47 protein-coding genes and 1 pseudogene are annotated in these 54,506 nt (G+C 74.6%); 10 read left to right on the top strand and 38 right to left on the bottom strand.

Features of this window, described 5'->3' with window-relative positions; translation table 11 throughout:
• Positions 1–110 precede the first annotated feature (110 nt).
• From cobT to ABTZ17_RS15110, 7 genes are all read right to left on the bottom strand, one after another.
• Positions 111–3,905: a nicotinate-nucleotide--dimethylbenzimidazole phosphoribosyltransferase gene (gene cobT / locus ABTZ17_RS15140; RefSeq protein WP_352196044.1), complete on the bottom strand. Its 3,795-nt coding sequence runs from the start codon at positions 3,903–3,905 to the stop codon at positions 111–113.
• A 331-nt stretch (positions 3,906–4,236) separates the two neighbouring features.
• Positions 4,237–5,469 carry a precorrin-6y C5,15-methyltransferase (decarboxylating) subunit CbiE gene (cbiE, locus tag ABTZ17_RS15135; protein ID WP_352196043.1) on the bottom strand — a complete coding sequence of 411 codons (1,233 nt, stop codon included), beginning with the start codon at positions 5,467–5,469 and terminating at the stop codon, positions 4,237–4,239.
• Positions 5,470–5,801: 332 nt separating this feature from the next.
• On the bottom strand, positions 5,802–6,446 hold the full coding sequence (locus ABTZ17_RS15130) for a GNAT family N-acetyltransferase (protein ID WP_352196042.1): 645 nt from the start codon (positions 6,444–6,446) through the stop codon (positions 5,802–5,804).
• Between the two features lie 191 nt (positions 6,447–6,637).
• Positions 6,638–7,498, bottom strand: a complete 861-nt coding sequence (locus ABTZ17_RS15125) for a MetQ/NlpA family ABC transporter substrate-binding protein (protein WP_352196041.1) — start codon at positions 7,496–7,498, stop codon at positions 6,638–6,640.
• Positions 7,499–7,578: 80 nt separating this feature from the next.
• A complete protein-coding gene (locus tag ABTZ17_RS15120; protein WP_352196040.1) occupies positions 7,579–8,265 on the bottom strand; it encodes a methionine ABC transporter permease in 687 nt (228 codons plus the stop codon).
• The gene (locus ABTZ17_RS15115) at positions 8,262–9,320 is read right to left on the bottom strand and encodes a methionine ABC transporter ATP-binding protein (protein WP_352196039.1); all 1,059 of its coding nucleotides are present in this window, start codon (positions 9,318–9,320) and stop codon (positions 8,262–8,264) included. The genes ABTZ17_RS15120 and ABTZ17_RS15115 overlap by 4 nt, the downstream gene beginning before the upstream one ends.
• 361 nt (positions 9,321–9,681) lie before the next feature.
• Positions 9,682–10,389, bottom strand: coding sequence for an HAD family hydrolase (locus ABTZ17_RS15110; protein ID WP_352196038.1), 708 nt, complete (start codon positions 10,387–10,389; stop codon positions 9,682–9,684).
• Between the two features lie 68 nt (positions 10,390–10,457).
• Here ABTZ17_RS15110 and ABTZ17_RS15105 point away from each other — a divergent pair, with 68 nt between their 5' ends.
• Both ABTZ17_RS15105 and ABTZ17_RS15100 read left to right on the top strand, forming a co-directional pair.
• Positions 10,458–10,826 (top strand): hypothetical protein, encoded by a 369-nt coding sequence (locus ABTZ17_RS15105; RefSeq protein ID WP_352196037.1) that lies wholly within the window; start codon positions 10,458–10,460, stop codon positions 10,824–10,826.
• A complete protein-coding gene (locus ABTZ17_RS15100; RefSeq protein ID WP_352196036.1) occupies positions 10,819–11,247 on the top strand; it encodes a hypothetical protein in 429 nt (142 codons plus the stop codon). The genes ABTZ17_RS15105 and ABTZ17_RS15100 overlap by 8 nt, the downstream gene beginning before the upstream one ends.
• A gap of 94 nt (positions 11,248–11,341) precedes the next feature.
• On the opposite strand, the gene ABTZ17_RS15095 is transcribed toward ABTZ17_RS15100, so the two are convergent.
• The 3 genes from ABTZ17_RS15095 to ABTZ17_RS15085 form a co-directional block, all read right to left on the bottom strand.
• Positions 11,342–11,839: a GNAT family N-acetyltransferase gene (locus ABTZ17_RS15095; RefSeq protein WP_352196035.1), complete on the bottom strand. Its 498-nt coding sequence runs from the start codon at positions 11,837–11,839 to the stop codon at positions 11,342–11,344.
• Positions 11,840–11,876: 37 nt separating this feature from the next.
• Positions 11,877–12,401 carry an RNA polymerase sigma factor gene (locus ABTZ17_RS15090; RefSeq protein ID WP_352196034.1) on the bottom strand — a complete coding sequence of 175 codons (525 nt, stop codon included), beginning with the start codon at positions 12,399–12,401 and terminating at the stop codon, positions 11,877–11,879.
• A gap of 101 nt (positions 12,402–12,502) precedes the next feature.
• Positions 12,503–13,666 carry a glycerophosphodiester phosphodiesterase gene (locus ABTZ17_RS15085; RefSeq protein WP_352196033.1) on the bottom strand — a complete coding sequence of 388 codons (1,164 nt, stop codon included), beginning with the start codon at positions 13,664–13,666 and terminating at the stop codon, positions 12,503–12,505.
• Positions 13,667–13,990: 324 nt separating this feature from the next.
• Here ABTZ17_RS15085 and ABTZ17_RS15080 point away from each other — a divergent pair, with 324 nt between their 5' ends.
• Positions 13,991–14,620 carry a lysophospholipid acyltransferase family protein gene (locus ABTZ17_RS15080; protein ID WP_352196048.1) on the top strand — a complete coding sequence of 210 codons (630 nt, stop codon included), beginning with the start codon at positions 13,991–13,993 and terminating at the stop codon, positions 14,618–14,620.
• Between the two features lie 115 nt (positions 14,621–14,735).
• On the opposite strand, the gene ABTZ17_RS15075 is transcribed toward ABTZ17_RS15080, so the two are convergent.
• The 6 genes from ABTZ17_RS15075 to ABTZ17_RS15050 all read right to left on the bottom strand — a co-directional run bounded on the left by ABTZ17_RS15075 (position 14,736) and on the right by ABTZ17_RS15050 (position 22,741).
• A complete protein-coding gene (locus ABTZ17_RS15075; protein ID WP_352196032.1) occupies positions 14,736–16,220 on the bottom strand; it encodes a membrane-associated oxidoreductase in 1,485 nt (494 codons plus the stop codon).
• Positions 16,221–16,380: 160 nt separating this feature from the next.
• The gene (locus tag ABTZ17_RS15070; protein WP_352196031.1) at positions 16,381–17,925 is read right to left on the bottom strand and encodes an MFS transporter; all 1,545 of its coding nucleotides are present in this window, start codon (positions 17,923–17,925) and stop codon (positions 16,381–16,383) included.
• Positions 17,922–18,473 carry a TetR/AcrR family transcriptional regulator gene (locus ABTZ17_RS15065; RefSeq protein ID WP_352196030.1) on the bottom strand — a complete coding sequence of 184 codons (552 nt, stop codon included), beginning with the start codon at positions 18,471–18,473 and terminating at the stop codon, positions 17,922–17,924. Before ABTZ17_RS15065 ends, ABTZ17_RS15070 begins: the two co-directional genes overlap by 4 nt.
• A gap of 205 nt (positions 18,474–18,678) precedes the next feature.
• Positions 18,679–19,749 (bottom strand): class A beta-lactamase, encoded by a 1,071-nt coding sequence (gene bla, locus ABTZ17_RS15060; protein ID WP_352196029.1) that lies wholly within the window; start codon positions 19,747–19,749, stop codon positions 18,679–18,681.
• Between the two features lie 164 nt (positions 19,750–19,913).
• A complete protein-coding gene (argH, locus tag ABTZ17_RS15055; RefSeq protein WP_352196028.1) occupies positions 19,914–21,341 on the bottom strand; it encodes an argininosuccinate lyase in 1,428 nt (475 codons plus the stop codon).
• A gap of 203 nt (positions 21,342–21,544) precedes the next feature.
• The gene (locus tag ABTZ17_RS15050) at positions 21,545–22,741 is read right to left on the bottom strand and encodes an argininosuccinate synthase (protein ID WP_352196027.1); all 1,197 of its coding nucleotides are present in this window, start codon (positions 22,739–22,741) and stop codon (positions 21,545–21,547) included.
• 393 nt (positions 22,742–23,134) lie between these two features.
• Here ABTZ17_RS15050 and ABTZ17_RS15045 point away from each other — a divergent pair, with 393 nt between their 5' ends.
• Positions 23,135–23,833, top strand: a complete 699-nt coding sequence (locus tag ABTZ17_RS15045) for a L,D-transpeptidase family protein (RefSeq protein WP_352196047.1) — start codon at positions 23,135–23,137, stop codon at positions 23,831–23,833.
• On the opposite strand, the gene ABTZ17_RS15040 is transcribed toward ABTZ17_RS15045, so the two are convergent.
• The 6 genes from ABTZ17_RS15040 to argC all read right to left on the bottom strand — a co-directional run bounded on the left by ABTZ17_RS15040 (position 23,820) and on the right by argC (position 29,866).
• On the bottom strand, positions 23,820–24,656 hold the full coding sequence (locus ABTZ17_RS15040; RefSeq protein WP_352196026.1) for a hypothetical protein: 837 nt from the start codon (positions 24,654–24,656) through the stop codon (positions 23,820–23,822). The genes ABTZ17_RS15045 and ABTZ17_RS15040 overlap by 14 nt on opposite strands.
• 93 nt (positions 24,657–24,749) lie before the next feature.
• The gene (locus ABTZ17_RS15035) at positions 24,750–25,316 is read right to left on the bottom strand and encodes an arginine repressor (RefSeq protein WP_352196025.1); all 567 of its coding nucleotides are present in this window, start codon (positions 25,314–25,316) and stop codon (positions 24,750–24,752) included.
• A 7-nt stretch (positions 25,317–25,323) separates the two neighbouring features.
• Positions 25,324–26,571, bottom strand: a complete 1,248-nt coding sequence (locus ABTZ17_RS15030; protein WP_352196024.1) for an acetylornithine transaminase — start codon at positions 26,569–26,571, stop codon at positions 25,324–25,326.
• Positions 26,568–27,566, bottom strand: coding sequence for an acetylglutamate kinase (gene argB, locus ABTZ17_RS15025; RefSeq protein ID WP_352196023.1), 999 nt, complete (start codon positions 27,564–27,566; stop codon positions 26,568–26,570). The genes ABTZ17_RS15030 and argB overlap by 4 nt, the downstream gene beginning before the upstream one ends.
• Entirely contained in the window at positions 27,563–28,732 is a 1,170-nt protein-coding gene (gene argJ, locus ABTZ17_RS15020) for a bifunctional glutamate N-acetyltransferase/amino-acid acetyltransferase ArgJ (protein ID WP_352196022.1), read from the bottom strand. The genes argB and argJ overlap by 4 nt, the downstream gene beginning before the upstream one ends.
• Positions 28,733–28,837: 105 nt before the next feature.
• Positions 28,838–29,866: an N-acetyl-gamma-glutamyl-phosphate reductase gene (argC, locus tag ABTZ17_RS15015; protein WP_352196021.1), complete on the bottom strand. Its 1,029-nt coding sequence runs from the start codon at positions 29,864–29,866 to the stop codon at positions 28,838–28,840.
• 392 nt (positions 29,867–30,258) lie between these two features.
• Here argC and ABTZ17_RS15010 point away from each other — a divergent pair, with 392 nt between their 5' ends.
• A complete protein-coding gene (locus tag ABTZ17_RS15010; protein ID WP_352196046.1) occupies positions 30,259–30,942 on the top strand; it encodes an N-acetyltransferase in 684 nt (227 codons plus the stop codon).
• A 51-nt stretch (positions 30,943–30,993) separates the two neighbouring features.
• Here ABTZ17_RS15010 and ABTZ17_RS15005 read toward each other — a convergent pair whose 3' ends face one another.
• On the bottom strand, positions 30,994–32,436 hold the full coding sequence (locus ABTZ17_RS15005; RefSeq protein ID WP_352196020.1) for an aminotransferase-like domain-containing protein: 1,443 nt from the start codon (positions 32,434–32,436) through the stop codon (positions 30,994–30,996).
• On the opposite strand from ABTZ17_RS15005, the gene ABTZ17_RS15000 reads away from it, so the two are divergent.
• A complete protein-coding gene (locus ABTZ17_RS15000) occupies positions 32,435–33,448 on the top strand; it encodes a DMT family transporter (RefSeq protein WP_352196019.1) in 1,014 nt (337 codons plus the stop codon). The genes ABTZ17_RS15005 and ABTZ17_RS15000 overlap by 2 nt on opposite strands.
• Positions 33,449–33,561: 113 nt before the next feature.
• Positions 33,562–33,759 (top strand): DUF1918 domain-containing protein, encoded by a 198-nt coding sequence (locus ABTZ17_RS14995; RefSeq protein ID WP_352196018.1) that lies wholly within the window; start codon positions 33,562–33,564, stop codon positions 33,757–33,759.
• Positions 33,760–33,810: 51 nt separating this feature from the next.
• Here the strand turns inward: ABTZ17_RS14995 and ABTZ17_RS14990 are convergent, their stop codons facing one another.
• Positions 33,811–35,139 (bottom strand): glycoside hydrolase family 10-like protein, encoded by a 1,329-nt coding sequence (locus ABTZ17_RS14990; RefSeq protein ID WP_352196017.1) that lies wholly within the window; start codon positions 35,137–35,139, stop codon positions 33,811–33,813.
• A 172-nt stretch (positions 35,140–35,311) separates the two neighbouring features.
• On the opposite strand from ABTZ17_RS14990, the gene ABTZ17_RS14985 reads away from it, so the two are divergent.
• Complete coding sequence (locus tag ABTZ17_RS14985) at positions 35,312–36,184, top strand: 3-hydroxybutyryl-CoA dehydrogenase (RefSeq protein ID WP_352196016.1); 873 nt, start codon at positions 35,312–35,314, stop codon at positions 36,182–36,184.
• Between the two features lie 95 nt (positions 36,185–36,279).
• Here ABTZ17_RS14985 and ABTZ17_RS14980 read toward each other — a convergent pair whose 3' ends face one another.
• The 9 genes from ABTZ17_RS14980 to infC form a co-directional block, all read right to left on the bottom strand.
• Complete coding sequence (locus ABTZ17_RS14980) at positions 36,280–37,623, bottom strand: NsdA family TPR-like regulatory protein (protein ID WP_352196015.1); 1,344 nt, start codon at positions 37,621–37,623, stop codon at positions 36,280–36,282.
• 279 nt (positions 37,624–37,902) lie between these two features.
• A complete protein-coding gene (locus ABTZ17_RS14975) occupies positions 37,903–39,042 on the bottom strand; it encodes a PP2C family protein-serine/threonine phosphatase (RefSeq protein WP_502994687.1) in 1,140 nt (379 codons plus the stop codon).
• Between the two features lie 192 nt (positions 39,043–39,234).
• The gene (pheT, locus tag ABTZ17_RS14970; RefSeq protein WP_352196013.1) at positions 39,235–41,763 is read right to left on the bottom strand and encodes a phenylalanine--tRNA ligase subunit beta; all 2,529 of its coding nucleotides are present in this window, start codon (positions 41,761–41,763) and stop codon (positions 39,235–39,237) included.
• Positions 41,763–42,893, bottom strand: a complete 1,131-nt coding sequence (gene pheS / locus ABTZ17_RS14965) for a phenylalanine--tRNA ligase subunit alpha (protein ID WP_352196012.1) — start codon at positions 42,891–42,893, stop codon at positions 41,763–41,765. Before pheS ends, pheT begins: the two co-directional genes overlap by 1 nt.
• Positions 42,894–43,040: 147 nt before the next feature.
• Positions 43,041–44,228, bottom strand: a complete 1,188-nt coding sequence (locus tag ABTZ17_RS14960) for a sensor histidine kinase (protein WP_352196011.1) — start codon at positions 44,226–44,228, stop codon at positions 43,041–43,043.
• A 56-nt stretch (positions 44,229–44,284) separates the two neighbouring features.
• A complete protein-coding gene (locus tag ABTZ17_RS14955; protein WP_352196010.1) occupies positions 44,285–45,139 on the bottom strand; it encodes a TrmH family RNA methyltransferase in 855 nt (284 codons plus the stop codon).
• Positions 45,140–45,265: 126 nt separating this feature from the next.
• Complete coding sequence (rplT, locus tag ABTZ17_RS14950; RefSeq protein ID WP_352196009.1) at positions 45,266–45,652, bottom strand: 50S ribosomal protein L20; 387 nt, start codon at positions 45,650–45,652, stop codon at positions 45,266–45,268.
• 102 nt (positions 45,653–45,754) lie between these two features.
• Positions 45,755–45,949 carry a 50S ribosomal protein L35 gene (rpmI, locus tag ABTZ17_RS14945; protein WP_328971220.1) on the bottom strand — a complete coding sequence of 65 codons (195 nt, stop codon included), beginning with the start codon at positions 45,947–45,949 and terminating at the stop codon, positions 45,755–45,757.
• A 100-nt stretch (positions 45,950–46,049) separates the two neighbouring features.
• Positions 46,050–46,724, bottom strand: a complete 675-nt coding sequence (infC, locus tag ABTZ17_RS14940) for a translation initiation factor IF-3 (protein WP_352196008.1) — start codon at positions 46,722–46,724, stop codon at positions 46,050–46,052.
• Positions 46,725–47,074: 350 nt separating this feature from the next.
• Here infC and ABTZ17_RS14935 point away from each other — a divergent pair, with 350 nt between their 5' ends.
• On the top strand, positions 47,075–47,452 hold the full coding sequence (locus tag ABTZ17_RS14935) for a DUF1844 domain-containing protein (protein ID WP_352196007.1): 378 nt from the start codon (positions 47,075–47,077) through the stop codon (positions 47,450–47,452).
• 127 nt (positions 47,453–47,579) lie between these two features.
• Here ABTZ17_RS14935 and ABTZ17_RS14930 read toward each other — a convergent pair whose 3' ends face one another.
• The 3 genes from ABTZ17_RS14930 to ABTZ17_RS14920 form a co-directional block, all read right to left on the bottom strand.
• Positions 47,580–48,320 (bottom strand): SseB family protein, encoded by a 741-nt coding sequence (locus tag ABTZ17_RS14930; protein ID WP_352196006.1) that lies wholly within the window; start codon positions 48,318–48,320, stop codon positions 47,580–47,582.
• A gap of 9 nt (positions 48,321–48,329) precedes the next feature.
• Positions 48,330–49,604, bottom strand: a complete 1,275-nt coding sequence (gene mycP / locus ABTZ17_RS14925; protein WP_502994690.1) for a type VII secretion-associated serine protease mycosin — start codon at positions 49,602–49,604, stop codon at positions 48,330–48,332.
• Between the two features lie 158 nt (positions 49,605–49,762).
• Positions 49,763–50,908, bottom strand: coding sequence for a hypothetical protein (locus ABTZ17_RS14920; RefSeq protein WP_352196005.1), 1,146 nt, complete (start codon positions 50,906–50,908; stop codon positions 49,763–49,765).
• A 137-nt stretch (positions 50,909–51,045) separates the two neighbouring features.
• Here ABTZ17_RS14920 and ABTZ17_RS14915 point away from each other — a divergent pair, with 137 nt between their 5' ends.
• Positions 51,046–52,248 (top strand): amino acid deaminase/aldolase, encoded by a 1,203-nt coding sequence (locus ABTZ17_RS14915; protein ID WP_352196004.1) that lies wholly within the window; start codon positions 51,046–51,048, stop codon positions 52,246–52,248.
• Positions 52,249–52,391: 143 nt separating this feature from the next.
• On the opposite strand, the gene ABTZ17_RS14910 is transcribed toward ABTZ17_RS14915, so the two are convergent.
• Together ABTZ17_RS14910 and ABTZ17_RS14905 are read right to left on the bottom strand one after the other, a co-directional pair.
• Entirely contained in the window at positions 52,392–53,177 is a 786-nt protein-coding gene (locus tag ABTZ17_RS14910) for a 3-oxoacyl-ACP reductase (protein WP_352196003.1), read from the bottom strand.
• Positions 53,178–53,182: 5 nt separating this feature from the next.
• Positions 53,183–54,415 (bottom strand): annotated as a pseudogene (locus ABTZ17_RS14905) (aldehyde dehydrogenase family protein); the annotation flags it as partial.
• Between the last annotated feature and the right edge of the window lie 91 nt (positions 54,416–54,506).

Raw genomic sequence — 54,506 nt, 5'->3', positions numbered from 1 at the left:
TTCAGGAACACGGCGGCGTCGCGCAGGTTCGCCGCCAGCTTTCCGGGGGCCCCGGGCGTGCCCAGGTAGTCGGGTCCGGCCTGGTCCCGACCCCGACCGACGTCCCGGTACTACTTCTCGGTGACGCCGGCCGAGTCGAAGGTGGCGACCTCGTGCATGGCGCGGGCGGCGCTCTGGACCAGCGGGAGGGCCAGCAGGGCGCCGGTGCCCTCGCCGAGACGGAGGTCCAGGTCGACCAGGGGGCGCAGGCCCAGCTTGGTCAGGGCGGCCACGTGGCCCGGTTCGGCGCTGCGGTGGCCGGCGATGCAGGCGGACAGCGATTCGGGGGCGATGGCCCGGGCCACCAGGGCTGCGGCCCCGGCGCTCACGCCGTCGAGGACGACGGGGGTGCGCAGGGAGGCGCCGCCGAGGACCAGGCCGACCATCGCGGCGTGCTCCAGGCCGCCGACGGCCGCGAGGACGCCGATCGGGTCGGCCGGGTCCGGACGGTGCAACTCCAGGGCCCGCCGGACGACCTCGACCTTGTGGGCGTGGGTCTCGTCGTTGATGCCGGTGCCGCGACCGGTGACCTCGGCCGGGTCGGTGTCGGTGAACACCGAGATCAGGGCGGCGGACACGGTGGTGTTCGCGATGCCCATCTCGCCGGTGAGGAGGGCCTTGTTGCCGGCCGCGACCAGGTCGCGGGCGGTCTCGATGCCCACCTCGATGGCGGCGACGGCCTCGTCCCGGGTCATGGCCGGGCCGGTGGTCATGTCGGCGGTGCCGGGGCGCACCTTGCGGGGCAGCAGGCCGGTGCTCGCGGGCAGCTCGCCGGCGACGCCCACGTCGATCACGCAGACCTCGGCGCCGACCTGGTTGGCGAAGGCGTTGCAGACCGCGCCGCCGCCCAGGAAGTTGGCCACCATCTGCGAGGTGACCTCCTGGGGCCAGGGGGTGACGCCCTGGGCGTGCACCCCGTGGTCCCCGGCGAAGATCGCGACGGCGGCGGGCTCCGGGATCGGCGGCGGGCAGACCCGGGAGAGGCCGGACAGCTGCGCGGAGATGATCTCCAGCATGCCGAGGGCGCCCGCGGGCTTGGTCATGCGCTTCTGCCGCTCCCACGCCTCGCCGAGCGCCTTGGCGTCGAGCGGGCGGATCCCGGCGACGGTCTCCGCGAGCAGGTCGTGGGGCTCCTCGCCGGGCAGGGCGCGGCGGCCGTACGTCTCCTCGTGGACCACCCAGGACAGCGGGCGCCGCTTGGACCAGCCCGCCTGCATCAGCTCGGGCTCCTCCGGGAACTCGTCGACGTAGCCGACGCAGAGGTAGGCGACGACCTCCAGGTGCTCGGGCAGGCCGAGGGCACGGACCATCTCGCGCTCGTCGAAGAAGCTGACCCAGCCCACGCCCAGGCCCTCGGCGCGGGCGGCGAGCCACAGGTTCTCGACCGCGAGGGCGGAGGAGTACGGGGCCATCTGCGGCTGGGTGTGCCGGCCCAGGGTGTGCCGGCCGCCGCGGGTGGGGTCGGCGGTGACGACGATGTTGACCGGGGTGTCGAGGATGGCCTCGATCTTCAGTTCCTTGAACTGCTTGGCCCGGCCCTTGGGGAGGGACTTCGCGTACGCCTCGCGCTGGCGGGTGGCCAGTTCGTGCATGGTGCGGCGGGTCTCGGCGGAGCGGATGACCACGAAGTCCCAGGGCTGGGAGTGGCCGACGCTCGGGGCGGTGTGGGCCGCCTCAAGGACCCGCAGCAGCACCTCGTGCGGGATCGGGTCGGTGCGGAAGCCGTTGCGGATGTCGCGGCGCTCGCGCATCACGCGGAGCACGGCCTCGCGCTCGGCGTCGTCGTAGCCGGGGGCGGCGGGGCGTTGCTCCACGGGGGCGACGGGCGCGGTCTCCTCCGGGGCTTCCGGAACCTGCGCGGCCTCCGCGGCGGGGCCGTCGGCCCGTGGGTCCTCGACCGGCGGCGCCTCGGCGGCGGTCTCCGGTCCGGACGGCTCGACAGGGAGCTCGGTGGCGGCCGCGACGGGCTCGGCGGCCGGCTCGGACGGGGCGACGGGCTCGCCGTCCACGGCGGCCGGGGCGGCCTCCTGCTCGGCGGCCGGGGCGGCGGGCGCGGGCCCCTCGTCGGGGACCGGCTGCTGCTCGGGCGCGGCGACGGGCTCCACGGACTCGGCGGACTCGGCGACGACCGGTACGGCCACGGGCTCCGGGGCGGCGGGGGCGGCGGTGTCCTGCTCGGGCAGGTCGGCGGCGGGCTCGGCGACCGGCGCGGACACCGCGTCCACGGCGATCGGCTCGGCGGCGGCCGGAACCGGCTCGGTCACGGCGGCCGGCTCGGTCCCGGTCAGGGGCTCGACGACGGGCTCGGCCTGCGCCACGGGGGCGGCCTGCGCCACGGGCGCGGTCGGGGCCCCTTCGACCGGGGCGGCCGGAGCGGTCGGCGGCTGCGGGGGGACCGTGTCGGCGGCGGGGGCCAGCGGTTCGGCGACCATCACGGGACCGGCGACCGGTCCGTCGAAGGGTTCGGCGGGCACCATCGGCTCGGCGATCCGGACGGGCTCGGCCACCTGCAGCGGCTCGGCGGCCGGCTCGACCTCGGCGGGGGCCTCGGGGGCCTCGACGACGGGCGCGGGCTCGACGGCGGGCTCGACGGCGGCCGGGGCGGTGGGCGCGGTCTCCTCGGGCGTCGGATCGGCGTCTTCCACGTCTTCCACCACGGCGACGGCGACGACGGGGGCCGCCTCGGGCTCCGGGGCCGGGACGGCTTCCCGGGCCGGTTCGTCCGCCACCGGTCCGGGCGTCTCGACGACCACCGGCTCGGCGACCACGACGGCCTCGGGGGCCGCAGCGGCTTCGGGGGAGCCGGGCGTGAGGCGCTCGGCCGGGGCGGCCTCGGCGAGGGGGGCCTCGGGGGCTTCGACCGGCGGGCCGGGGACCGCTTCGGGTGCCTCGACGGACGGGGCCTCGGCCACAGGCTCGGAAGCCACGACGGTCGCGGCGACCGGCTCCTGTTCGGGGGCGGCGGCCGGCACGGTGTCGGTGGGCTGCGCGGCGACGTCCACCGGAGCCGCCGGCCCGGACGGGGCCTCGGGCAGGACGGCGGGCTCGTCCGCGAGCGCTTCGGGGGCGCCGGCCTCCGTCACGACCGCGTCCGCGACCGCTTCCGCCGGGACGGCTTCCGCGACGACCGCTTCCGTCACGACCGCTTCGGGGGCGACCGTTTCTGCGGGCGCCTCGGCGGGCGCCGGGACCGTCGGCGCCTCGACCACGACCGGGGCCGGTGCGGCCACCGCCTCCGCGGGCGCCTCCGCGACCGGGGGCTGCGGGGCGGCCGGGACCGGCTCCGCGCCCCAGGGGGCGCCGGCCTGCGGCGGGATCTCGCCCAGCTGCGGACCGGGCAGGACGCCCTCGGCTCCGGGGGCGTCCAGGTATTCGGGGCCGGTGGGGACGGCCTGGTGGAGCGGTACGGGACCGGCGGGGGCCACGGCGGGGCCGCGGTCGGCCAGGGAGCGGACCAGTCCGCCGGTCTCCGGCGTGGGCGGGCCCATGTGCAGGGGGCGGCGGGCCGGGGTGACGGGGGCGCCGGGGACGGCCCCCGGCAGGCGCACGCCACCGAAGTCCACGGCTCCGGAGTCGCGGCCGCCGGCCTCGTGGGCGCCGGAGTCCTGGGTGAACTCCTGGTAGGCCGCGTACTCCTGGGCGGCGAGGTCCTGCGGGAAGGGCGTGGGCGGCACCAGCTGCGGATCGCTCCAGGAGCCCTGCGCACTCGGCATGAGCAGCAGGTCCTCGTCCTCGTGGACGTCCACGGTGCCGGCGGGGTCCGCCGGATCGAGGTAGGTGTAGGCCGGCGGCACGGGGATGCCCGGCTGATCCACCAAGCCCGCGTTCTCCGGGAGACCCTCCGGAACCTGGCCGGTGTCAGTCATGCGTACCCCTCGCCCATCGGTCGTGCGTCTTCTAACAGCTCGCCGGGCGACCGCAAGCGGCACACCCAGCGCCCCTCATCCAGAACGAGCGTGTGCGCCGCGCGGCACGAACGCCCGCCGACAACAAGCATTGTCGCGCCCGTTCGCGGCCGGGACGGCCAGAACCGTCACGGCCCACTGTGGACTGCGCCACGTCGCGCGTCCTCCGGTCCCGCCGCACCGCGGAAGGTGCCCGGTCGGCGGGCGCTTCCGGTCCGGACGCCCCTGGACTCGTCACCACGGGATCACGGAAAGTACGACAATCCGCCAGCCTACCTCCCGGGGCGGACGGTCAGGTCCGGGGGGCGCGTTCGAGACGCTCGGCGGACAGCAGGAAGACCACGGAGCGTTCGCGCTCCCGCCAGCCCTCCGGATCGAGGTCCACGGACTGGAGCAGGGCGCATTCGAGGGCGTACCCGCCGTCGGTGAGGGCCCGTCCGAGGGCTTCGGCCTCGTCGCGGGTGGAGGCGTGGGCGACGATCCGTTCGGGGCGGCGGTCGGCGCAGGCCGTGGCGACCTCGGCCCCTCCCCCGCCGATCCGCACGACGTCCGGTTCGGGAAGGCTCTCCAGGACGTGCGGGGCGCGGCCGTGGACGGTCTGGAGCGGGAGGCCGCGCTGCCGGGCGAGGGCGGTGACCCGGGTGCACGCCTCCGGGTCGGCGTCGATGGCGATGACGGCCGCGCCGAAGGCGGCGGCGTCCACGGCGAAGGCGCCGCCGCCGGTGCCGATGTCCCAGACGAGGTCGCCGGGGCGGGGGCCGAGCCGGGCCAGTTGGGCGGCGCGCAGCGGGGCGCCCTCCCCTTCGGTGGCGGGCCGCGGTGCGGTGGGGTCGGGGCGGGCCCACCCGCGGGGGGCGGGGGCGGCGGGGCTGCCCGCGAGCCAGCCGCCGTCGGCGCCGTCGGGGGCGGGGCCGACGTTGCCCGCGCCGCCGATGACGATGACGACGTTGGGGTCGCGCCAGGTGTGGTCGGCGGCCTTGTCGGAGGTGAGGACGGTGACCTGTTCGCGGGCGGTGCCCAGTTCCTCGCAGATGACGAAGGTGCGGTGGACCCCGTCGAGGAGCAGGGCGAGTTCGGCGGGTCCGGCGCCCGGGGAGGTGAGGACGGCGACCTTGGGGTGGGCGCGGCAGACGTTGACGGCGCGGCGCAGGGTGCGGCGGTGGGCGACGACCACGCGGGCGTCGTCCCAGGGCATGCCGGCGCGGGCGAAGGCGGCGGCGACGGCGGAGACGGCGGGGACCACCTCGACTTCCAGGCCGTGTTCGGGGGCGCGGAGGGTGCGGACCACGCCGAAGAAGCCGGGGTCGCCGTCGGCGAGGACCACGGCGGTGCCCCGGTGGGCGGCGATGCGTCCGGCGGCCAGGCCGAGGCTGCCCAGGCGGACGCGTTCGGCGGCGTCGGGGATCTCGGCGAGTTCGAGGTGGTGGGCGGCTCCGGCGACCAGGGTGGCGGCGGAGAGCGCGGAGCGGGCGGCCGAGGTCAGGGGCGAGCCGTCCCAGCCGATCACCGTGACCCGGTCGGCCATCTCGTCGGTCTCCTGGGGGTCGGGGCCGGCAGTACGGGGGTGCCCGTGGATGCGCGGACACGGGTGAGCGTACCGGGTGCGGCGGGGTGTGGTCCGGACCTGCGGGTTCCGGCGGGGTCCGGGGACGGGCCGCGGGGGCGTCGATGGTCGGGGCCGGTGGTCGGCACCGGTGGGGCCCACCGATCCGCCCACCGATCGGGTGCCGCCCGTGACGACCCGGATCCTGCCCGCGGAGGATCCGGGAGCGGGGTGCGGGGCGGGACCGGCGAAGCGTTCCCCGGCGGGACCGGCGAAGCGTTTCCGCGGCGGCCGGGGAGGTCCGTGGCGGTGCGTCAGTTCCAGTCGGCGTAGCCGCCGTAGCCGATCTCGGCGAGCTGTCCGTCCAGCCCGTCCAGGCCGTCGAGGTCCTCGGGGAGCAGGCTCCACACGATCAGGTCGGTGCGGGTCTCGGTCCAGCCGCCGTCGGGGGTCTGCGTCCGCGCTATCCAGGCGTTGCGCAGGACCCCTTCGCTGATGCAGCCGATCTTCTGCGCGACCTGCTGGGAGGCGGTGTTGTCGGCGGCGGTGCGCAGTTCGATGCGTTCGAAGCCCTGGTCGCGGAAGAGCCATTGGGCGACGGCGAGGAGGGATTCGCCGGCGTAGCCCTCGCCGCGGGCCCAGGGGGCGGTGACGTAGCCGGCTTCGGCGGTGCGGCAGCGCCAGTCGGTGTTGCGCAGGTGGACCACGCCGACCAGACGCTGCGTCAGGAACTCGGTGACGGCGAACACGATGCCGCGGCCCTCGGCGCGTTCGGCGGGGGCCTGGTGGAGGGCCCAGGCGCGGGCGTCGGCGAGGGTGTACGGGTGGGGTACGGAGGTCCAGGCGGTGACGAGTTCGTCGTTCATCATCTCGGCGAGGGCGATGACGTCGGGCTCTTCGAAGGGGCGCAGCACCAGCCGGTCCGTGCTGATGGAGACGTCCGGGAAGGTGGTAGTCATGCGCAGCTCCATGCCTGAAGGCCGTTGGGGGCGGACCGATGCCCCTGGACGGACAGCATGCAGCATCGGCGGGGACCCGCGCATGGCCGGGTGCGGGGGCTCCGGACGGGCGGAGGCCCCGGTCCCTGACGGGACGCGGGGCCTCCGGGTTCCGGTCCGGCGGGTGGCCGGGCCGGACGGGGTGCCGTGGATCAGGCGGCGGGCTTGCCGAAGGCCGGGATGACCGAGCCGTCGTACTTGTCCTCGATGAACTTCTTGACCTCGGGGCTGTTCAGGAGCTCGGCGAGCTTCTTCACGCGCGGGTCGTTCTCGTTGCCGCGCTTGACGGCCAGGAAGTTGGCGTAGGGGTTGCCCTCGGCCTTCTCCTGGGCGAGCGCGTCCTCGGCCGGCTTGAGGTCGGCCTCCAGGGCGTAGTTGCCGTTGATGACGGCGGCGTCGACCTCGCCGAGGGCGCGGGGCAGGGTGGCGGCCTCCAGCTCCTTGAACTTCAGGCCCTTGGCGTCGGTGATGTCGGACAGCTTGGCGGTGGTGCCCACGCCGTCCTTCAGCTTGATGAGGCCGTTCTCGGCGAGGAGCTGGAGGGCGCGGCCCTCGTTGGTGTTGTCGTTGGGGACCGCGATGGTCTGGCCGGACGTGATGTCGGTGAGCTTCTTGGCCTTGCTGGAGTACAGGCCGAGGGGCTCCAGGTGCACGTTGACGACCGGGACGATGTCGGTGCCGTTCTTGGCGTTGAAGTCGTCCAGGTAGGGCTTGTGCTGGAAGTAGTTGGCGCCGACCGCGCCGTCCTGGGTGGCCTTGTTGGGCAGGACGTAGTCGGTGAACTCCTTGACCTGGAGGTTCAGACCGGCCTTGGCCGCCAGGTTGTCCTTGACGAACTTCAGGATGTCGGCGTGCGGGGTCGGGGAGGCCGCGACGATCAGCGGGGCGTCGGCGGCGGCGGTGCCGTCGGCCTTCTTCGCGCCGGGGTCCGAGGAGCTGCCGCAGGCGGTGAGGCCGAGGGCGAGGGCCGCGGAGGCGGCGACGACGGCGGTCAGCTTGATGTTCTTGCGCACGAAGAGTGCCTCTTTCTTGGTGGTGCGGATGTCGCCCGAGCACAACAAGTGCGGGCTGTGGGGGAGGGAAGTCGGTGGGGTCAGGCTGCCCGGCCGCGGCGGCCCAGCAGGCGCACCGCGCCGTCGCCGATCAGCTGGACGGCGGTGACGATCACGATGAGGATCACCACGGTGGCGAGCATGAAGCCGCCCTCGAAGCGCTGGTAGCCGTAGGTGATGGCGAGGCTTCCGAGGCCGTCGCCGCCGACGGCGCCGGCCAGGGCCGAGTAGCCGATGAGGGCGATGACGGTGGTGGTCAGGCCCGCGACCAGGGAGGGCAGGGCCTGCGGGAGCAGGACCTTGCCGACGATCGTGGGGATGCCGCCGCCCATGGACTCGGCCGCTTCGACCAGGCCGCCGTCCACTTCGCGGACCGAGGTCTCGACCAGGCGGGCGAAGAAGGGGATGGCGCCGATGGAGAGCGGGACGATCATGGCCGTGGGGCCGATGTAGGTGGCGGTGCCGGTCACCACTCCGATGACCCATTTGGTCACGGGGACCACCCAGATCAGCAGGATGATGAAGGGGAGGGAGCGGCCAGTGTTGACGACCACGCCCAGCACCTTGTTGAAGGGACGATTCTGCAGCAGGCCGCCCTTGTCGGTGAGGACCAGCAGGACGCCCAGCGGGATGCCGCCGATCACCGTGATGAGGCCGGCCCACAGGACCATGTAGAGGGTGTCGTACGTGCCCTGGGTGAGCAGGGGCTGCATCTCGGACCAGGTCACTTGGCACCTTCCTTGGTCAGCTCGGCGAGTTCGGCGTCGGGGTCGGCCGGATCGGCGTCCACGACGTCCACCTGGAGGCCCTGCTCGCGCAGGAAGCCGACCGGGACCACGTTCTCCTCGTAGCGGCCGGGGAGCTCGATCCGCATCCGGCCGACCTGGCGGCCGCCGACGGTGTCCATGGCGGCGCCGAGGATCGAGATGTCGATGTTGTACGTGCGGGACAGCTGGGAGATCACCGGCTGGGTGGCGGCGTCGCCGTGGAAGGTGACGTCGACCACGGTGCGGTCCGGGCCGCCCGCGCTGCCGCTGAGCGGGAAGAGCTCGGCGGCCAGGGCGGAGCCGGGGGTGGCCAGCAGTTCCTCGACGGTTCCGGTCTCCGTGATCCGACCCTTCTGCATCAGGGCGGCGGAGTCGCAGATGCTCTTGACCACGTCCATCTCGTGCGTGATGAGCAGGACCGTGAGGCCGAGCCGGCGGTTGAGGTCGCGCAGCAGCTGGAGGACGGAGCGGGTGGTCTCGGGGTCCAGGGCGCTGGTGGCCTCGTCGGAGAGCAGCACCTTGGGGTCGCCGGCCAGGGCGCGGGCGATGCCGACGCGCTGCTTCTGGCCGCCGGAGAGCTGGGCGGGGTAGGCCTTGGCCTTGTCGACGAGGCCGACCAGGTCGAGGAGTTCCAGGGCCTTGCGGGAGCGCTCGCGGCCGGAGATCCCGAGGATCTCCAGGGGCAGCTCCACGTTGCCCTGCACGGTGCGCGAGGACAGCAGGTTGAAGTGCTGGAAGACCATGCCGATGTGGCTGCGGGCCTGTCGGAGCCCCTTGGAGGCGCGGCGGCCGCCGCCGGCGAGGGCGGTGAGGTCCACCCCGTCCACGGTGACGGTGCCGGAGGTGGGGCGTTCCAGCAGGTTGACGCAGCGGATCAGCGAGGACTTGCCGGCGCCGCTCTGGCCGATGACGCCGAAGACCTCTCCCTCACGGACGTGCAGATCGACGCCGTCCAGGGCGGTGACCTCGCGGCCACGGGACTGGTAGACCTTCGTGAGGCCCGATGTGGTGATCACAGGGAATTCCGTCGCTGTCGAGTGCGCGGCGTGCGGTGCCGGGCACGGGGCAATCATCTGGGGACGCGATACGGGCTGAACCGGGAGGAAACGACGCGGTCAGCGCAGGCGTGGGGCAGGAGCAGATCCGGCGGAACGGACAGGCTCGCGGGTCTCGCTTCGGGGCGCGAGGCGCGGGGAGGGGGCCCTCAGAAGGCGCACATTCGACACATACAACGAGCACCGGGCGTCATCATCGCCTCGGTCGCAAGGGTGCGGCTGCTCGTCGTGGTCATGGGCCCAGTAAAGCAGACCGTCCGCCGCACCGATCAATGCTGTCCGGTATGCGGACGGATTCCGGCCGCATACCGGACAACACCGGTCACTCCGAAGGGGCTGTCCCGACCTCCAGACCACCGGCTGTGACCTGCACGGACACCGCCGAGAGGTCCCGCACGACACGGTCCGCGGACAGCTCCGCGGCGGGGTGCGTTGTGGTCAAGGCCACGGTCCGCATACCGGCCGCCCGACCGGCCGTGAGACCCGCCGGGGCGTCCTCGAACACCACGCAGCGGGCCGGGTCGGCCCCGAGCAGGCGCGCGGCCAGCAGGAAGGGCTCCGGGTCGGGCTTGCCCCGGGTGATGTCCTCCGCCGTGACCAGCACCGGCGGCCGGATGCCGGCCTCGCGCAGCCGGGCCTCGGCCAGCGGCCGGGTCGCCGAGGTCACCACCGCCCAGCCGTCCGCGGGCAGCCCCGCCAGCAGCTCGGCCGTCCCCGGCAGCACGGTGACCCCGCCCGCCACGTCCGCCAGTTCCAGGGCCTCGACCCGGGCCAGGGCCTCCGGCACCCGCTCCGCGGGCAGCAGGTCCGCGACGATCTCCGCGGCGGGCCGGCCGTGCAGCTCCACGCGGGCGAACTCCTCCGCGGTGATGCCGTGCTCCTGCGCCCAGCGGGTCCAGCACCGGTGCACCGACTCCATGGAGGAGACGAGCGTCCCGTCGTTGTCGAAGAGGAGGGCGTCGGCGGACAGGGCGCCGGGGGCGGGCGCGGCGGACTCGTGGGAGGCGGAGGAGCGGGGCGTGGAGGTCATGCCTTCCAGGAAAGCCCGTGCGCGGGGCTGCGCGCATCGGGTCTTTGGGCCCGTAATACCCTCGCACCATGATTGACGCCCTGACCGTCGCCACGGCCGTGGCCGCGCTCGCCCTCGCCGCGTGGTGCGGGTACGCGGCCTTCCGCGACCAGCCGACGAAGGACTGGCATTTCATCGGGATGGCCGTGGTCACCCTGCTGGCCCTGGTCCAGCTGGTGGTGGGCGTGGTCCGGCTCGCCCAGGGCGACAAGCCGCACGAGGGCGGCGTCATCTTCGTCGCCTACCTCATCGGGGCGCTGTGCGCCGTGCCCGCGGCCGGGCTGCTGTCCCTGAGCGAGCGCACCAAGTGGGGTTCGGTGACCGTGGCGGCCGGCGGGTTCGTCCTCGCCGTGCTCCAGGTCCGGCTGTACGACATCTGGGGAGGCGTCAGTGCCTGAGACCACCACCACCGCCGAGGGCACCGCCGACGGACCGAAGCGGCGCCTGGTCTCCGGGCCCGGGCTGCTGCTGGTCTGGCTGTACGGGGTCATGGTGGTCGGCGCGCTGTCGCGGTCGATCTACCAGATCTCCACCGAGTTCGACCGGGCCCCGCTGGCGTACTCCCTGTCGGCCCTGGCCGCGCTGGTGTACGCCTTCATCACCTACTCGCTGGTGCGGGGCGGGGAGAGGGCCCGCCGGGCCGCGTTCTTCTGCTGCGCCGCCGAGCTGGCCGGGGTGCTCGTGGTCGGGATCTGGACGCTGATCCGGCCGGAGTCCTTCCCCGACGCCACCGTCTGGTCCGACTTCGGGATGGGCTACCTCTTCATCCCCGTGATCCTGCCGGTCACCGGGATGGTGTGGCTGCGGACCCGCCGCTGACGGCGCCCCGCTCCCGTACGCGCCGGTGCCCGGCTCCGCCCGTCCTGCGGGGCGTGGAGCCGGGCACCGGCGCGTACGGGAGCGGTGACGGGGGTCAGGCGCTGACCACGTAGGAGGTCGCTTCCTTCTCCAGGACGATCACGCGGACGCCGTCGGCGCCGGTGCGGTCCCCGATCCGGGCGTACCCGGCCTTGCGGTACAGGCGGAGGTTGCTCTCGCTGCGCTCCCCGGTGAACAGCTGGAAGCGGGCGGTGCCGCCGCGGCCGGCGAGGGTCTCCTCGACCGCGCGCAGCAGCCGGGCGCCGAGGCCGTGGCCCTGGATGCGGGGGTGCACGCACAGCTTGCCGATCAGGGCGGTGCCGTCGGCGTCGAGGGTGCCGCGCACCGCGCCGACCACCTCGTCGCCCAGCCGGGCCACCAGCACACAGTCCGTCTCCAGTTCGGAGCGGACCGAGTCCAGGGACTGCACCAGGGGCTCGATGCGGTAGTTGCCGTAGAGCTCCGCCTCGCTCTGGAAGCAGAGGTACTGGAGTCTGAAGATCTGCTCGGCGTCTTCCGCTTCCGCCGCAGAGATGGTCACGCTCATGCCCATGTGCGCATGCCTCCCGCTCACCTGGTAGCCCGTCGGTCTACCGCTCCTTTCCCCGCAGTTCAGGAGCGGCAACCTCTGCCGCGAGCATTCTGCGCAGACATCCCAGGCATCGGGAACGGACGGGCCCCAAACTTCCTTGTGAGATACCCAACTCTCCTGCGATTTCACGGTAGGTGAGGTCCCGGGGCGACAGAAGTGCCTGGAGGAGCTCCGGGCAGCGTCCGGGCAGTCGGGCGACCGCCGAACGGAGGGACCGCCGGTCCTCCCGCTCCAGCGCGACGCCTTCCGGTCCGCCGCGGGACCCGTCCGGGGCGGGCTCGGGGTTCCGCCCGCTGGTGTAGGGGACCTCCCGCAGGGCCCGGCGGCGGGCGTCGCGGGCCTCGGCGCGGACCGCCCGGCGCAGCCAGCGGGCCGGTTCGGCGGGGCGGCCCGCGGCCGGGCCCCGCTCCAGCAGCCGGACCCAGACGGCCTGTTCCAGATCGGCGGCGTCCACTCCGGCGGCGGGCGCCTCGGCCGCCGCCTCCGCGGACAACAGCGGCCCCAGTTCGCTCATCACGTCCATGCCGGCCCTGACGCGCGGCCGCGGCCGCCCGGTTTCCCGGACGGCCGCGGCCCACCCGTACGGGTGGTTCCGGAGGTTCGCCCGCCTCCGGTCGGGTGCGCTCACCGCCCGGCGATCTCCGCGGCGGCGAGCAGGCCGGTGTCCGGCTGGTCGGTGAAGATGCCGTCGATGCCGGTGCGCAGGTAGGCGGAGAGGGCCCCGAAGGCGTCCCCGTAGGCGGCCGGATCGGTGCCCTTGCGGAACTCGGCGGGCAGGAAGGAGTTCTCGTTGCGCGCGGTGTAGGGGTGCAGCAGCAGCCCGCACGCGTGGGCGTCCGCGACCAGGGTGGTCGGCGAGGTCAGCCGGCCGGCCGCGTCCCGGGGGATGACCAGGTCCAGGGTGGGGCCGATGCCCTGGGCGAACCCGGCGAGCCGGCGCAACCCGGCCGGGGTGATCAGGTCGGCCACCGTGCGCGGGTCCCCGGCCACCGTGAAGTCCCAGGGGCGGGTGTTCGCCGCGCCCAGCAGGACCACCTTCGGGGCGTCCACCAGGCGGGCCAGCCGCTGGACGCTCGACGGCTCGAAGGACTGGAGGAAGACGGGGGCGTCCCGGCCGTCGCGTCCGTACCGGCGCAGCAGCCGGGCCAGCGGCTCCTCCAGGGGCAGCCCCAGACCCCGGAAGTAGGTGGGGTGCTTGGTCTCCACGTGCAGCCAGACCTCCCGGCCGCGGCGGCGCCCCTCGCGGCGGGCCCAGCGCAGCACCTCCTCGAAGGTCGGCACGGCCCAGCGGCCGTCGTACAGGGTGTTGCGCTGCCGGACCGCCGGGATCCGCTCCTTGGCCCGCAGGGTCTTCAGCTCGGCCAGCGTGAAGTCCTCGGTGAACCAGCCCGTCACGGACACCCCGTCCACGGACTTGGTGGTGCGCCGCCCGGCGAACTCGGGGCGGTCGGCGACGTCGGTGGTGCCGCCGATCTCGTTCTCGTGCCGGCACACCAGATGGCCGTCCTTGGTGGGCACGAGGTCCTGCTCGATCACGTGCGCCCCCAGGTCCAGCGCCAGCTGGTACGAGCCGAGGGTGTGCTCCGGCCGGTAGCCGCTGGCCCCGCGGTGCCCGATGACGGTGGGGACCGGCAGTCCCGGGTACCGCCGGCCGCCGCCCGGCCGGGCCGCCCCGCCGGTCGGGGCGGCGGCGGCCGGCGCCGCCCCCGGGCCCGCCGCGACCCCGCCCGCCGCCAGCACCGCTGCCGCGCCCAGTACGCTCCGTCGCGCCGTGCCGCCCTGTGTCATCGTGTGCACTCCGTCGTGTAGGCCATCGGCCGGACCCCCCGGCCGCCGCGGTCCGCGAGGGCCGGGGTCTCCGGCCGGGCGCGAGCCCGTGGGCGCAGCGATGGTAGGCAGCGGTGGCTGACGTCCACGCGATCCCGACCGGAACATGGCGCGAACACGCGTCAACACCGCGTATCCGTTCCGTGAACCCGATGTGCGTGCGGTGCCGACCCGCGAGTATCGTCCTCACCTGCACCGGCCTCGCCGGGTGCAGGCACCGCTCACGACGCCGGAGGGCTCACGTTGTTCCGTACCGCGTTCATCAAGGCCACTGTCGGACCGGTCATGCGCATGATGTTCCGCACCCGGGTCGAGGGCGTGGAGAACATCCCCGGGGACGGGCCCGTGATCCTGGCCGGAAACCACCTGACCTTCATCGACTCCATGATCCTGCCGCTGGTGTGCGACCGGACGGTGCACTTCATCGGCAAGGACGAGTACGTCACCGGCAAGGGACTCAAGGGCCGTCTGATGGCGTGGTTCTTCACCGGCGCCGGGATGATCCCGGTGGACCGGGACGGGGCCAACGGCGGGGTCGCCGCCCTGATGACCGGCCGTCGGATCCTGGAGGAGGGCAAGATCTTCGGGATCTACCCGGAGGGCACCCGCTCCCCCGACGGCCGCCTGTACCGGGGCCGGACCGGCATCGCCAGGCTGACGCTGATGACGGGCGCGCCGGTGGTGCCCTTCGCGATGATCGGTACGGACAAGCTGCAGCCCGGCGGCAAGGGGATGCCCCGGCCGGGCCGGGTCACCGTCCGCTTCGGCGAGGCGATGGAGTTCTCCCGCTACGAGGGCATGGACCGGGACCGGTACGTGCTGCGGGCGGTCACGGACTCGGTGATGGCCGAGGTCATGCGGCTGTCCGGGCAGGAGTACGTGGACATGTACGCCACGAAGGCCAAGGCCGCCTGACCGGCCGCCGCCCCGCGTCCTCCCCGGGCCCCCTCCCCCGTTTCCGGTTCCGTCCGGGGCGCGGGCGGGGGCCCGGTGTCGTTCCGGCCGGGGTCGACGGCCCGGTCCGCCGGCTTCAGGGGCGGAGGGAGCGGCTGACGCCCGCGGCGGTGGTCGTGGCCAGCACCCAGCCGGTGACGATGAGCAGGTAGGACAGCCACTGTTGCCAGCCCGTCGGGGCGAAGGCCCCCTCCTGGCCGAAGCCGATGATCGGCAGCATCAGGTCCAGGGTGTAGAAGAGCGGGTTGAACTCGGGGGCCTCCCCCGCCTTGAGCGGGGCGGGGTGCCGGAAGGCGAAGGCGAGGGTGCCGAGGAGCAGCAGTGCGCCGAGCCAGGCGGCGGCCCGCATCGGCCGGTATCCGTAGCCGACGGTGCTGTCCTGGAGGATCCCCCAGGCGCGGGCCGGGCGGGGCAGGGTCCGCCGGTGCACCCGCAGTTTGGCGAGGGAGACGGTGCGGGCGGCGGCCTCGTCGCCCACCGTCCGGTACGCGGCGGCCAGTTGCTCGTAGGCGTAGGGGACGTAGCCCGTGGCGTCCCGGGCGAGCAGGGGCAGCCGTTCCTCGGCGGGGACGTGCGGGGCGAGCAGCCGGTAGGTCAGCCCGTCGAGCTTGACCGCGCCGGGCCAGGCCGCCGGGGGCACGTGCAGCAGGTCGATCTGGCTGCGGCGCAGGTTGACGGTGCCCCGCACGGGGGCGGCTTCCCGCAGCCACAGCTCTCCGATGGCGCAGCTGCTGGCGCGCAGGGCGGTGCCGCCGGGTTTGGCGAGGTGGGCGAAGGACAGGTCGAGCTGGCCGGGGATGCGGGAGCCGGTGAGGTTGAGGGTGCCGCGGGCCCGCAGGCGGATGGCGCGCAGGTCGGTGCCGACGGACAGGGTCTCGGCGTGCAGGGCAGTGCCCTCGGGGGCTTCGAGCCGGGCGTCGTCGAGGTGGACCCGGCCGCCGACGGTGGTGGCGTTCAGGAGGAACCGGCCGTGGACGCGGAGGCGTTTGGCGCGGATGTCGGTGCCGACGGCGGCGTGGTTGAGGAGCAGGCTGGTGGGTTCCGAGCCGTGGACGGGGGGCCGGTCGGTGCCGGGGGTGCCGATGACGGCGTCGTTGAGGAAGACGCCTCCCGCGATCCGGGCGCCGGAGAGTTTCACCTGCCCGCCGATGCGGCAGCAGGACAGCCGCAGCATCACGTCCAGTTCGAGGTTGGAGGCGTCGAGTCCGGGGAGCAGGGAGTCGGTGAGGACGAGGGCCGGCATCCGGGCGGCGTGGAGCTGCGGGGTCTCCTCGAAGTGGCAGGCCCGCAGCCGGACCGGGGCGCTGATCTGCGCGAACTTCAGGTGCAGGGTGCCGGTGATCCGGGCCCCGGAGAGCTTGAGCCCGGCGGTGGCGCCCTCGCGGGTGGGGCCGTGGAGGAGCAGGGCGCGCAGCACTTCGGCGCGGACGGTGCGCTCCGGGCCCCAGGAGGCGCCGTCGGCGGGGTCCTCGTCGGGGTCGGTGCGGAAGTCCACGCCCGCGTCGTCCGGGAAGGCGTCGAGGACGCGGCGTTCCGCCGGGGTCAGGTCCGTGATCTCCACCGGGCGGATCGTGCCGTCGGGCCCGCGCGGCTGTCAACTCCCGTCCACACCCGTCACCCTGCCGGGCCGTCAGGGAACGACCGCCCCCGGCCGCGGCGGGTGCCGCGGCCGGGCGGACGGCCGGTCGGATCGTCGGCCGGGGCGGGGCCGGCCGGGCGGGTCAGTGCTCCACGGAGTCCTGGAGCTCCTGGCCGCGCAGCAGGAACCAGGCCGCCACGGCGGTGGCCATCAGGACGGCCGCGCCGACCCCGGCGGCGAGCCGCAGTCCGTCGACGAAGGCGTCCTGGGCGGCGCTCACCATGGTGTGGGCGGTGGCCGGGTCCAGGGTCTTGGCCGCCTCGACGGCCCCGCCGAGGGATTCGTGGGCGGAGTCGGCCACGGCCGCGGGGACCCCGGCCGGGGCGGTGAAGTCCCGGTAGACGCCGGTCACGATGGAGCCGAGCAGGGCGATGCCGAGGGCCGCGCCCAGTTCGTAGGCCGTCTCGGAGACGGCGGAGGCGGAGCCGGCCTGTTCCTTGGGCACGCTGGAGAGGATCACGTCGGCGGTGACGGTGAAGGAGAAGCCCGCACCGAGGCCGACGACGAGCAGGGCGGCGCCGAGCAGCGGGTAGCCGGTCTCCTGGTGCACCAGGGTGATCACGCCGAGGGCCAGGCCGATGGCGGCGAGACCGCCGGTGACGATGACGCGCACCGAGTAGCGGCGGGCGAAGCGTCCGGCGACGAGACCGGTGGCCACGGCGCCGACGGCGGCGGGCAGTTCGGCGAGCCCGGCCTCCAGGGGTTCGCGGCCCTGGACCAGCTGGAGGAACTGGCTGAGGAAGAACACCAGGCCGGAGAGGCCGAACACGGTGAGCAGGTCGGCGAGGACGGCTCCGGAGAAGCCGCGGTGCCGGAACAGCCGCATGTCCAGGAGCGGGGACTCCAGGGTGAACTGGCGGCGCACGAAGGCGTAGAGGGCGGCGGCGCCGACGAGGGCGGTGGCGAAGACCTGCCAGGTCGGACCGTGGCTGGCGACCTCCTTGATCGCGTACACCAAGCCGATGATGCCGATCAGCGACAGGAAGACGCTGACCAGGTCCCAGGGACCCGCCACGGAGTTCTTGGACTCGGGCAGCAGCTTGATGCCGACGATCACCAGGACGATCATCACGGGCAGGTTGATGAGGAAGACCGAGCCCCACCAGAAGTGCTGGAGCAGGAAGCCGCCGACGACGGGGCCGACCGCGGCACCGGCGGAGGCGGTGGCGCCCCAGATGCCGATGGCGAGGCTGCGCTCCTTGGGGTCGTGGAAGATGTTGCGGATCAGCGCCAGGGTGGACGGCATCAGGGTGGCGCCGGCGACACCGAGGAGGGCGCGCGCGGCGATCATCATCTCGGGGCTGGTGGCGTAGGCGTTGAGCACCGAGAAGGCACCGAAGGCGGTGGCGCCGACGAGCAGGAGCTTCTTGCGGCCGATGCGGTCGCCGAGGCTGCCCATGGACACCAGCAGACCGGCGATGACGAAGGAGTAGATGTCACCGATCCACAGGAGCTGGTTGCCGGTGGGCTTCAGGTCCTCGCTCAGCGCCGGGGTGGCGAGGCCGAGGACGGTGGCGTCGACGGCGACCAACAGCACCGCGAGCACGAGCACGGACAGGGCGACCCAGCGTCCGCCGCCCTTCACCTCCGTCCCGGTCGGGCCGTCGAGCTGCTTGGTCCTGGTCATTTCTCCACACTCCGTCGGGCACCGCCGAGCAGCAACTCGACGATCATGTACTGGAAGTCCTTGGCCGCGACCCGGCCGTCCATGACGGACCAGGCGCAGGTTCCGATGAGGCCGTAGAGGGCCTCGGTGAGCCAGGCCGGGCTGAGGTCGATGCGGAAATCGCCCTCCTCCTGTCCGCGTCGGAACAGCGCGGAGACCCTGGCGTCCAGGCGGGCCCAGCCCTCGTTCACCGCGTCGCCCTCGAAGAGCTGGTTCTCGGTGACGAGGAAGGCCAACAGCATGGCGTCCGGCTCGGTTTCGGCGACCAGGCGGCGCAGGGCGTCCACGGCCCCGTCCTCGTCGAGGCGGGCGCGGTCGAAGGCCCCCTCGAACTGGCGGATGCCGAGGTCTTCGAGGGCCCGCACCAGGGCGTCGCGGCCGGCGAAGTGCCGGTGCAGGGTCGCCCGCCCGATGCCGGCGGCCTTGGCCACCTCGTCCATCGTGGCGTCCGATTTGCGTGCGAGCAGCGCGGCGGCATCCCGCAGCACCTGGTCCCGGTCCATAGCCATGAGACAACCATACACCGAATGAGACGTTCATGTCTCATTCGCGGCACGGTCGTCCCATTCGCGAGGGCCGGGGAGCGGTTCCGGGACCCCTGGGCGCGAGGGGACGGCCGCGGGAGGTGCGGCGCGCGAGGCGGGGAGGGTCGACCGGGCGGGCGCGGGGCGGGCGGTCGAGCCGGGTGCCGGTCGCACCGGGTGCCGGTCGGGCTCAGGTGAGGGCGGCGCCCAACAGGCGGGCGGCCTCGGCGACCAGCCCGTTGTCCCCGGGGCCCTCGGGGCGGCCGGGGTGGGTGGTGAGCACGACCATGACCACCGGGGTGCCCTCCGGGGACCACACCACGCCCGCGTCGTTGGCCACGCCGTAGGCGCTGCCGCCCCCGGTCTTGTCGGCCAGGGTCCAGCCGGGCAGTCCGGCGCGGAAGCGCTCGGTGTTGGTGGTGTTGTCCAGCATCCACCGCGTGAGGCGGGTGCGGTCGCGGCGGGCCAGGGTGTCGCCCAGCAGCAGCCGGGCGTAGGTGCGGCCGATGGCGCGGGGGCTGGTGGTGTCGGTGGTCCGGCCCGGTTCGGCGGAGTTGAGCTCCGGCTCCCAGCGATCGAGGCGGGTGACCCGGTCCCCGATCGAGCGGCAGAAGCGGGTGACCGCGTCCGGGCCGCCCAGTTCGCGCAGGAGCAGGTTGGCGGCGGCGTTGTCGCTGTGGCTGACGGCGGCGGCGCACAGGGCCTCCACCGTCATGCCCCGGGCCAGGTTCTCGGGGAGGCCGGTGACGGGGGCGTACCCGGACCCCTCGGTGTCGGCGCGGGTGTAGCGGATCCGGCGGGCCGGGTCCGTCCCGTCGCGGTCCGGGGCGCGGAGGACGGCGGCGGCCGCGAGGGGCTTGAAGACCGAGCACATCGGGAACAGCTCGTCGGCCCGGTACAGGACAGCCCGGCCCGACACGGTGTCGACCGCGTACGCCCCGAGCCGGGCCCGCCGGGACTCCTCCAGCTCCCGCAGCCGGCGGACCACGGGCCGCTCGCGGAGCCGGGGCCCCGGACGGGAGTCCGCTCCGGGCCGGGATTCGGCGGCTGCGCTGTCGGCCGCGCCCAGCCCGTAACCGGCACCGGTGGCCACCAGGGCTCCGGCGCCGAGGGCGAGTGCGGTCCGGCGGGAGGGGCGCGCCCGCGGAGCGTCCGGACCGGGAGCGCCGGAGGCGGCGGACCCTCCGGAGGCGGGGACGGGCGGGGGCGTGGCGGGCGGCGGCGTGGCGGGGGTGGGCTCCGGGCGCGTGGTCTCCGTCATGGCGTGTCTCCCATCAGCAGGAAATGATCTTGCTGTGGTCTGACACGCCCCGCCGGGGGCGGTCGGTTCCCGTGGGACGGCGGCGGGGCGCCCGCGCGCCTCCGCCGCCGTCGCGGTCCGTCGTCGTCCCCGTCGGCCGTCGTCCCGATCGGCCGTCGTGCCGGTCAGTTCTTGGCCGTGGCCCAGGCGTGCTGGACGACCAGGTCGGCCTTGACCTCGGCGAGCTGTACGGCCACCGCGGAGGGGGCCGTGCCGCCGCGCCCGTTCCGGGAGGCCAGGGCCCCGGGAACGTTCAGGACCGTGCGGACCTCCGGGGTCAGGTGCTCGGAGATCTTGGCGAACTGCTCGTCGGTCAACTGGTCCAGCTCGATGCCCTCGGCCTCGCAGACCTTGACGCACTCGCCCGCGACCTCGTGGGCCACCCGGAACGGCACCCCCTGCTTGACCAGCCACTCGGCGATGTCGGTGGCGAGGGAGAAGCCGGCGGGGGCCAGTTCCTCCATGCGCTCCCGGTGCACCGTGAGCGTGGCCATCATGCCGGTGAAGGCGGGCAGCAGGACCTCCAGCGTGTCGCAGGAGTCGAAGACCGGCTCCTTGTCCTCCTGGAGGTCCCGGTTGTAGGCGAGCGGGAGGGCCTTCAGGGTGGCGAGCAGGCCGCTGAGGTTGCCGATGAGGCGACCCGACTTGCCCCGGGCCAGCTCCGCGATGTCCGGGTTCTTCTTCTGCGGCATGATCGAGGAGCCGGTGGAGAAGGCGTCGTGCAGGGTCACGAAGGAGAACTCCTTCGTGTTCCAGATGATGATCTCCTCGGCGATCCGGGAGAGGTTGATCCCGATCATCGCGGTGACGAAGGCGAACTCGGCGACGAAGTCGCGGGAGGCCGTGCCGTCGATGGAGTTGCCGACGGAACCCCGCTCGAAACCGAGGTCGGCGGCCACCGCCTCCGGGTCCAGGCCCAGCGAGGAGCCGGCCAGGGCGCCGGAGCCGTACGGGGAGACCGCGGTCCGGGTGTCCCACTGCCGCAGCCGCTCGGCGTCCCGGGACAGGGACTGCACGTGCGCCAGCACGTGGTGGGCGAAGAGCACCGGCTGGGCGTGCTGGAGGTGGGTGCGGCCCGGTATGGCGGTGTCCGGGTGCGCTTCGGCGAGGCCGACCAGGGCGTCCTGGAGGTCGGCGACCAGGCCGCCGATGATGCGGGCGTGGTCGCGCAGGTACATCCGGAAGAGGGTGGCCACCTGGTCGTTGCGGGACCGTCCGGCGCGGAGCTTGCCGCCGAGGTCGGGGCCGAGGCGTTCCAGGAGGCCCCGCTCCAGGGCGGTGTGGACGTCCTCGTCGGCGATGGTGCCCGTGAAGGAGCCGTCGGCGACGTCCGCCTCCAGCCGGTCCAGGCCCTCGATCATGCGGGCCAGTTCGTCCTGCGTCAGGAGCCCGGCCTTGGCGAGGACCCGGGCGTGCGCACGGGAGCCCGCGATGTCGTACGGGGCGAGGCGCCAGTCGAAGTGGACGGAGGCGGACAGCTTGGCCAGGGCCTCGGCCGGTCCGTCGGCGAAGCGGCCGCCCCAGAGCCGGACGTCACCGTTGTTGCTGCTCACTTCTCGCTCGCTCCTCAAGGCTGTGGCGGGACGGTCGCCTCCCCGGCGCGGAGGACCGGGGGGACGACCTGATCGTGCGGGGCGCGCCGGCCGCGGCACGGGCGGGCCGTGCGGGCGGGGCGCGACCCGGGCGCCGCGCCCGGAGGACGCGGCGGCCGGTTCCCGCGACGTGTCCAACGACGCGGGGGCCGGAAGGGAGGCGGTCAGACCGCCAGGTCGCGCTTGGCGGCGATCTTCGAGGAGAGCCCGAAGATCTCGATGAAGCCCTGGGCCTTCGACTGGTCGAAGGTGTCGCCGGTGTCGTAGGTGGCCAGGTTGAAGTCGTACAGCGACTTCGGGGAGCGCCGGCCCGTGACCACCGCGCGGCCGCCGTGCAGGGTCATCCGGACCTCGCCGGTGACGTGCTGGTTGGCCTCCTCGATGAATCCGTCGAGGGCCCGCTTGAGCGGGGAGAACCACAGGCCGTCGTAGACCAGTTCGCCCCAGCGCTGCTCGACCTGCCGCTTGTAGCGGGCGAGTTCGCGCTCGACGGTGACGTTCTCCAGCTCCTGGTGCGCGGTGATGAGGGCGATCGCGCCGGGGGCCTCGTACACCTCGCGGGACTTGATGCCCACGAGCCGGTCCTCGACGATGTCGATCCGGCCGATGCCCTGGGCACCGGCGCGCTCGTTGAGCTGCTGGATCGCCTGGAGCACGGTGACGGGGCGGCCGTCGATCGAGACGGGGACGCCCGCCTCGAAGCCGACCAGCACCTCGTCTGCCTCGCGGGGCACCGAGGGGTCGGCGGTGTACTCGTACACGTCCTCGATGGGGGCGTTCCAGATGTCCTCCAGGAAGCCGGTCTCCACGGCCCGCCCGAAGACGTTCTGGTCGATGGAGTACGGGGACTTCTTGGTGGTGGCGATGGGGAGCTGCTTGGCCTCGCAGAAGGCGATGGCCTTGTCCCGGGTCATCGCGTAGTCACGGACCGGGGCGATGCAGGTGAGGTCGGGTCCGAGGGCGGCGATGCCGGCCTCGAAGCGGACCTGGTCGTTGCCCTTGCCGGTGCAGCCGTGGGCCACGATCGAGGCGCCGTGCTTGCGGGCCGCGGCGACCAGGTGCTTGACGATGACCGGTCGGGAGAGGGCCGACACCAGCGGGTAGCGGTCCATGTAGAGGGCGTTCGCCTTGACGGCCGGGAGGCAGTACTCCTGGGCGAACTCGTCGCGGGCGTCCGCGACCTCGGCTTCCACGGCTCCGCAGGCGAGGGCGCGCTTGCGGATGACGTCCAGGTCCTCGCCGCCCTGACCGACGTCCACGGCCACGGCGATGACCTCGGCACCGGTCTCCTCCGCGATCCAGCCGATCGCGACGGAGGTGTCCAGACCGCCCGAGTAGGCGAGTACGACGCGCTCGGTCACGGGTTTCTCCTCACAGTGCATCCAACGACAGGCATAACTATGCATGACTCCGTATGTTTCGTCAACGTCGTGGGGGTGAGGCGGGCTGAGCTGGGCGAATACCCCGAGGTGGGGCGGGGTGGATCCCGCCGGAAGGCCGCATGACGATCCACCGGGCGCGGGAGGGTGTGACATTGCGGGGTGACGCGACACCGTGACATGTCATCGCGCAATGTCACCCCCGCAATGTCACCCCCGCCATGTCACCGCACCCCGCCACCCCCTCCGCGCACCCCACCCGCCCCGTGGACGGGCCCATGGACCCGCCCCGTGGACCGGCCCCGGGTGACGCCCCGCGACGCGCGCGGCCGCCTGCGCCCCCGGCGGGCGGGCCCGTGGTGGGATCGGACGGTGCTGAGACCGCTGCTGCTCCTCGGACCGCTGCTCGCCGCCCTGCTCACCGGCCCGCCCGGGGCCGCCGCCACCCCGCCGTTGCCCGCCCGCATGGCCGACACCGGCGGCGGCAGCCAGCTGATCACCGCCGTCGCTCCCGCGCCCGGCTCCACCACGGGCCTGCTGACCTGGTGGGACCGGCGGGCGGGCCGCTGGTACGAGGCGGGCCGGGCCACCGCCCGCTTCGGCGCCAACGGGCTGACCGACGGGGCCGGCCGCGTCCAGGGCACGTCCACCACACCCACCGGCCTGTACGCCCTGCCGTACGCCTTCGGGATCCGTCCCGCCCCCGCCGGCACCTCCCACCCCTATCGGCGGGTGGGCCCGGACTCCTGGTGGTGCCAGGACAACGGCTCCACGGCCTACAACCGCTGGGCGGAGCCGCTCCCCGCCGACTGCGCCCCCGGCGAGGCCGAGCACCTGGTGACGTACCGGCGGCAGTACGCGCACGCCCTGGTGATCGCCTTCAACTACGAACGGCCGGTGCGGTTCCGCGGGGCGGGGATCTTCCTGCACGCCGACGGCGAGGGCGCGACCGCCGGTTGCGTGTCCGTCCCGGAGGGAGCGATGCGCCGCGTCCTGCGCTGGGCCGATCCGCGCCGCTCCCCGCACATCGCGATCGGCACCGCGGACGGGCCGCTCTCCCTCACCCGTCGCTGAGCAGGCCCTCCGCCCCGCCCGCCCGCCGCGCCTCCCGCGCCTTGCGGGCCCGGTGGCGGGGCCGGCCCCGGTTGCGGCCGCGGCGGGTCCGCGTCCGGCCCGTCCCGAGATCGGCCAGGGCCTGCGGGTCCCGCTCCGCCAGCTCCGCCAGGGCCGGGTGCGGTCCCGCGGTCCGGACCTCCGCCACGTACGCGTGCTCGCCCCGCCAACCCCTGCCGCGGGCCCGGTCGTTGTGCGGGAACCAGGCGATCAGCGCGACCAGCAGCAGCGCCGCGGTCACGGCCAGCGCCCCATCGGCCGCTCCCTGCGGCAGCCGGTCCATCAGCGCCACCCCGACGAAGAACATCCCCATCATCAGGACGAAGGACGCGAGCAGGGTCAGGCACCCGGACTCCACCGGCGGGGCGAACTCCGGCCGTTCGGCGCGCAGTCGGGTCCGGGCCTCGCCGAACTCCGGGGCCCGCAGGACCACCGCGCCGAGGGGAGCCGGCGCCGTGCGGGCGAGCACCGCGGCGAGCAGGGCCCGGGGCAGCGGGTGTTCGGGAGCCCGCGCCGGGTCGGCGGCGTCCGGGGTGGGGACGAGGTTCCCCCGGTGGGTGACCGTGACCAGCCCCGCCAGGACCAGTTCGGCGGCGGCGGCCTGGGTCTCGTCCTCGACCCACCAGCGCTCGGCGGCGGCCCGGTAGGGATCCTCGAAGTAGCGCTCCCAGCGCGCCAGGACCGCCCGGTGACGGCGGGCCGTGCGGCGGGCGAGCAGCAGGTCCGTCCCGTACAGCAGGGCCGTGAGGGGCAGGAGCGTGCGCACGAGGAGGGCCGGGTCCACGCGCCGAAGCGTAGGACCCGGCCCCCGGGGAACCGTCGGCGGCCCCCGGAGTCCCGGGGTCCGGTCGGGTCCGGCCCGCGCGGGGCCGCCCCCTCAGCCCTCTTTCTGGGCCAGCCTCAGCAGGTGGTCGGCGAGGGCCTGGCCGCCCTGCGGGTCCCGGCTGATCAGCATCAGGGTGTCGTCCCCCGCGATGGTGCCGAGGATGGCGCGCAGTTCGGCCTGGTCGATGGCCGAGGCGAGGAACTGCGCGGCCCCCGGCGGGGTGCGCAGGACGACGAGGTTCGCGGAGGCCTCCGCGGAGATCAGCAGCTCCCCGGAGAGGCGCCGCATCCGCTCCTCCTTCGCGGACTCCCCCAGCGGGGCCTGCGGGGTGCGGAAGCCGCCCTCGCTGGGCACCGCGTAGATGAGCTCCCCGCCGGTGTTGCGGATCTTGACCGCGCCCAGTTCGTCGAGGTCCCGGCTGAGCGTCGCCTGCGTGACGCTCAGCCCGTCGTCGGCGAGCAGTTTGGCCAGCTGGCTCTGGGAGCGGACGGGCTGCCGGTTGAGGATGTCCACGATCCGGCGGTGGCGGGCGGTGCGGGTCTGCGGAACGGCGGGGCCGCCCCCCTGGGAGTCGTTCCGGGGGGACGTCCAGTCCTCGTTGTCCTGCGCCTGGCTCATCGTCGTCTCATTCTCCGGATCGTCCGTCCCCGCTGGCTGCGGCGTCGAGGATGCCCGGCAGGGCCGCGATGAACGCGTCCGCCTCCGCCTCGGAGAGCACGTACGCGGGCATCAGGCGTACGACGTCGGGGGCGGGCGCGTTCACCAGGAAGCCGGCATCCTGAGCCGCCTGCTGCACCCGCGGTGCGAGGGGCTCGGTCAGCACGATACCCAGCAGGAGGCCCGCGCCACGGACGTGGGAGACCAGCGCGTGCCCCGAAGCCTCGATTCCGGAGCGCAGCTGCTCGCCGCGGGCCTTGACCCGGTCGAGCAGGCCCTCGGCCTCGATGGTCGCGATGACGGCGAGTCCGGCGGCGCAGGCGACCGGGTTGCCACCGAAGGTGGTGCCGTGCTGGCCGGGCCGGAGCAGGTCGGCGGCCGGGCCGAAGGCGGCGACGGCGCCGAGGGGCAGGCCGCCGCCGAGGCCCTTGGCGAGGGCGACCAGATCGGGCCGCACGCCCTCGTGGGCCTGGTGCTCGAACCACTGGCCGCAACGGCCGATGCCGGTCTGCACCTCGTCCAGGGCGAGCAGGGTGCCGGTGGCACGGGTGATCTCGCGGGCGGCGGCGAGGTAGCCGGGCGGGGGCACGACCACGCCGTTCTCGCCCTGGACGGGCTCGATGATCACGAGGGCGGTGTCCTCGGTGACCGCGGCCCGCAGGGCCTCGACGTCCCCGTACGGGACGTGGGTGACGTTCCCGGGGAGCGGCAGGAAGGGCTCCTGCTTCTTCGGCTGTCCGGTCAGGGCGAGGGCGCCCATGGTGCGGCCGTGGAAGCCGCCTTCGGTGGCGACCATGTGGGTGCGTCCGGTGAGTCGGCCGATCTTGAAGACGGCTTCGACGGCCTCGGCGCCGGAGTTGCAGAAGAAGACCCGGCCCGGCCGCCCGAAGAGGCCCAGCAGCCGCTCGCCGAGGGCGAGGACCGGCTCGGAGGCGTACAGGTTGGAGACGTGCCCGAGGGTGGCGATCTGCTCGGACACGGCGCCGACCACGGCCGGGTGGGCGTGGCCGAGGGCGTTCACCGCGATCCCGCCGACCAGGTCGGTGTAGGCGCGGCCGTCGGCGTCCCAGACGGTGGCGCCCTCGCCGCGGACCAGGGCCAGCGCGGGGGTGCCGTAGTTGTCGGTGAGGGCGCCCTGCCAGCGCCGCGCGTAGGCGGCGTTGCCGCCGCCCGTCACCCGCGCCGTGCCGCCGGTGACCGTTGCGTTGTCGCTCATTCCGTTCCCCCTGTGTACGCGTCGGACGTGCCGGCGGCGCCGGACGGGCCGGGCCGGCCGGGCGCGTCGTCGGGCACGACCATGGTGCCGATGCCCTCGTCGGTGAAGATCTCCAGCAGGATCGAGTGCTGGACCCGCCCGTCGATGACGCGGGCGGTGCGGACCCCGTTGCGGACGGCGTGCAGGCAGCCCTCCATCTTGGGCACCATGCCGCTGGAGAGGTCGGGGAGCAGCTTCTCCAGTTCGCTGACCGTCAGGCGGCTGATGACCTCGTCGCTGACCGGCCAGTCGGCGTACAGACCCTCGACGTCGGTGAGGACCATGAGGGTCTCCGCGCCGAGGGCGGCGGCCAGGGCCGCGGCGGCGGTGTCGGCGTTGACGTTGTAGACGTGGCCGTCGTCGGCGCTGCGGGCGATCGAGGAGATCACCGGGATCCGGCCGTCGTCGAGGAGGGCCTCGATGGCGCCGGTGTCGATGGCGGTGATCTCGCCGACCCGGCCGATGTCCACGCGCTCCCCGTCGATCTCCGGGGTGTGCTTGACGGCGCTGATGGTGTGGGCGTCCTCGCCGGTCATGCCGACGGCGAACGGCCCGTGCTGGTTGAGGAGTCCGACCAGGTCCCGCTGGACCTGACCGGCGAGGACCATCCGGACCACGTCCATGGCCTCGGCGGTGGTGACCCGCAGGCCCGCCTTGAACTCGCTGACCAGGCCCTGCTTGTCGAGCTGGGCGCTGATCTGGGGGCCGCCGCCGTGCACGACCACCGGCTTGAGGCCGGCGTGCCGCAGGAACACCACGTCCTGGGCGAAGGCCGCCTTCAGCTCCTCGTCGATCATGGCGTTGCCGCCGAATTTGATCACGACGGTGCGGCCGTGGTGGCGGGTCAGCCAGGGCAGCGCCTCGATGAGGGTCTGCGCCTTCGGCAGGGCGGTGTGCTTGCGGGCCGTGGACCCGGGCTGGTTCTGCTTGTCGGTCATCTGCTGCCCGTCGCTCATGAGGAGTAGGCGCTGTTCTCGTGGACGTACTCGGCGGTGAGGTCGTTGGCCCAGATGACCGCGGACTCGGTGCCGGTGCTGAGGTCGGCGGTGATGCGGACCTCGCGGTCCTTCATGGAGACCAGGTCGCGGTCCTCGCCGACGGAGCCGTTCCGGCAGACCCAGACCCCGTTGATGGCCACGTTGAGGCGGTCGGGGTCGAAGGCGGCGGAGGTGGTGCCGATGGCGGAGAGGACGCGGCCCCAGTTGGGGTCCTCGCCGTGGATGGCGCACTTGAGGAGGTTGTTGCGGGCGATGGAGCGGCCCACCTCGACGGCGTCGTCCTCGGTGGCGGCGCCGATCACCTCGATGCGGATGTCCTTGCTGGAGCCCTCGGCGTCGCCGATGAGCTGCCGGGCCAGGTCGTCGCAGACGGCGCGGACGGCGGCGGCGAAGGCGGTCGGCTCGGGGACGGTGCCGGAGGCGCCGGAGGCCAGCAGGAGGACGGTGTCGTTGGTGGACATGCAGCCGTCGGAGTCCACCCGGTCGAAGGTGGTGCGGGTGGCCTCCCGGAGGGCCTCGTCGAGGAGGGCGCCGTCGGCGTCGGCGTCGGTGGTGAGCACCACGAGCATGGTGGCGAGGCCGGGGGCGAGCATTCCGGCGCCCTTGGCCATGCCGCCGACGGTCCAGCCGTCCCCGCCGGCGACGGCGGTCTTGTGGACGGTGTCGGTGGTCTTGATGGCGACGGCGGCCGCCTCGCCGCCGTCCTCGGAGAGGGCGGCCGCGGCGGTCTCGACGCCGGGGAGCAGCTTGTCCATGGGGAGCAGGACGCCGATGAGGCCGGTGGAGGCCACGGCGATCTCGCCGGCGTTGTGCTCGGCGCCGCCCAGCGCGGTGAGGGCCTCGGCGACCTTCTCGGCGGTGGCGTGGGTGTCCTGGAAGCCCCGGGGGCCGGTGCAGGCGTTGGCGCCGCCGGAGTTGAGGACGACCGCGGAGACGGTGCCGCCGCGCAGCACCTGCTGGGTCCAGTGCACGGGGGCGGCCTTGACGCGGTTGGAGGTGAACACTCCGGCCGCGGCGAGGCGCGGCCCGTGGTTGACCACGAGGGCCAGGTCCGGGTTGCCGTTCGCCTTGATGCCCGCCGCGATGCCCGCGGCCGTGAATCCCTGGGCAGCCGTCACGCTCACTGTGGTGTCTCCTCGTCGTTCGTTTCTCCGCCGTCGCGGTGCGGGAGGGGCGGGGTGGGTCGGGGGTGCGGTCGGTGCGGTGCCGTTGCCGGGTCCGGGTCCGGGTCAGGGGGCCAGGCCGACGGCGGAGAGCCCCAGTCCCTCGTCCAGTCCGAGGGCAATGTTCATGCTCTGGACCGCGCCGCCCGCGGTGCCCTTGGTGAGGTTGTCGATCGCGCTGATGGCGATGATCCGTCCCGCCGCCGCGTCGAAGGCGACCTGCACCTGAACGGCGTTGGAACCGTTGACCGATCCGGTGGCGGGCCACTGCCCCTCGGGGAGCAGGTGGACGAAGGGCTGCCCGGCGTACGCCTTCTCGTACGCGGCGCGCACGGCCTCGGCGGTGGTGCCGGGGCGGGCCTTCGCCGAGCAGGTGGCGAGGATGCCGCGGGGCATGGGGGCGAGGACCGGGGTGAAGGAGACCGAGACGCGGGTGCCGGCGACCGCGGAGAGGTTCTGCACCATCTCGGGGGTGTGCCGGTGGCCGCCGCCGACGCCGTACGGGCTCATGGAGCCCATGACCTCGGAGCCCAGCAAGTGGGTCTTGGGGGCCTTGCCCGCTCCGGAGGTGCCGGAGGCGGCGACGACCACGGCCTCGGGCTCGGCCAGGGCCTCCGCGTAGGCGGGGAACAGGGCGAGGCTGACGGCGGTGGGGTAGCAACCGGGCACCGCGATGCGCTTGGACCCCTCCAGCGCGGCGCGGGCACCCGGCAGTTCGGGAAGGCCGTAGGGCCAGGTGCCGGCGTGCGGGGAGCCGTAGAAGGTCTCCCAGTCGGCCGCGTCGCGGAGCCGGAAGTCGGCGCCCATGTCGACGACGAGGACCTCTTCGCCGAGCTCGGCGGCCACGGCCGCGGACTGCCCGTGCGGCAGGGCCAGGAAGACCACGTCGTGTCCGGCGAGGACCTCGGGCGTGGTGGGTTCCAGGATCCGGTCGGCCAGGGGCAGCAGGTGGGGCTGGAGGGCGCCGAAGCGCTGACCGGCGTTGGAGGCGCCGGTGAGGGCGCCGATCTCGGTCCCGGGGTGCGCCAGGAGCAGGCGCAGCAGCTCACCGCCCGCGTACCCGCTCGCTCCGGCCACCGCTACTCGCACCACCATGGGACCCTCCTCGTTGACGGCATGACTATACGTACGTGCGCAGTTTTATGCAAAGTCCTTCCGGTGCGGACGGGGGCGGACAGGAGCACGGACGGGGGCACGGGGCGCGGCGTCCGGCGACCCGGGCGGAGGCCGGCCCCGGCCCAGGAGGAGGCTCCCCGATCCGAGCGGGCGGGCGAGCGGGCGGGCGCTCACCGGTAATCCGGTTGAGGGGCTCCCGCCGCCCCGCCTAGCCTGCGCGGATGATCAAGAACGAGGACCCGGACGGCACCACCGACGCCTCCCCCGGCACCACGACCCCCACGGACGGCCCGCACACCCCGGACACCCCGGACACCGTGCGCGTCACCACCCTCGCGGAGCGACCCGAGCTGGCCGCGAAGCTCTGGGAGATGAAGGACAGCTGGCCCGCCTTCTCCGTGGAGGACCCGGTGGGGTGGCTGCTCTACGGCCGGATGGTCACGGAACTCCCCGAGTACGTGCTGGTGGCCACCGACGGGGAGCGGGTGGTCGCGCGCGGGTTCAGCGTGCCCTTCGCCCTGGACCGGCCCGGCCGCGGGGCGCTGCCCGACCGCGGGTGGGACCAGGTGCTGTTGTGGGCCTTCTCCGACCTCCGGCACGGCACCGCCCCGGACACCGTCAGCGCGATCGAGATCACCGTGGACCTGCGGCGGCAGGGCGAGGGCCTGTCCGGCCGGATGCTGGCGGCCATGCGCGCCAACGCCGCCGCCCGCGGCTTCGCGGAGCTGGTCGCGCCGGTGCGCCCGAGCCGCAAGCAGGACGAGCCGCTCGCGGACATCCACGAGTACGCGGCCCGGACCCGCCCGGACGGTCTGCCCGTGGACCCCTGGCTGCGGGTCCACGTCCGGGCGGGCGGCAGGGTCGAGAAGGTGGCGCCGGCCTCGATGACCGTCTCGGCGGGGTTGGAGCAGTGGCGGGAGTGGACGGGCCTGCCCTTCGACACGGCCGGGCCGGTGACGGTGCCGGGCGCGCTGGTCCCGGTCCGGTGCGAGCCGGGGCAGGGCTACGCGGTCTACGTCGAGCCCAACGTCTGGGTCCGCCACCGGACCGGCTGACGCGGCCGGGCCCCACCCGGCCCCCGCCCCGGTCCCGCCCGGCCGGGTCCCTCAGACCCGCGCCCCCAGCAGGTCCGCGCAGGTGGCGAGGCGGTCCACGCCCTCGGTGAGCTCGGCCGCCCCCGCCACCCCGGCGAAGCTCAACCGGACGTGCGGGGAGGCCGCCTCCGCGCTGAAGAAGGGGCGTCCCGGGGCGATCGCCACCCCCGCGTGCAGGGCCGCGGCCACGAAGGCGGCCTCGTCGGTGCCCTCGGGCAGCCGGGCCCACACCTGGTAGCCACCCTCCGGCAGGCGCGGCGGCAGCAGGGCGGGCAGCCGGGCGGCCAGCGCCCGTCGCAGCACCTCGCGCCGGTGCCGCAGCTCGGCCCCGACCGCGCGCAGGTGCCGCGGCCAGGCCGGGGCCCCGACCAGCTCCAGAGCGGTCTCCTGGAGCGGCCGGGGCACGAAGAAGCTGTCCACGACCTGGATCGCCCGCAGCCGCTCCAGGACCGGACCGTGCGCGGCGAGGGCCCCGACCCGCAGGCTCGGCGAGGTGATCTTGGTGAGGGAGCGCACGTGCACCACCACCCCGTCCGCGTCCTCCGCGGCCAGCGGAGCGGGCAGTCCGGCCCCGCCCTCGTGCCCGAGGTGGCGGGCGAAGTCGTCCTCGACCACGAAGGCCCCGGCCTCCCGGGCGATCCGCAGCACCTCGGCCCGCCGGTCCGCCGCGAGCACCGCGCCGGTCGGGTTCTGGAACAGCGGCTGGCAGACGAACACCCGCGCCCCGGTGGCCTCGAAGGCCGCCGCCAGGAGCTCGGGGCGGACCCCGTCGGCGTCCCCGGGCACCGGGACCGGGCGGAGCCCCGAGGAGCGGGCGATGGCCAACATCCCCGGGTAGGTGGGGGATTCCACGAGCACCGCCGAGCCGGGCGGGGCCGCCGCCCGCAGGGCCGTGGCCAGCGCGCTCTGCCCGCCCGCCGTGACCAGGACGTCCGCGGCGGTCACCCGGCCGCCGATCTCGCGGGCGAACCAGTCCCGCAGCTCCGGTAGGCCGTCCACCGGCGGCCGGGACCAGGCGCCGGGCCGGCGGCCCGCCCGGGCGAGGGCGGCGGCCATGGCCCGCTCGGGTTGGAGGGAGGGGTGCAGGTAGCCGCCGTTGAGCTCGATCACCCCGGCGGGCGGCCGGGAGAGCGTGACCAGCACCCCCGAGGCGTCCACGGAGCGCGGCACGGCCTCCCCGGCGGGCTCCGCGCTCAGCGCGACCTCCTGCCAGGAGGTGTCCCCCGGATCCGCGGCCCGCGACCGCGGCTCGGCCCGGTAGGCGCCGGCGCCCGGCCGGGTGACGACCAGCCCCTCCGCCGAGAGCCGGGCCAGCGCGCGCGTCACCGTGACCGGGCTGACCCGGTACCGCTCCACCAACGCCCGACTCGACGGCAGCTTTCCACCCACGGAGTAGCGGTGCAGCTCCGCCCGCAGCAGATCCGCCAGTTCCTCCACACTGCTACTCTGGTTCATGAGAGCACACGATAGCGCTACCCCGCAGAGCCGGATAGCGGTCCCGCAGCCGGGAACGCACGGGGCCCCGGCCGGTACGGCTCCCACCCACACCGCTCCGACCGTCGCCGCTCCCACCCCCGGCCCGCCCACCCCCGGCGAGGCTTCCGTCGCTTCCGGGAGTTCCCGACGGGGCACCGCCTGCGCCGCGCTGGGCGTGGCCGCGTTCTCCCTCACCTTCCCCTCCACCGCCTGGGGCCTGGAGAGCTTCGGCCCCTGGTCCCTGGTCTCCCTGCGGGCCCTGCTCGGCGCGGTGGTGGCCGGGGCGCTGCTGCTCGCCCTGCGGGTACCGGTACCGGCGCGGGCCCACTGGGCCGGTCTGGCCGTGGTCACGGCCGGGGTCGTGCTCGGCTTCCCCGCGCTCACCACCCTGGCGCTGCGGTCCACCGGCACCTCGCACGCCGCCGTCGTGGTGGGCCTGCTCCCGCTGACCACCGCCGCCTTCGCCGCCCTGCGCACGGGCAGCCGCCCCTCCCGCCGCTTCTGGGTGGCGGCGGTGGCCGGTGCCTGCGTGTTGCTCGGTTTCACCCTCGCCCAAGGCGGCGGCGTCCTCTCCCCCGGTGACGGCTACCTCTTCCTCGCCCTGCTGGTGTGCGCGGCCGCCTACGTCGAGGGCGGCCGGCTGGCCCGGCTGATGCCGGGCTGGCAGGTGATGGGCTGGGCCCTGCTGCTGTCCGTGCCCCTGGCCCTGCCCGGGGCGGTCCTGGCACTCTCCCTGGAACCGACCTCGCTCGGCCCGCGCGGTCTGACCGGTCTGGTGTGGGTGGCCCTGGGCTCGACCTTCTTCGGCGGGTACGTCTGGTACCGCGGGATCGCCGAGATCGGTCCGGCCCGCGCCGGCCAGCTCCAGCTGGCCCAGCCGCTGCTGACCCTGGTCTGGGCGGTCACGCTGCTCGGCGAACACCTCTCCCCGGCCGCCCCGGTGGCCGCCGCGGCCGTCCTGGTCTGCATCGCGGTCACCCAGCGCGGCTGACCGCGGCGCGACGGGCGGAGCGCCCACCACCCGCACCCCGGGAGACCGGTTCGAAAAGGGTCGAAAGGCTTAAACTGGCGTCACCCGACCGGAGCTCCCCGAGGAGGTCAGCGATGCGTGCGACCGAGGGCGACCAGCTGGTGCAGCACGGCAGGATCGTGGGCCGGCAGGACAAGGTGGGCGAGATCACCCAGGTGCTCGGCGAGAACGGCAACCCGCCCTACCGGGTCCGCTTCCCCGACGGGCACGAGGCCCTGATGGCCCCGGGACCCGACTGCGTGGTCCGTCACCCCTCCGAACCCGCCCGTTGAGGACGGCGCGGCCGTGCCCCGGGCCGGACGGTCCCGGGGCACGGCCGCCGATCAGCGCGGCGGCACCGCCGAGGGGTAGTGGTCCGCCACCACCCGCGACATCGCCCCGATCGGGTCCGAGACCACCTGCTTCGCGGAGAAGAAGCAGTGTCCGCGGACCTCGGGGTACCGGGCGGCGAGGGTGAGGTGCCGGGAGAGCTCCCCGGTCCGGCGCCAGGCCGCCGTGGGGCTGTCCGCGTCACAGCGGTACAGGGCCTCGCCCACGTACAGGTCGGTGCCGGTGCCCGCGACCGTCCCCGCCCACCAGGGCACCAGCTTCGCGTAGTCCGTGGTGCTGCTGCCGATGTGCCAGTACAACTGCGGGCAGACGTAGTCCAGCCAGCCCTCCGTGACCCAGCGCCGGGTGTCCGCGTACAGCTCGCCGTACGCCTCCAGCCCCGAGGTGTCCGAGCCCGCCGGATCCGTGGAGCGGTTCCGCCACACCCCGAAGGGGCTGATCCCGAAGCGGGTGCCCGGCCGCACCTGCGGGATGCGCGCGGACATCTCGCTCACCAGCAGATCGGTGTTGAGACGCCGCCAGTCCCCCCGCCCCAGCCCGCCCCCGTACAGCCGGTACGCCTCGTCGTCGTCGAAGCGCTGCCCGGACACCGGGTACGGGTAGAAGTAGTCGTCCCAGTGCACGGCGTCCACCGGGTAGCGGGCCACCGCGTCGAGCATCGCGTCCAGGACGAAGGACCGCACCTCCGGCAGCCCCGGGTTGTAGTGCAGCCGGTCCCCGTAGGCCACCGTCCACTCCGGGTGCAGCCGGGCCGGGTGACGGGGCGACAACCGGCGCGGATCCGGGTGGGTGGCCGCCCGGTACGGGTTGAACCAGGCGTGCAGCTCCAGCCCCCGGGCGTGCGCCTCCGTCACCGCCGTGCCCAGCGGGTCCCAGCCCGGATCCCCGCCCTGGGTACCCGTCAACCACTGCGACCAGGGCTCGAACGGCGAGGGCCAGAACGCGTCGGCGGCCGGGCGCACCTGGAGGACGACCGCGTTCAACCGCCGCTCCACCGCCGTGTCCAGCAGCGCCAGCAGTTCGGAGCGCTGCCGGGCGGCGCTCAGCCCCGGCCGGGAGGGCCAGTCCACGTTCAGCACCGAGGCGATCCACATCCCGCGGAACTCCGGCCCGGCCCCCCGGGAGCCGCCCGCCGTTCCGGCCCGCCGCTCCGCCGGGCCCTCCGCCTCCGACCTCGCCGCGCCCCCCGGCGGCGCACCCGCGGCCCCGGAGGCCGGCGGGCCCGCCGCCCGGGCCGCCCCCGCGCCCGCCGTACCGGCCACCGTGGCGGCCAGTGCCCCCGCCGCCCCCGCCAGCAGACCCCTCCGCCTGATGTGCGCCATGTGACACTCCGGTTCCACTGAGTGACGAAGATCCGTACCGGGACAGCATGCCCGCCCCGGCGGCCCCGGCCCGGCACCGTCGGGAGTACCGTCGGGGGCGTGGCGGGCGCCGGCAGCAGTACCACTGACGAGCACGGGGGACCCGCCCGCGGACGACCAGGAAAGGCACGAAGTGACGGACCTCCCTTCCGACATCACACGCGTCGGCGTAGTGGGCTGTGGCCAGATGGGCGCGGGCATCGCCGAGGTGTGCGCCCGCAGCGGCCTCGAGGTCAAGGTCGCCGAGACCACCGGGGAGGCGCTGGAGATCGGGCGCACCCGGCTGTACAACTCGCTGACCAAGGCCGCCGAACGCGGCAAGATCACCGAGGAGGAGCGGGACGAGACCCTGGCCCGCCTGAGCTTCACCACCGACCTCGGCGAGTTCGCCGACCGCGACCTCGTCATCGAGGCCGTGGTCGAGAACGAGCAGGTCAAGACCGAGATCTTCCAGGTCCTCGACCAGGTGGTCACCCGGCAGGACGCGATCCTCGCCTCCAACACCTCCTCCATCCCGCTGGTGAAGCTGGCCGTCGCGACCTCGCGCCCGGACCAGGTCATCGGCATCCACTTCTTCAACCCGGCCCCCGTGCAGAAGCTCGTGGAGCTGATCCCGGCCCTGACCACCGGCGAGGAGACCGTCCGCCGCGCCGAGGAGCTGGTGGCGAAGACCCTCGGCAAGCACGCCATCCGCGCCCAGGACCGCTCCGGTTTCGTGGTCAACGCCCTGCTCGTGCCCTACCTGCTGTCCGCGATCCGGATGTTCGAGTCCGGCATCGCCAGCCGCGAGGACATCGACAACGGCATGGAGTTCGGCTGCGCCCACCCGATGGGCCCGCTGAAGCTCGCCGACCTCATCGGCCTGGACACCATCGTCTCCATCGCCGACTCCATGTACTCCGAGTACAAGGAGCCGCTGTACGCGGCCCCGCCGCTGCTCCAGCGGATGGTCGACGCCGGCCGCCTCGGCCGCAAGTCCGGCTCCGGCTTCTACCCGTACGGCTGACCGCCCGCGCCCCGGGCGTGCCTCCCGGATCCCGCCCGCCCCGCGCCCCCACCCCGGCCGCGGGGCGGGCCCCGTACGAGCCGCGGCCCGCCCGCTCACCACGGCACCCGCAGCGCCTCCTCGATCAGCCCCGCCGTCTCCCGGGCCTCCGCGCAACCGCTCGCCAGCAACGTGCCGTGCACCGCGCCCAGACGCTCCCGCAGCCGCCGCGACTCCATCCCCCGCGCCCGCTCGGCCATCTCCGCCGCCGCGGCCGGCACCCCGTCGGGCTCCCCGCGCCGCACCCGCACCTCGCAGAGCACCGCCAGCCGGTGCACCCGACCCCGGTCGTGCGCGGGCCGGCGCACCGCCTCCACCGCGTGCTCCTCCGCCGCCGCCAGATCACCCAGCCGCCACAGGGCCTCCGCCACCTGCACGTTGACCAGGCCGGGCTGGACGTACCCGGCCTCCACGGGCCCGCCGCCCGGACGGATCCGCTCCGCCGCGGCCTCCGCCCGCCGGATCCGGTCCCGGGCCGCCGCCCCGTCCCCCAACCGCGCGTACGCCTTCGCCTGCATCGCGTGCAGGTCCGCCGTCAGCGCCGCCCCCGCCGCCTCGCCCGCCGCCCGCAGCGCCGCCTCCGCGAAGGCCACCGCCTGCCGCGCCTCCCCCAGGTGCAAGGACTGGTTGACCATCAACGCCAGCACGTACCCGCCCAACCCCCGGTCCCCGCTCGACTTCGCCAACCGCAGCGCCTGGTGGAAGTAGCGTTGCGCCAACCCGTGCGCGTCCGCGTCGTACGCGCAGATCCCCGCCACCGCCACCAGCGAGCCCGCCGCCCGGTGCAACCGCCGCCCCAACGCGTCCGGATACTCCCCGCGCAACACCGGGGCGGCCTGCGCCCCGAGGAACCGGGCGATCCGGGCCCGGGTCGCCGGACCCCCCGCCCGCCGGTACATCGACTCGTAGTGCGCGCGGGCCGACCGCAACAACTCCACGTGCTCCCGCCCCACCGCCGGACCGCCCCGGCGCGACACGTCGGCGTCCTCCGGCGGGTTCTCCCACTCCCACACCGGGATCACCGCCGCAGTCCCCGACACCGCCGGCGCCGCCGACAGCCCCGCCCGCCCCTGCTCGTCGGCCCGCCACAGGGCCGTCGCCCGGTCCACGAAGGCCGTGGGCGGGGCCCCCGGCGGCTCCACCGGCCGCCCCGGCACCCCCAACCCGATGTCGTCCAGACCCACCGGCCTCCGCAGCCGCCCCGCCAACACCTCGCAGATCAGGTCCGGGACCTGCCCGCGCGGGCGCTGCCCCCGCAACCAACGGGCCACCGCCGTGTGCTCGTACCGCAGCGCCAACCCCCGGGACCGACCCGCCTGGTTGACCCGCGCCGCGAGCCCCGCGTGGGAGATCCCGGCCTCGTCGAGGAGTGCGTCGAGCAGAGTGTTCGGCTGCTGCATGGGCCGCTCCATGGGCTCGTCGGGGCCACCCTAGTGCGGGGCGCGTTCACACGGGGTGTGAATCGACTGCGCGCATAAATGCGCCGCGCGCCCTGCCCTCCGGGGCTCCCGGAACGCTTCACTGAAACGCCTCGCCAAGAGGCAGCCCCGGGTCGTCGGCTCCCCCCTCGTACAGTGCGACGACCCGAGTACGCGCCGCCCGCCCTGCCGTCTGCCCGACACTCCATGGCAGGACGGGCGGCGCCCCACGACCGCCGCGACCCCGCCCCGCCGGACCCCTCAGGTCCCGCCCGGGGACGCCGCCCGGCACACCGCCTGTCCGCTCGGTGACGCGGGTGGCGCACGGCGGTCGTTGCGCACCACCAGCAGCGCCGCGTCGTCCGCGAGCCGCCCGCCGGTGTGGCGCAGCAGCGCGGCGCGCACCTCCGCGACCAGGCCCGCGGGGGACGGCGCGGCGGCACCCCCCGCCGCCTCCGCCAGCGCGCCGCGCAGCGGGAAGTACCCGCCGGCGGCGTCCCGGGCCTCCGCCACCCCGTCGGTGTGCAGCACCAGCGACTCCCCCGGCAGCAGCCGCCCGCACCGGTGGGCCTCCACGCCCTCCGGCAGCGGCCACACCCCCAGCGGGGGCAACGGCTCGCCCAGCGTGAGGAGTTCGGCGGTGCCCACCGCGCTGCCGCCCCGACCCGCCCGGACCCCGCCCGCCGCCCGCAGCCGGTGCGGCGCCGGATGCCCGCAGTTCAGGGCCCGCACCGTGCCGTCCTCGGAGATCTCCAACAGGAGCAGGGTGGCGAACTCCTCCGCGGCGGCGCCCTCCGCCGCCTCCCCGCGCCCCGCCGCCCGCTCGCCCCGGGCCCGCTCCACCAGGTGCCGCTCCAGGGCCCGCTCCATCCGCCGCAGCACCCCGTCCGGTTCCGGCTCGTCGTACGCGGCCTCCCTGAAGCTCCCCAACAGCGCGGCCGCCGCGCCCAACGCGGTCGGCCCGTGCCCGCGGACGTCTCCGATCACCACCCGCACCCCGTACGGCGTGGCCACCGCCTCGTACAGGTCCCCGCCCACCACGGCCTCCCGACCCGCCGCCAGCGGGGCCGCCGCGAAGGCCAACCCCTCCAGCCGCGCGGGCAACGGCCGCAACAGCGCCCGCTGCGCGGCCCCGGCGATCTCACGGGTCCGCCGCAGCTCCGCCAAGAGGCACTGCCGGATGTACAGCGCCGCCCCCGCCGCCAACAGCAGGAAGGCCGCGCAGCCGACCAGCCGGGCCCGCAGCTCCTCGGGGGCCGGATGCCACAACTGCCAGGACACCGCCGCCCCGCCCCAGCCCAGGACACAGGCCCGACGCAGCCGCGCCACCCGTGCCGACCCCGCACAGCGGCTCCGGGACGGCCCGGCACCGCGGTTCCACCACGCCCTGGTACGGATCATGCCCGCGCCCTCCCGAAGGCCGTGCCTCGGGGAAGACCGGTCACGCTCCGTTCCCCCGCAGCCGGAACGATTGTGTCGATCGTCCGGTTCTGGGCACGGGTGGGACGGCGGTTCTCACCCGAACGAGTGAGGGGCGGACCCGGTGTGTCGGATCCGCCCCTCACTGAACGTGCGCTGAAGCGCGGGTGGCCGTCAGGCGCCGCGCAGCACCGCCCCGGTCCGCTCCCCGGCCAGGGCCACCGCCGCGTCCCGGGCGGCCGTGGACTCCTCGGCCGTCAGGGTGCGGTCGGCGGCGCGGAACCGGAGCGCGTAGGCCAGGGACTTCTTGCCCTCGCCGACCTGCTCCCCGGCGAACACGTCGAACAGCCGCAGCGATTCGAGGAGTTCACCGGCGCCCTTGCGCAGCGCGGCCTCCACCGCGGCGGCCGGGACGGACTCGTCCACGATCAGCGCCACGTCCTGGGTGGCCACCGGGAAGGTGGAGATCCGCGGGGCCTCGACGGCGCCGAGCCCGGCCGCCGCCAGGCGGTCCAGGTCGATCTCCATGGCGCTGGTCCGCTCGGGCAGGCCCAGGGCCTTCACCACGCGCGGGTGCAGCTCGCCGGCGTGGCCGATGACCTGCTCCACCCCGTCGAGGGTGACCAGCAGCTCGGCGCAGCGGCCCGGGTGCCAGGGACCGTACCGCCCCTGGCGGACCACCAGTTCGGCACCGGCCTCGACGGCCAGCGAACGGGCCGCCTCGACGGCGTCGGCCCAGTCCGCGGGACGACCCTTGCCCCACCAGCCGGCCTGCTCGCGGGCGCCCGCGAGGACCACGGCGGCGTACCGCGGCTGCGCGGGCAGCGCGGCGTTCAGCGTGGCGATCTCCTCGTCGGTGGGACGGCGGTCCACCGGCAGCCGGACGGCGGTGCCCGGCCGGTCACCGGCCCGGAACACCAGCCCGGTCTCGAAGAGGGCCAGGTCGTGGCTGCCCCGGCTGTCGTTGCGGCGCAGGGCGCCCAGCAGGCCCGGCAGCAGGGTGCTGCGGAGGGCGGGCTCCTCGTCGGAGAGCGGGTTGACCAGGGTCACCACCCGGCGGGCCGCGTCGTGTTCGGGCAGCTGGAGCTGGTCGAACACCTGGGTGCCGAGGAAGGGGTAGTTCAGCGCCTCCACGTAGCCCGCGCCCGCCAGGGCACGGCCCACCCGGCGGTGCAGCTGCTGCCGGCCGGTGAGGCCGCGGCCGGAGGGCACCTGCGGGAGGGTGGAGGGCAGGTTGGCGTAGCCCTCCAGCCGGATGACCTCTTCGGCGAGGTCGTTGGGCGCGCCGAGGTCGGGGCGCCACGAGGGCACCGTCACGACCAGCTCGTCCTGACCGTAGACGTCGCAGCCGACCTCCTGGAGGCGGCGCACGACGGTCTCGCGCCCGTACACCACGCCCGCGACCCGGTCCGGGTGGTCCGCGCGCATCGCGATGGTGCGGGGCGCGGCGGGGGCGGTCAGCTCGGTGACGCCGGCCTCGGCGGTGCCGCCCGCGAGGAGGACCAGCAGGTCCACGGTGCGCTGGGCGGCCGCGGCGGCGGCCTGCGGGTCCACGCCGCGCTCGAAGCGCTTGGACGCCTCGGAGGACAGCTTGTGGCGGCGGGCGGTGCGGGCGATGGTGATCGCGTCGAAGTGCGCGGCCTCGACCACGATGTCCGTGGTGCCCGTGACGTGGCCCGTCTCGGGGTCGGTCACCGGGTCGGCGATCTCGGTGTTCGCCCCGCCCATGACGCCGGCGAGCCCGATGGGGCCGCGGTTGTCGGTGATCACCAGGTCCTCGGCGTCGAGGGTCCGCTCGACCCCGTCGAGGGTGGTGAAGGTCTCGCCCTGCTCGGCGCGGCGGACCCCGATGGGGCCGTCGATCCGGGCGCGGTCGTAGGCGTGCAGGGGCTGGCCCAGCTCCAGCATCACGTAGTTGGTGATGTCCACGGCCAGCGAGACCGGACGCATGCCCGCCTTCTGGAGGCGGCGCTTGAGCCAGATCGGGGAGCGCGCCTCGGGGGCGACCCCGGTGACGGTCCGGGCGGTGAAGCGGTCGCAGCCCTGCGGGTCGCTCACCTTGACCAGGTAGCCGTAGGAGTTCGGGGCGGGCACGTCGAGGAGCGCCGGGTCGCGCAGCGGCAGGCCGTACGCGGTGGCGGTCTCGCGGGCCACGCCGCGCATCGACATGCAGTAGCCGCGGTCGGGGGTGACGGCGATGTCGAGGACCTCGTCCACCAGCTCCAGGAGCCGGATGGCGTCGGTGCCGACCTCGTGCTCCGGCGGCAGCACGATGATGCCGCCGGTGCCGTCGTCGCCCATGCCCAGCTCGTCGCCGGAGCAGATCATGCCGTGGGAGGTCTTGCCGTACGTCTTGCGCGAGGCGATCGCGAAGTCGCCGGGCAGGACGGCGCCGGGGAGGACCACGACGACCTTGTCGCCGACGGCGAAGTTGCGGGCGCCGCAGACGATCTCCTGGGGCTCGCCGGTGCCGTTGGCGGAGCCGACGTCCACGGTGCAGAAGCGGATCGGCTTGCGGAAGCCCTCCAGCTCCTCGATGGTCAGCACCTGACCGACGACGAGGGGGCCCTTGAGGCCGGCGCCGAGCTGCTCGACGCTCTCGACCTCGAGACCGGCGTCGATGAGCTTGGCCTGTACGTCACGACCGGTCTCGCCCGCAGGCAGGTCGACGTATTCCCGCAGCCAAGAAAGCGGGACCCGCATCAGATCTCCATCCCGAACGGCCGGGTGAACCGGACGTCACCCTCGACCATGTCTCGCATGTCTTCGACGTTGTGGCGGAACATCAACATCCGCTCGATTCCGAACCCGAAGGCGAAACCGCTGTACTTCTCGGGGTCCACGCCGCACGCGGTCAGCACGTTCGGGTTGACCATGCCGCAGCCGCCGAGCTCGATCCAGCCCTCGCTGGAGCAGGTGCGGCAGGGGCGGTCGGGGTTGCCCACCGACTCGCCGCGGCACACGTAGCACTGCATGTCCATCTCGGCGGACGGCTCGGTGAACGGGAAGTAGTTCGGGCGCAGCCGGGTGGTCATGTCCGCGCCGAAGAGCGCCTGGACCATGTGGTCCAGGGTGCCCTTGAGGTCGGCCATGGTCAGGCCCTCGTCCACGGCGAGCAGCTCGATCTGGTGGAAGACCGGGGTGTGCGTGGCGTCCAGCTCGTCGGTGCGGAAGACCCGCCCGGGGCAGACCACGTACACGGGGGGCTCGCGGCGCTCCAGGAGGGAGCGGGCCTGCACCGGGGAGGTGTGGGTGCGCAGCACGACGCCGGACTCGTCGCCCTCGGTGCCCTCGGGGCCCCGGACGAAGAAGGTGTCCTGCATCTGGCGGGCCGGGTGGTCCGGCGTGAAGTTCAGCGCGTCGAAGTTGAACCACTCGGCCTCGACCTCGGGACCCTCGGCCACCTCGTAGCCCATGGCCACGAAGATGTCCGCGATGCGGTCCATGAGCGTGGTCAGGGGGTGGCGGGCGCCCGCGGGGATCCGGTCGTAGGGCAGCGTGACGTCCACCGCCTCCTCGACCAGCACCCGCTCGTCGCGCTCGGCTTCGAGCTGCGTCAGGCGCTCGGCGTAGGCCTTGTTCACGGCCCCGCGGGCCTGCCCGACGCGCTTGCCCGCCTCGGCCTTGGCCTGCGGCGGCAGGGCGCCGATCTCGCGGTTGGCGAGGGCGAGGGGCGAGGTGCCGCCGCTGTGGGCGGTCTTCGCCTGCGCCAGTGCGTCGAGGTCGCCGGCGGCCGCGAAGGCGGCGAGCGCCTCGTCCCGCATGCGCTCGATCTCTTCCGGTTTCAGTGCCTCGACCTCGACAGGGTCGTACGACTTGTTCGGTGCCGACATCTCTTCCCGTACTTCCGATGGGCTGGCTGGAGGTCCCGCGCTGACCGGTGTGTTTGTCAATGGGACACAAAGGTGCCAAAGGACGAGTCTACGGGCCGCGCGGGGTGGAGGAGCCCGTGGGCCACCTGGCGGGACTCCCGTGACTGGCTACGAGAGGTACGCCGGGGCGCCCACGGGCAGGGTAAATCGGAATTCGGCGCCGCCGCCGGGGCCGCGCCCGACCGTGATCGTGCCGCCGTGGGCCTCGACGATGCCCTTGACGATGTACAGGCCCAGGCCGGTGCCGCCGCGCTTGCTGCCCCGCCAGAAGCGGGTGAAGACGCGGCCCATGGACTCCTCGGGGATGCCGGGTCCTTCGTCCGTCACGGTGACCGCGGTTCCCTTCTCGTGCTTGGCGTGGGCGGGGGCCACCTCGATGGTGACGGTTCCCTCACCGTGCCGCACCGCATTTTCGAGGAGGTTGCCGAGGACCTGGTCGATCTTGTCGGGATCCGCCCACAGGTCGGGCAGCGGGCGGCCGATGCGGACCAGGAAGCGGCCGGGGGCCTGGCCGTTCGCGGTGAGGGCCTGGATGTGGCGACCGACGGCGGTGACGATGTCCACGGGCTGGCGGCGCAGCTCCAGGCGGCCGGAGTCGATCCGGGAGATGTCGAGGAGCTCGGCGATGAGGCGGGTGACGCGGTTGGCGTCGGCGTCGACGGTCTCCAGCATCAGCCGCTTCTGGTCGTCGGTGAACCGCTCCCACTTGGCGAGCAGGGTGGCGGTGAAGCCCTTGACGGAGGTCAGCGGGGAGCGCAGCTCGTGGGCGACGGTGGCGATCAGCTCGGCGTGGCTGCGTTCGGTGCGGCGGCGGGCCTCGGTGCCGCGCAGGGTGACCACGAGGCGGCTGAGGGGGCCGGTGGGCCGGGTGCGGACGTAGCGGGCGGAGACCAGCACCTCGCGGCCGCCGGGCAGGAGGAGGTTGCGTTCGGGCTGGCCGCGGCGGGTGGCGAGGCCCCCGTAGGGGTCGGTCAGGGTCCACCAGCGGCGGCCTTCGAGGTCCTCCAGGGGCAGCGCGGCCTCGATGCGGGTGCCCAGGGCGCGGGCCGGGTCCACGGCGGTGAGGCGGGCGGCGGCGCGGTTGAAGCAGACCACGTGCCCGGTGTGGTCGGCGATGACGAGCCCGTCGGGCAGGTCGTCGGGGTCCAGCCCGTAGGGGGCGGGGCCGTCCGCGGCGGCGGGCACCGGGGCCGGTTGCGGCGGCAGCCCGGGCAGTCCGCCGCCGGGCGGCGGGACGGCCTGCGGGCCGCCGGTCGCGTCCTGTGCCCGTGCCGGGTCGTTCGTACCGACGGTCATGTCCCCGTACCCCACATCTCCGGGAAGGCGCCGAGGGCCCCCGGGCGGCCACATTACTAGCTGGGGGTCACGGAGCGGCACCCTCCGGGTGCTCGCTGCGCACGGGCGGAGCCGTACAGGCAGACCGCGGCGGCGGTGGCGAGGTTGAGGCTCTCGGCCTTGCCGTGGATGGGGACGCGGACCACGGCGTCGGCGAGGGCCCGGGTCTCCTCGGGGAGGCCCCATGCCTCGTTCCCGAAGACCCAGGCGGTGGGGCCGCCCATGGTGCCGGCGTCGAGTTCGGCGTCGAGGTCATCGGTGCCCGCGCCGTCGGCGGCGAGGATCCGCACCCCGGCCTCGCGCAGGCCCGCCACGGCCCGCTCCACGGGCACGCCCACGGCCACGGGGAGGTGGTAGAGGGAGCCGACGGAGGCGCGGACGGACTTGGGGTTGTACAGGTCGACGGAGGCGTCGGTGAGGACCACGGCGTCGGCACCCGCGGCGTCGGCGCAGCGCAGCACGGTGCCGGCGTTGCCGGGGTCGCGGACGTGCGCGAGGACGGCCACCAGGCGGGGCCGGGCGGCGAGGATCTCCTCGAAGGAGGAGTCGAGGAAGCGGCACACCCCGACGAGCCCCTGGGGGGTCACGGTCTGGGAGATCTCGGCGAGGACCTCGTCGGAGGCGAGGTGGACGCGGGCCCCGGCGTCCTCGGCGGCCCGGACGATCTCCGCGTACCGGTCGGCCGCCTCGACGGTGGCGAACAGCTCGATGAGCGTGGCCCCGTCCGTGCCGCGGTGCTCGGCGGCCTCCCGGACGGCCTGGGGGCCCTCGGCGATGAACCGGCGCTCCTTGGTGCGGAAGTTGCGGCGCGCCAGCCGCTTGGCGGCGGCCACCCGGGGGGAACGCGGGGAGATCAGCTCGGGGGTTGCCATGGCGGGGGCGGCTCACTTCCGTACGTGCGAGGGGGCGTGGAACGCGCCGGACCCGCAGGCGCGGTGGCCTGCGGGTCCGGGCAGTTGCCTGCGAGGCCGTCGGTCAGCCTCGTGAAGGGGCCTGGATCAGGCGGCGGCCTTCGGGGCGTTGACGTCGGCCGGGAGCGCCTTCTGGGCGACCTCGACGAGGGCGGCGAACGCGTTGATGTCGTTCACGGCCAGCTCGGCCAGCATCTTGCGGTCCACCTCGATGTTGGCGGCCTTCAGACCCTGGATGAGGCGGTTGTACGTCATGCCGTTCTGGCGGGCAGCGGCGTTGATGCGCTGGATCCACAGCTGACGGAAGTCGCCCTTGCGCTTCTTGCGGTCGTTGAAGTTGTAGACCAGCGAGTGGGTGACCTGCTCCTTGGCCTTGCGGTACAGGCGCGAACGCTGACCGCGGTAGCCGGAGGCCGCCTCGAGGATCGCCCGGCGCTTCTTGTGGGCGTTTACTGCCCGCTTGACGCGTGCCACTTTTAACTCCTTGTAGCGGGGCCGTGGTTGTCTTCACACGACCCGAAAATTCGAATGGGTCCCGGTCTCGGCGTCACCGCTCCCGCGAGGGAGCGGAGGACGTCACTTGCCGAGAAGCTTCTTGATCTTCGCGGCGTCGCCCGGGGCCATCTCGGCGGTGCCGGTGAGGCGGCGCGTCAGCTTGGACGACTTGTGCTCGAGCAGGTGGCGCTTGCCGGCGCGCTCACGGAGCACCTTGCCGGAGCCGGTGATCTTGAAGCGCTTCTTGGAACCGCTGTGCGTCTTGTTCTTCGGCATGGCGCCGTTTTCTCCTCGTCGATGGCGCTCCCGCCGGCCCTGGCAGGACCGGCAGGGGGAGCGTCTTTGTGTCGTGTGACCCGGGGCGGCTGCTCCGGGATCAGGCCTCGGCGGCTTCCTCGGCGGCGGGCGCCTCGGCCGGGACCTCGTCGGCGGCCGGAGCGGCCTCCGCGGGCAGGCCCTGGCGCTCGGCCTTGCGGGCGGCCTGCGCCTCGCGGGCCTCGGCCATCGCCTCGGTCTTCTTCTTGTGCGGACCGAGAACCATGATCATGTTCCGGCCGTCCTGCTTCGGGTTCGACTCGACGAAACCGAGGTCCTGGACGTCCTCCGCGAGACGCTGCAGCAGTCGGTAGCCGAGTTCCGGCCGGGACTGCTCGCGACCACGGAACATGATCGTGATCTTGACCTTGTCGCCCTGCTTGAGGAACCGGACGACGTGACCCTTCTTGGTGTCGTAGTCGTGCGGGTCGATCTTCGGCCGGAGCTTCATCTCCTTGATGACCGTGTGCGCCTGGTTCTTGCGCGCCTCACGGGCCTTCATGGCCGACTCGTACTTGAACTTCCCGTAGTCCATGAGCTTGCACACGGGCGGACGGGCGTTCGCCGCGACCTCGACCAGGTCGAGGTCGTACTCCTGCGCAAGCTCCAGGGCCTTGGCAAGCGGGACAATCCCGACCTGCTCGCCGCTGGGACCGACAAGTCGCACCTCGGGAACGCGAATCCGGTCGTTGATGCGGGGCTCGGCGCTGATGGATCCTCCTCGGTAGCACCACACGGCTGCCTGGCAGACAGCCGCGGACGTCTGTTTCTGACCGACCAGACCACCCCGGAACACGAAAAAGCCCCGGAACGGACACATGCGGGAGCTCCAGAACCGGAACACCGCCGCAGTAACCGCACGGGGCGCACTAAGGCCGCTTTCCATCGTCCGTACGGAACGATGGATGCCGCCTGACCGGTGACCCGCCGTCCCGGAGGGCGGTCGGGTGGGAGTACGGAGCCTCCACTTGTGGGCCGGGGACATGAGTCTCCGGCCGGTCGTCACACAAGGTTAGCACCGGTCGGGCGCGGGGGCGAACCCGGAGGCCGTCGTCCGCTTCCACCCGTGCGGCTTATCGTGGGGGCATGACTGACGCGACCCCCACCCCCACCGCCGAGCCCGAGGCGGCCCCCGACTACGAGACGCTGACCCGCGACATCGCGGACGTGCCCGCCGTCGAGGTGATCACCACGGTGGCGGTGCACCTGCTGAGCGCCGCGGCGGTCAATCTGGGCCTGGACAAGCCGGACTCCGAGCACAAGGACCTGGACGAGGCCCGCAAGCTGATCACCGCCCTGGCCGGGCTGGTGACGGCGAGCGCCACCGAGATCAGCTCCTTCCACGCGGCGCCGCTGCGGGACGGCCTGAAGTCGCTGCAGCTGGCCTTCCGCGAGGCCAGCCTCGTCCCGGACGAGCCGGGGCAGGGTCCGGGCGAGAAGTTCACCGGCCCGGTCTTCGCCTGATCCCTTCCTCCCGCAGGCCCGCGTACGCAGGGGCCGGGGCCCGGACCGTTCGGTCCGGGCCCCGGCCCCTGCGGCGTTTCCGGGCCGCGGTCGCCCGAGGACGAGGGCGACGGCCGGGCCGGCTCCGTCAGCGGGTGTGCAGGGCGGGGCCGGGCGGGACGGGGGCGTCGGCCGGGAGGAGGGCCAGGCCGAGGCCGCGGACGAGGCGGGCCCGGAGGGTCTCGTCGGCGGCGAGGGCCCGGGCGATCCGGCCCGCGGCGGCCGGGGCGTCGGTGCCCTCGGCGAAGACCACGGCGAGGATGCCGTCGGCGTCGGGGCCGCCCGGCAGCAGGTGGGCCCGCAGGACGGTCTCCTCGGCGGCGACCACGGTGCGGACCGCGCCGGTGACGGCGGGGTCGGCCAGCGGGTCGGCGGAGGTGCGGCCCTCGGCGAGGGCGAGCAGGGCGGATCCGGTGAGCTGGTAGGTGACCGGGCCCGCCATGTCGAGGACGACGGTGTCGGCCTTCTCGTGGGCGGCGGCCTGGAGGGCCTGGTGCAGGGGGACGGCCACGGGGCGGGCGGCGGGGTCCCAGCGGGCCAGCGAGTCCAGGGAGGTGAAGGCGGGCAGGGCCCGCCGGTCCCCGGCGCGGAGCGTGGGGACGGCCATGTCGCTGGTCTTCTCCCGGCGCAGGCCGGTCTCCGGGTCGGTCTCGACCTCGCCGAGCACCGCCACGACGGGGACCAGCAGCCGGGCGTCCCTGAGGGCCGCGAGGACCTCGGGTTCGGCGGATCTGTCCGCGGACCAGGCGGCGAGGGCCGCGCTCAGCCGGGGGTCGGCGGAGCCGTCGTCGTCGGAGAAACCGGGGTCGGGAATGTTCTTCTGCGCCACCGTCCGACCCTAACCCCCGGCGGGGCCGGGTCCGGCCGCGGGCTCCCGCCCGGAGCCGGGCCGGGGCCCCGCCGCGGCTCCGGTCCCGGTTCCCGTCCCGGATCCGGGTGCGCGGCGGGCTCGACGGCCGAGGGCGAGGGCGGCCAGGAGGAGGGCGGAGCCGGTGCCGGCGGCGGCGAGCACGGGGAGCGGCAGCCGGTCGGGGGCCGGTCGGGGCGCGGCCGGTCCGGGGCCGAAGTGGCGGGCGGGGGCGGGCGCCGGGGCGGGGAGGGCCGGTCGGGGGGCGAGGCGGGCGGCCGCGGCGAGGGCGGCGGCCGGGTCCACGAGTCCGTGGCCGCGGGCGTCGTCCCGACCGCCGGCCGGGGGGTGGGCCGCGGTGTCGGCGAGGAGGGTCTTGATCTGGGCGGGCGAGAGGTCGGGGCGGGCGGCCCGGAGCAGGGCGACGGAGCCGGAGACGAAGGCGGCGGCGGCGCTGGTGCCCCAGCCCTCGTAGTAGTTGCGGTCGGGGTCGGCGATGACCACGTCGACCCCGGGGGCGCTGACGGTGGCGTACCAGTGGCGGGTGGAGAAGGGGGCCTTGGTGTTGTCCCGGTCCACGGCCGTGACGGCGATCACGCCGGGGTAGGCGGCCGGGTAGGAGACGCGGTCCCCGTCTTCCCCGCCGTTGCCCGCGGAGGCCACGACCACGGAGCCCTTGGCGAGGGCGTACTGCACGGCCTCGTCCTCGGCGGCCTCGTGGTGGGCGGAGGCGCTGTCGTCGCCGAGCGAGAGGTTGATCACGTCGGCGCCCTGGTCGGCGGCCCAGCGGATGCCCTCGGCGAGGGCGCCGCCCTTGCTGTCGCGGGCCTCGGCGCGGCCGGGGTCCCCCTCTTCGAGGATCACCCGGACGGGCAGGACGCGGGCGCCGGGGGCGATGCCGAGCACGCCCTGGGCACGTCCGGGGCCGTGTCCGCGGCCCGCGATGATCCCGGCCATGGCGGTGCCGTGCCGGGCCCAGGCGCGGTCACCGGGCCGGGCTCCGAAGCCGACCAGGTCGCGGCCTTCGAGCACCTGTCCGCGCAGGTCGGGGTGGTCGGCGTCGACCCCGGTGTCGAGCACGGCCACGGTGGTGCCGGTGCCGTCGGTGGTCCGCCAGGCTCGGCGGGCGTGCAGGGCGGACAGGGCCCATTGCTGGTCCCTGATGGAGTCGGCGTGCGCGGGGGCGACGGTGCCGAGGGGGCCGGGGACGGTCCCGGTGCCGAGGAGCAGTCCGGCGGCCAGGGCCAGCGCGGGGGCGGTGCGCAGCCGGAGGCGGGCGCGGGGGCGCGGGTGGGGTCGGGGCGAGGGCGAAGGCGAGAGCGAGGTGGTCCGGGGGTGCGGCCGGAGGGCGCGGGCGCGAAGGGCCCGGACGTGGCGGGCGCCGCCGCGAAGGGTGTGGACGCGAAGGGTGCGGGGGGTGCGGGTCACCGGTCGCCTCCGGGGACGGGTGCGAGGGGTGGTGCCGGGTCGGTGCGGGTGGTCGGGGGTTCGGCGACGGTGCGGCGCAGGGCGCGTTCCAGACGGTCGGCGACGGCCCGGGCCTCGTGTCCCAGGCCGGCCTGTCCGGCGGGTGAGGTGTCCCCGGCGCTCATGGCGGAGGCCGCCGGTCGGGGCCGGTCCACCGTGCGGCCGTCGGCGAAGGCGCTGACGGCGTAGACGACCACGGGGGCGTCGGGCAGGACGGACACGGCCCAGCTGGCCCGGCGGGCGTCCGGGACGCCGTAGGCGGCGGGGGGCGGGGCCTCGGTTTCGAGGCGGGGGGCCAGGGCGGCGAGGGTGGCGGGCTCGGCCGGGGTGAAGACCAGACCGACGCTGACCGTGGAGCTGCGGGTGGTGTCGGTGTAGGAGGCGCGCAGCAGTCGCGTGCAGCCCGCCGGGGCGAGGGCCGCGGTCCAGACGGGTCCGAGCGGGGTGCAGGGGCCGTCGGGGGCGACGGCGGTACGGATCCATCGCCGGTCGGCGCCGCCGGGGCCCGCTCCCTGTCCGATCAGCTCCGGGGGGAAGAGCCCGTCCACGGGCTCCTCCCGCCACAGGGCGGCGGCGCGGCGGTACTGCGCCTCGGCGGCGGGCACGGCGGGGGCCCGGCGTTCCCAGCCGGCCGCGGCGGCCCCGGCGAGCAGGGCGGCCCCGAGCACCCAGCACCCGGCCCGCGCGACGCGCAGCCTGCGGGAGGGGGTGGGGGGCGGGGCGGGGAGCGGGGCGGCTACCGCGGGGCCCTCGTCGGTGGCGGGCGGGGCGGCGGCGGGGGTGGGGCCGGCGGTTTCGGGTGCGGGAGTGGGGGGTGCCGGGGTGGCGGTGGCCCGGGGAGGAAGGGGATCGGCCGGGGCGGCGGGGCCGGGGACGGCCGGGGCGGGGGCCGAGGACGGGGACGGGGCCGTCGGGTCGACTGCCGTTCCGGTTCCGGATCCGATTCCGGTTCGGGTCCCGCCGGCGGGGCGGTCGGAGGGGACGGGGCCTCGGTCCGCGGGGGCGGGAGCCTGGCCGGGGAGCGCCGCGCGGGGGATCGAACGGTCCGCGGGGGCTTGTTCCGGCAGGGGGGTGCGGCCGGGCGGGCGCTCAGGGTTGGTCATCCGGATCCGCTCCCCCGTCGCGCCGTGCGTCCACCCGCGTACTCTACGGTCCCCGGCGCGGGACCGGGGTCGCCGCCGGTCGGAATGGCCGTCCGGCACCCCTACCACCGAGTAGGCCGATCTGGCACGCTGCGGCCATGACTTCGCCAGACGCCGACCGGGCCCGGTACGACCGGGCCACCGCCCATCTGGACGCTCCGCTCGCCCTCGTGGACCTGGAGGCCTTCGACGCCAACGCCGACGACCTGGTCCGGCGGGCGGGCGGCAAGCCGGTCCGGGTCGCCAGCAAGTCGGTGCGCTGTCGGGCCCTCCTGGAACGGGTCCTGGCCCGGCCGGGGTTCGCCGGGATCATGTCCTTCACGCTGGCCGAGTCCCTGTGGTTGGCCCGGGCGGGGTTCGAGGACGTCCTGCTGGCCTACCCGTCGGCGGACCGCGCCGGTTACGCCGAGTTGACGGGGGACGCCAAGCTCGCCGCGGCGGTGACCGTGCTGGTGGACGACCCGGCCCAGCTGGACCTGATCGACCGGGCGCGGGCGGGCGGCCGCGAGGAGGTGCGGGTCTGCCTGGAGTTGGACACCTCCCTGCACCTGCTGGGGGGCCGGGTCCGGGTGGGCGCGCGGCGTTCGCCGCTGCGGGAGCCCGGGGAGCTGGCCGAGCTGGCCCGGCGGATCGACCGCCGGGAGGGCTTCCGGGTGGTCGGGCTGATGGCCTACGAGGGGCACATCGCCGGGGTCGGGGACGCGGTGGCGGGTCGTCCGCTGCGTTCGCGGGCGGTCCGGCTGATGCAGCGGACGGCCAAACGGGAGCTGGTCGCGCGACGGGCCGCGGTGGTGCGGGCGGTGGAGGCGGCGGTGGGTCCGCTGGAGTTCGTGAACGGCGGCGGCACCGGCAGTGTGCAGCACACCGCGGCGGAGCAGGTGGTCACGGAGATCGCGGCCGGGTCGGGGCTGTACGTGCCGCGGCTGTTCGACAACTTCCGCTCCTTCTCGGGGCGTCCGGCGGCCCTGTTCGCGCAGCCGGTGGTGCGGCGCCCGGGGGTGGGCGTGGTGACGGTGCTCGGCGGGGGCTATCCGGCCTCGGGGGCTCCGGGGGCGGACCGGCTGCCGGAGCCGTACCTGCCGCGGGGGCTGCGCTACGACCCCCAGGAGGGGGCGGGTGAGGTGCAGACCCCGCTGTTGGGTGCCGCGGCCGACGACCTGCTGATCGGTGACCGGGTCTGGTTCCGGCACGCGAAGGCGGGTGAGCTGTGCGAGCGCTTCGACGAGCTGCACCTGGTGGAGGGCGACCGGGTGGTCCGGTCGGTGCCCACGTACCGGGGTGAGGGGCGCACGTTCCTCTGAGCGGGCCTCGGGTTCGGCCTCGGGGTCGGTGACGACGCCGGTGATGGTGTTCGTTCACATGTGAAGGGGCAAGGTGACATGTCACCTTGCCCCTTCACCTCTCACTCCTCGCGCTCCGCGCCGCGCGTCTCGTGCCCGGGGGCCTACAGCGGGGTGACGTAGGCCCCGCCGATGCCGCCGTCGACGAGGAAGTCGGTGGCGTTGACGAAGGAGGAGTCGTCGCTGGCGAGGAAGGCCACGGCGGCGGCGATCTCGTCGGGCTCCGCGAACCGTCCGACGGGGATGTGGACGAGGCGGCGGGCGGCCCGCTCGGGGTCCTTGGCGAACAGTTCCTGGAGCAGCGGGGTGTTGACGGGGCCGGGGCAGAGGGCGTTGACGCGGATGCCCTCGCGGGCGAACTGCACGCCGAGTTCGCGGGACATGGCCAGCACGCCGCCCTTGGAGGCGGTGTAGGAGATCTGGGAGGTGGCCGCGCCCATGATCGCCACGAAGGAGGCGGTGTTGATGATGGAGCCGCGGCCCTGGCGGCGCATGTAGGGCAGGGCGGCCTTGCAGCAGAGGTAGACGGAGGTGAGGTTGACGTCCTGGACCCGCTTCCAGGCGTCGAGTCCGGTGGTGAGGATGGAGTCGTCGTCGGGGGGCGAGATGCCCGCGTTGTTGAAGGCGATGTCCACCGAGCCATAGGTGTCGAAGGCGGTCTTGAAGAGCGCTTCGACCTGCTCGGGGTCGGTGACGTCGACCCGTACGAAGAGGCCGCCGGTGGCCTCGGCGGCGGCCTTGCCCGCTGTCTCGTCGATGTCTCCGCAGACCACGTGGGCGCCCTCGGAGGCCAGTCGGCGCGCGGTGGCCAGGCCGATGCCGCTGCCGGCCCCGGTGACGACGGCGGTACGGCCGACCAGGCGGCGGCAGACGGTCGCTTCAGTGCTCATGGTGCTCAGGCCTCCGTGCTGATGAAGACGTTCTTGGTTTCGGTGAAGGCGGCGAGGGCGTCGGGGCCGAGTTCCCGGCCGAGTCCCGACTGCTTGAAGCCGCCGAAGGGCGTCCAGTAGCGGACGCTGCTGTGGGAGTTGACCGACAGGTTCCCGGCGGCGACGGCCCGGGTGACCCGCAGGGCGCGGCCGAGGTCGCGGGTCCAGATGGAGCCGGAGAGCCCGTAGTCTCCGGCGTTGGCGAGGCGGACGGCGTCCTCCTCGTCCTCGAAGGGCAGCACCACCGCCACCGGTCCGAAGACCTCTTCGGTGGCGACGGGCGCGGCCGGGTCCACGTCGGTGACGAGGGTGGGCGGGTACCAGAAGCCGGGGCCTTCGGGGGCGCTGCCGCGGACCACTACGAGGTCATCGGTGACATAGGACCGTACGCGGTCCCGTTGTGCCCGCGAGATCAGCGGCCCCATCTGGGTCCGCTCGTCGAGCGGGTCGCCGACGACGACCTCCTTGAGCGCCGGGGCCAGCAGGTCCAGGAACCGGTCGTGGACGGACCGTTGGACCAGGATCCGGGTGCGGGCGCAGCAGTCCTGGCCGGAGTTGTCGAGGAAGGCCATGGGGGCGGTGGCGGCGGCCCGTTCGAGGTCGGAGTCGGCGAAGACGATGTTGGGGCTCTTGCCGCCGAGTTCGAGGGTGAGGCGCTTCACGCGGTCGGCGCAGATGGCCATGATCCGCTTGCCGACGCCGGTGGAGCCGGTGAAGACGATCTTGGCCACGCCGGGGTGCCGGACCAGGGCGTCGCCGGCCTCGGGGCCGGTGCCGGGGAGGACCTGGAAGAGGTGTTCGGGCAGTCCGGCCGCCAGGGCCAGTTCGGCCAGCCGGAGGGCGGTGAGGGGGGTGGTCTCGGCGGGTTTGAGGATGACGGCGTTGCCCGCGGCGAGGGCGGGGGCGGTGCCCCAGCCGGCGATGGGCATGGGGAAGTTCCAGGGGGCGATGACGCCGATGACGCCGAGGGGTTCGAGGAAGGTGAGGTCCACTCCGCCGGGCACGGGGATCTGGCGGCCGGAGAGCCGTTCGGCCCCGCCGGCGGAGAACTCCAGGAGGTCGCGGAAGTTCCCGGCCTCCCAGCGGGCGTTGCCGAGGGTGTGGCCGGCCTCGCGGACCTCCAGGAGGGCCAGTTCCTCCTGGTGGGCGTCGACGGCGTCGGCGAAGCGGCGCAGCAGCCGGGCCCGGTCGGCGGGGGCGTGCAGCAGGCCCTGCTGAAGATCCTGGAGGGGACCACCGCCTCGGTGCCCCCGCAGGGCGGCCGCAAGCACCCGCACCAGGAGTTCATCC

It is taken from the genome of Streptomyces sp. NPDC097619 (assembly GCF_040302735.1).
Classification (GTDB): domain Bacteria; phylum Actinomycetota; class Actinomycetes; order Streptomycetales; family Streptomycetaceae; genus Streptomyces.
Note: the sequence above shows the minus strand (reverse complement) of the source record. Positions and strands in the feature narration are given on the sequence as shown.

Bases quoted from the DNA above. Each gene is read 5' to 3' on its own strand.
- cobT (WP_352196044.1), bottom strand. From the start codon at position 3,905: ATGACTGACACCGGCCAGGTTCCGGAGGGTCTCCCGGAGAACGCGGGC.
- cbiE (WP_352196043.1), bottom strand. From the start codon at position 5,469: ATGGCCGACCGGGTCACGGTGATCGGCTGGGACGGCTCGCCCCTGACC.
- ABTZ17_RS15130 (WP_352196042.1), bottom strand. From the start codon at position 6,446: ATGACTACCACCTTCCCGGACGTCTCCATCAGCACGGACCGGCTGGTG.
- ABTZ17_RS15110 (WP_352196038.1), bottom strand. From the start codon at position 10,389: ATGACCTCCACGCCCCGCTCCTCCGCCTCCCACGAGTCCGCCGCGCCC.
- ABTZ17_RS15105 (WP_352196037.1), top strand. From the start codon at position 10,458: ATGATTGACGCCCTGACCGTCGCCACGGCCGTGGCCGCGCTCGCCCTC.
- ABTZ17_RS15095 (WP_352196035.1), bottom strand. From the start codon at position 11,839: ATGGGCATGAGCGTGACCATCTCTGCGGCGGAAGCGGAAGACGCCGAG.
- ABTZ17_RS15090 (WP_352196034.1), bottom strand. From the start codon at position 12,401: ATGGACGTGATGAGCGAACTGGGGCCGCTGTTGTCCGCGGAGGCGGCG.
- ABTZ17_RS15085 (WP_352196033.1), bottom strand. From the start codon at position 13,666: ATGACACAGGGCGGCACGGCGCGACGGAGCGTACTGGGCGCGGCAGCG.
- ABTZ17_RS15080 (WP_352196048.1), top strand. From the start codon at position 13,991: ATGCGCATGATGTTCCGCACCCGGGTCGAGGGCGTGGAGAACATCCCC.
- ABTZ17_RS15070 (WP_352196031.1), bottom strand. From the start codon at position 17,925: ATGACCAGGACCAAGCAGCTCGACGGCCCGACCGGGACGGAGGTGAAG.
- ABTZ17_RS15065 (WP_352196030.1), bottom strand. From the start codon at position 18,473: ATGGCTATGGACCGGGACCAGGTGCTGCGGGATGCCGCCGCGCTGCTC.
- bla (WP_352196029.1), bottom strand. From the start codon at position 19,749: ATGACGGAGACCACGCGCCCGGAGCCCACCCCCGCCACGCCGCCGCCC.
- ABTZ17_RS15035 (WP_352196025.1), bottom strand. From the start codon at position 25,316: ATGAGCCAGGCGCAGGACAACGAGGACTGGACGTCCCCCCGGAACGAC.
- ABTZ17_RS15030 (WP_352196024.1), bottom strand. From the start codon at position 26,571: ATGAGCGACAACGCAACGGTCACCGGCGGCACGGCGCGGGTGACGGGC.
- argB (WP_352196023.1), bottom strand. From the start codon at position 27,566: ATGAGCGACGGGCAGCAGATGACCGACAAGCAGAACCAGCCCGGGTCC.
- argC (WP_352196021.1), bottom strand. From the start codon at position 29,866: ATGGTGGTGCGAGTAGCGGTGGCCGGAGCGAGCGGGTACGCGGGCGGT.
- ABTZ17_RS15010 (WP_352196046.1), top strand. From the start codon at position 30,259: ATGAAGGACAGCTGGCCCGCCTTCTCCGTGGAGGACCCGGTGGGGTGG.
- ABTZ17_RS15000 (WP_352196019.1), top strand. From the start codon at position 32,435: ATGAGAGCACACGATAGCGCTACCCCGCAGAGCCGGATAGCGGTCCCG.
- ABTZ17_RS15005 (WP_352196020.1), bottom strand. From the start codon at position 32,436: ATGAACCAGAGTAGCAGTGTGGAGGAACTGGCGGATCTGCTGCGGGCG.
- ABTZ17_RS14995 (WP_352196018.1), top strand. From the start codon at position 33,562: ATGCGTGCGACCGAGGGCGACCAGCTGGTGCAGCACGGCAGGATCGTG.
- ABTZ17_RS14990 (WP_352196017.1), bottom strand. From the start codon at position 35,139: ATGGCGCACATCAGGCGGAGGGGTCTGCTGGCGGGGGCGGCGGGGGCA.
- ABTZ17_RS14980 (WP_352196015.1), bottom strand. From the start codon at position 37,623: ATGCAGCAGCCGAACACTCTGCTCGACGCACTCCTCGACGAGGCCGGG.
- ABTZ17_RS14975 (WP_502994687.1), bottom strand. From the start codon at position 39,042: ATGATCCGTACCAGGGCGTGGTGGAACCGCGGTGCCGGGCCGTCCCGG.
- pheT (WP_352196013.1), bottom strand. From the start codon at position 41,763: ATGCGGGTCCCGCTTTCTTGGCTGCGGGAATACGTCGACCTGCCTGCG.
- pheS (WP_352196012.1), bottom strand. From the start codon at position 42,893: ATGTCGGCACCGAACAAGTCGTACGACCCTGTCGAGGTCGAGGCACTG.
- ABTZ17_RS14960 (WP_352196011.1), bottom strand. From the start codon at position 44,228: ATGACCGTCGGTACGAACGACCCGGCACGGGCACAGGACGCGACCGGC.
- ABTZ17_RS14955 (WP_352196010.1), bottom strand. From the start codon at position 45,139: ATGGCAACCCCCGAGCTGATCTCCCCGCGTTCCCCCCGGGTGGCCGCC.
- rpmI (WP_328971220.1), bottom strand. From the start codon at position 45,949: ATGCCGAAGAACAAGACGCACAGCGGTTCCAAGAAGCGCTTCAAGATC.
- ABTZ17_RS14935 (WP_352196007.1), top strand. From the start codon at position 47,075: ATGACTGACGCGACCCCCACCCCCACCGCCGAGCCCGAGGCGGCCCCC.
- ABTZ17_RS14920 (WP_352196005.1), bottom strand. From the start codon at position 50,908: ATGACCAACCCTGAGCGCCCGCCCGGCCGCACCCCCCTGCCGGAACAA.
- ABTZ17_RS14915 (WP_352196004.1), top strand. From the start codon at position 51,046: ATGACTTCGCCAGACGCCGACCGGGCCCGGTACGACCGGGCCACCGCC.
- ABTZ17_RS14910 (WP_352196003.1), bottom strand. From the start codon at position 53,177: ATGAGCACTGAAGCGACCGTCTGCCGCCGCCTGGTCGGCCGTACCGCC.